The organism is Arthrobacter sp. CMU6 (assembly GCF_059090205.1).
This window is the reverse complement of the sequence record NZ_JBNHFL010000002.1, coordinates 114308-171423: the sequence shown is the minus strand read 5'-3', so window position 1 is coordinate 171423 and position 57116 is coordinate 114308. Positions and strand designations below refer to the sequence as shown.

Sequence of the window (57116 nt, the reverse complement as noted above, 5' to 3'; positions counted from 1 at the left end):
GCCTGAGCGGTGATGCGTGCAGACTCTGCCGCAGCCTTCTCCTTCAGTTCCGCAAGGATCTGGGCGCCTTCGGCACGCGCTTCCTCACGGATACGGTTGGCCTCGGCACGGGCATCAGTGAGCTGCTGCTTGTACTCTTCGAGTGCGGCAGAAGCCTCAGCCTGAGCTTTCTCAGCCTTGGCGATGCCGCCCTCGATGGCCTCGGCACGCTCTGCAAACGTCTTCTCGAACATCGGGACAACGAACTTGACCACGATGAAAAAGAGGACAGCAAAGCCGGCGAGGACGACGCCCATTTCCCACACATTGGGAACGAGCGGGTTAGCCGCCGCTGCGCCTTCGGTGGCGGCTGAGATGATCAGCTGATTCATATTTCACCCGTCCTTATCTACTCGGTTCTGAATGTTCGCTAGTTCTGCTGGACTAGCTAAGAACGAATGCGAAGACCAGACCCAGGATGGCGAGGGCTTCAGTCAGCGCAAGGCCGAGGAATGCGATCGGCTGAAGGACGCGCTGGGCTTCCGGCTGACGTGCCACACCGTTGATGTAAGCGGCGAACACGAGACCCACACCGATACCACCGCCGATGGCCGAGAGGCCGTAGCCGATGAGGTTGAGGGAGCCGTTGATGGAGCCTTCCATTTTTCTTCCTTTCAAGATGCCAACTCTGTGGCAGGTTGTTTGGGTTGCTTCATCCCCGCGAGGGGGAAGTTTAAGGGGTGCCTAGTGGCTGTCGGCGTGAATAGCGCCTTCGATGTAAATCGCAGTCAGCAGGGTGAAGACGTAGGCCTGCAGTGCCATGATCAGCGCTTCGAGCATGTACATGGCGATCGCGCCGGCCAGGACCAAAACAGAGGTCCCCTTCAAAAGAACGTTCTCCTGCATGACGAGGAATTCAATTCCCGAGCCGGCGATCATGACGATCAGGTGGCCTGCCAGCATGGTGGCGAACAGACGGAGGCTGTGCGTGACAGGGCGGACCAGGAAGTTGGAGATGATCTCGATCGGGATGACGATCGGCAGGATGTAGACCGGAACTCCGGAGGGTACCGTGGCGAGCTTGAAGTAGCGCAGGCCGTTCTTCTTGACGCCGATGGCGATCCAGGTGATGTAGACGATGGCCGCCAGGACGTAGGCGCCGCCCACGTGGGAGAAGCTCGGCAGCTGGATCAGCGGGATCGCGCCGTAGATGTTGTTCACCAGGATGAAGAAGAACAGGCTGAACAGCAGCGGGACATACTTCATGAAGTCCCTGCCGCCGATGATGTCCTTGGCGATGCTGTTGCGGACGAAGCCGTAGGCCATCTCGCCGGCGAACTGCAGCTTGCCAGGAACCAACTGCTGCTTCCGCGCAGCTAGCATAAAGAATGTAGCGATAATGACGACGGACAGGATTACCAGCAGCATCTGCTTGGAGAATCCGTCATGCGCACCCCACGGCAGGATCGCCGGCAGGTGCATTTCTTCAATTCCGGGAGGCGTGAAGACTCCTGAATTTTGGGCCGGGAGCGCAAGCGCGATCAACGCGTTTCCTCTCTGCAGTGTCCATCGTTGGGCGTTGGTCGGGTTCCGGCGTGACTCATGCTCGCCCTCCCCCTCGTAAAGTTATTTGGCATTACTGGTCCCGTCCTCGGACGGGCCGCTGGCTGCACCATTCCCGCCAGTCGGTTTTCTCGAACTGGTGAGGCCGTGCATATGGGATAGATAGAATCCTCCCGCAGCTCCAAGCAGAGCGCCTGCGAGCACAATCCAGCGGGTTCCCCACAGATAATCCAGTCCCCACCCTATCAAACTCCAGACCATGATTCCGCCAATAATGTAGCTGAATACGGCGATTCCAGCGTTGTAACCGCCATCACCATTCTCAGCTGACTCGCCTTGGGTGCGGGCCTGTTTACGGGCGTCGTCGGCAGGGTTGTTTTCGGGGTGGTGCCGCTTAGACATCGGTGGTTCCCCTCTCCGACTGTGCGTTTGGTTGGGGGTCGTTGAAGATCTGCAGCCGGGCTTTGCTGAAGCCATAGATTTCGGCAGCCTGCCAGAACACCACAGAGACGACTGCCCCAATCAGGAACCAGCGTTCGTGCAGCCATTCCGGCGCGCCGAGAACGAACAGCACAACCGCAAAGCCAATGACCTTTACGAAGTACGTCGCTACGAACAGGCCAACGGCACCAGACGGATTGTTTTTGCCGACAAAGTGGCCGATCAGGAGGCTGATGGCAAAAAATGCCATCACCAGCAGGCCGCCGAACGTACTCGAGAGCAGTCCGACCCAGGCGTTAAGAATCAAGGCAACGATGCCCGTGAGCAGCAGCGCTCCGCCGGCCGCTGCAGAGCTGATGCCCAGCAGACCGAGCCACAGCGACTGCTTGGGGCCGGATGCGCCAACGGATCCCTTGCCGGATGCAGGTCCGGGTTCGGCGTTGGAGGTCATGCGAAACCCAATCTTCGGGGCAGGGTGGAGTGGTGCAGGAAAGACCTGCACCTGAATTCTACACGAGATAGAAATTTTCCGAAAAGCGCCTGTTACTCTGGAGCCTGTCGCGCTCCGGCGTTCTCGCCGCGGCGGCTCAGGTACGGCCAGGCTGTGACCAAGCCCATGATCAGCGTGGCGACGACCATGGCTGCCAGCACGACCTGCCAGGGGTAGACAGCGAAGGCCAGGCCGCCGAAGGACAGGACGGCCGCCCACAAATACAGCAGCATCACCGCAGTGCGGTGGGAATAACCGATGTCCATGAGTTTGTGGTGCAGATGCCCGCGGTCGGCGGACCATGGTGAGCGGCCGACGGCGGTGCGCCGCACCACCGCGAGGCACAGGTCCAGGAGCGGCAGGAACAGCACGGCAAACGGCAGCAGGATGGGGATGATCGTGGGGATACCGTTGACACGGTCATAAAGCCCGGAGGTGATCTGACCGGTCGAGACCACACCGGCTGACGCCATCAGCAGGCCGATCAGCATCGCGCCGGAATCGCCCATGAAGATCTTCGAAGGAAACCAGTTGTGCGGCAGGAAGCCCAGGCAACTGCCAACTAGGACGGCCGTCAGCAGCGTGGCGAGGTCCGAACGGTCCAGGATCGGCGCGTTCCGGTGGACCCAGTAGGCGGTGAGGAAGAAGGCGGACCCCCCGATGATGGCTACCCCGGCCGCCAGTCCGTCCAGCCCGTCGATGAAGTTGAACGCGTTCATCGTGACCACGATGAGGCCTGTGGTCAGGACGATGTTGACCGGGTCCGAGTCGAAGCGGATCGGTTCCGGTATGAACGGGATGATGGTCATGCGCACACCCCAGAGGGCCACGACGAGCGCGGCCAGAGCCTGCCCAATCAGCTTGACCCACCAGCGGAGGTCCAGAAGGTCGTCCGCCACTCCCACCAGCACGATCACGGCCGCACCCGCCAGCACACCCCAGGGAGCACCGTTATTCCGGAAGATGTCCTTGACGAAGAAGGACTGGCTTGCCACGGCCAGCGCCACCAGCACGCCGGCGAAAATTCCGAGGCCGCCGAGGCGCGAGACCGGGCTGGAATGCATGTCCCGGCTGCGGATCGGCGCGAACAGCTCAAGCCGGTTGCCGATCAGCCGTGCACCCCACGTTGCCGCGTAGGAGACGATCGCCGCCGTCAGCATCATGGACAGGTACATGATCATGGCGCGGCCACCGTTCGCGTGGCAGTGAGGTTGCTACACGGATGCGGATGTGGATTCGGGGTCAGGCCGGGCGGACCATGCGGGCTCGTTAGGTGTGGATCTGACGTGCAATAAATGAAACTTCTCCGTCGCCATGCGCACAGACAGGCAGTGCATAGTGCCTGACGGGGCTGTATTACAGTGGACTCTAGTCAAGATACTAACGCCAACGGGTACATCGCTTCGCGTCACACGGCCTTACGCCGGCGGGAAACTTGCCGACGGCTGTGCTGAAAGGATCCCCGCAATGCCAGTGTCGGTCGCAGTTGCCGCCGTGACGTTTGACCGTCCCCATGAGCTCGCGGTCCTGCTGAAAGCCATCAATGGGCAGACGGCCCCCGTATCCACCATCTGCCTCGTTGACAGCGGCACGGTGCCGGCAAAGGACGTCGCCGCGCAGCACGCAAATGTGGACTACATCCGTTCGGAAGCCAACCTCGGCGGCGCCGGCGGTTTCTCCCTCGCGGCGCTCAAGGCCGTGGCCAGCGGCGCGGACTGGGTCTGGATGATGGACGACGACGCCGAGCCGGCGGATGCCGAGTGCCTGGCCACGCTGATCCGGGAAGCCGAAGCAAGGGACCTGGAGGCTGTTGTGCCCCTGGTGGTGGCTCCGGGCCATCCCGACCAGCTTTCCTTCTTCTTCCGGCTGGACGGCAAGGTCTCGCATGACCGGGCCGCGCTGGAGAAAGTGGGGTTCCTGCCGAACGACGGCCACTTCTTCAACGGCGCGCTCATCCGCTCCGATGTCTTTTTCAAGGTGGGTTTGCCGGACATGCGGCTCTTCATCCGCGGCGACGAGGTGGACTTCACCATCCGGCTGCGCAAGGCAGGCATCCGCTTCGGCACCGTCACCACGGCTGCGATCATGCATCCGCACGCGTTTTCCGAAACCAAGCACGTGTTTGGAGCCCGCTGGCACGTCATCGTCCCGGAGGGCGCCTTCAAGCGCTACTACTACTACCGCAACCGCGGCTACCTGATCCGCCGCCATTTCCGCGTGAAGTCCCTGGTGGCCGATGTGGGCGGCTACCTCGGTTACTTCCTCCGCCGGGGCGATCTCCGCGGGCTCGCCGACTGGTTCCGGGCGTTCTCGACGGGGCTCCGCGGCAAGGGATTTGGCCCGCTGAAGGACCAGAAGTTCTAGCGTAGGCGGCCGCGCAGCCTGGATCGCCGGCCTGTCAGCCCTGCCCGCGCAGCCAGCGCCGCAGCAGCAGCCCCAGCAGGACCCACGGCTCGCCAAACACCCGGTACGCCACGCGGCGCGGATGCAGCAGCAGCCGCCAGGCCCATTCCAGGCCCAGCCGGCCAAGCCAGCGGGGCGCCAGCTTCTGGATGCCGGCGATCTGTTCGATGGCGCCCCCGACGGCGCAATAGACGGCGGGCGGCAGCGACGGCAGGCGGCGCCACAGCACCTCTTCCTGCAACGGCATGCCAAGGCCGATCAGCACCAGCTGGGGCTGGACTTCGGCCAGCCACGCGGCGGCCTTTTCTTCCAAATCCGGATCCCAGCCCTCCCCCGGCATTCCGGAGACAGTGGCCCCCGGCACGATGCCCTGCAGCTTCGCCACGGCCTTGGCGTTGGCGGCCGCGCCAGCACCGAGGACAGCGATGCGATGGAGCCCGTCCAGCCGGCCCAGCGCGGGAATCCAGTCCGTTGAACCAAGCCGGTAGTCCATGACGGGCCGTGTGTCCCGGCCGGTCTTTTCCCGGTTCCTCCCCCACAGCCAAAGAACGGGCGCGCCGTCGAGAAGAACGACGTCACTGTTCTCGTAAAACTTCCTGAACTCGGGTTCGGAGTGGAAAAGCGTCACGCTATGGAGGTTGTGTCCGACGACGGTTCTGGTTGTGCCGTCAGCGATGAATCCGTTGAGGACTGCGGTGAGTCCGTCAACGTCCAAGGGCGTGGCGTCCACTCCCAGGACCGGGATCGGTTGCCTCTGCAGCGTCATTCGGCGCTTGCGGGCTTTTCGCCTGCGTCGGCCTGCTCAGGAGCCTTCGAAGCAGCCTCGGGCGCGGCGTCATCCGGCCCGTTGCCGTTGATGTCGAGGACTCCGGGAACCACCTCACGCAGCCGCTCGATGCTGATGGCCCCCTCACGGACCACGCGCAGCGGCAACGACGTGGCATCCACGATGGTGGACGGCCGGGCGTCGGTTCCCTCGACCGGCCGGAAGCCGCCCTCCAGGTAGACCTCCACGGACTCCGCGAGCTGTGACCGTGCTTCAAAGGCGGTCTGTGCCGGAGCCTGGCCGGTCCGGTTTGCCGAGGACACGGCCAGGGGTCCGGTAACCGTCAGCAAGTCGATCGCCACCTCATCGTCCGGGATGCGAAGGGCGACGGTGCCCTTGGTCTCGCCCAGGTCCCAGTCGAGGGACGGCTGCGCGTGGAAGATCAGGGTCAGCCCGCCGGGCCAGAAGGCCTCGGCCAGGTCCCGGGCATCCGGGTACACATCGGTAGCCAGCCCGTCGAGCGCATTCAGGCGCGGAATCAGGACGGGCGGCGGCATGTTCCGGCCGCGGCCCTTGGAGACCAGCAGCATGGTGACTGCCTGCGGGGAAAAGGCATCGGCAGCGATTCCATAGACGGTGTCCGTGGGAAGGACAACGCACTTCTTTTCAAGGATCGCCCGCCGTGCGTGGGCGATTCCAGCGGTCCGCTCGTCGTCGGCCGTGCAGTTGTACGTAGTGGTCACTGCCTCATTCTTTCATTACTCCGCAGGCGGGAAAGCAAGGACGGCGCTGGTGGCCCGTTCCTTGCCGTTAAGGTCAAAATGCGTGGTGACGTCGGTCCAGAGCCCCGTCCGCTTCAGCATCGTCGATATCCAGCCGGCCTGGACTTCGGCGTGTTCCATCACGAAGTAGCCGCCGGGAACCAGGAGCCGTGCCGCCGAGGCGGCGGCCGCCGTCGGCAGTTCCATGCCGTCCGCTCCGCCGCCGTAGAGCGCTTCCGGAGGGTCGTGGAGCGCCACTTCCGGCTCGTTGGGGATGGCTTCGGCGGGGATGTACGGCGGGTTGGACACCACGACGTCGAACGTTCCGTTCTGTTCCTGCATCGCGTTCCGCAGGTCCCCCAGCAGCAGGGTGACCCCCAGCGGCCGGAGGTTCTTCGCCGCCCAGGCGTGCGCGAATTCGCTGAACTCCACAGCGAACACCTCGGCCTCGGGCACCTCGTGCGCAATTGATCCGGCAATGGCGCCGGAGCCGGTGCCAAGGTCCACCACTTTGGGGCGGGCCACGCCGGCACGTTCCAGTACGTGGAGCCGGTCAATGACCAACTGCACCACGGACTCGGTTTCCGGGCGGGGAATGAAGACGCCCGGCCCGACCGCAAGCTGGAGGTAGCGGAAGTGCGCTACTCCCGTGATGTGCTGGAGCGGAACCCGGCTGGCGCGCTCGGAAACGAGTTCGGCGTAGCCTGCCGGGGCCGGCGCATCACCGAGCAGCATGGCCCGGAGCCGGCCCAGGCCTACGCCCAGTAAATGGTCGGCCAGCAGCTCGGCGTCCACCCGCGGGCTGGGCACGCCAGCCTCGGTCAGGCGTTCCGTCGCCTCGCGGACCGCGGCAGCCAGGGACTGGGCAGGTGGACTGTGCTCTGGCGCCGCCGGGGTTTGCTCGGACGTCATGTGATCCCGGGGCTTCTAGTCGCCGATGGCGTCCAGCCGCGCCTGCTCGTCCATCTCGATGGCGGACTGGATGACCGGCTCGAGGTCCCCGTTCATGACCTGGTCAAGGTTGTACGCCTTGTAGCCCGTGCGGTGGTCGGCGATCCGGTTTTCCGGGTAGTTGTACGTGCGGATCCGCTCGGACCGGTCCATGGTGCGGATCTGGGACTTCCGCTGAGCCGAGTTCTCGGCGTCGATCTGCTCCTGCTGGTGCGCCAGGATGCGGGCACGGAGGACGCGCATGCCGGCTTCACGGTTCTGCAGCTGGGACTTCTCGTTCTGCATGGCCACGACGATTCCGGTGGGAAGGTGGGTGATGCGGACGGCGGAGTCGGTGGTGTTGACGGACTGGCCGCCGGGACCCGAGGACCGGTACACGTCGATTTTGAGGTCGTTCTGGTTGATCTCGAGCTCTTCAGGCTCATCCACCTCGGGCAGGACAAGAACGCCCGCGGCCGACGTGTGGATGCGGCCCTGCGATTCGGTCACCGGCACGCGCTGGACACGGTGCACGCCGCCCTCGAACTTGAGCCGGGCGTAGACGCCTTCGGCGGGATCGTTGGAGCTTCCCTTGACGGCCACCTGGACGTCCTTGTAGCCGCCGAGGTCGGATTCCGTGGCGGAGATGATCTCGGTCTTCCAGCCCCGTGACTCGGCGTAACGGGTGTACATGCGCAGCAGGTCGCCTGCGAACAGGGCAGCCTCGTCGCCGCCTTCGCCGCCTTTGACCTCAAGGATCACGTTGCGGGCATCGTCCGGGTCCCGCGGAATGAGCAGCCGGCGAAGCTTCGCGGCAGTGGCCTCGAGGGCAGCCTCGAGTTCGGGCACCTCAGCAGCGAACTCGGGGTCCTCGGCGGCCATTTCCTTGGCGGCAGCAAGGTCATCCTGGATTCCGTGCCACTTGTGGTAGGCCTCAACGATGCCGTTGAGCTGCGCCGACCGCCGCCCCAGCTTGCGCGCCAGCTTCTGGTCGGCATAGACAGCCGGATCCCCAAGCTGGGCCTGGATAGCATCATGCTCATCAAGCAGGCCCTGTACGGACTCAAACATTTTCAAAACCTCTTTCGACTCTTACAAGTCTAGTTTCACGGGACTTAACGACGAACCGCCCAAAATATGCCGGCCACCAGGCCGGCATATTTTGAGCGGTGAGCGCAGCTACTTGTCGTTATCCGACTTCGCACCAAGCGTCGTCTTCTGGACCTGCATGAGGAACTCGACGTTGCTCTGGGTTTCGCGGATCTTGTTGGTCAGGAGTTCCAGGCTCTGCTGGGTCTCCAGGCCGGAGAGGACGCGGCGCAGCTTCCACATGATCTTGACCTCTTCGGCCGAGAGCAGGTTTTCTTCGCGGCGCGTGCCGGAGGCGTTGACGTCCACGGCGGGGAAGATACGCTTGTCAGCCAGCTGGCGGGACAGGCGGAGCTCCATGTTGCCGGTGCCCTTGAACTCTTCGAAAATGACCTCGTCCATCTTGGAACCGGTCTCCACGAGGGCCGTTGCCAGGATGGTCAGCGAGCCGCCGTTTTCGATGTTGCGGGCAGCACCGAAGAACCGCTTGGGCGGGTACAGCGCAGCGGAGTCCACGCCACCTGACAGGATGCGGCCGGAGGCCGGCGCTGCCAGGTTGTAGGCACGGCCCAGACGGGTCATGGAGTCCAAAAGCACCACGACGTCCATGCCCATTTCCACGAGGCGCTTGGCGCGTTCGATGGAGAGTTCGGCCACGGTGGTGTGGTCGTCGGCGGGACGGTCGAAGGTGGAGGCAATGACCTCGCCCTTGACGGTGCGCTGCATGTCCGTGACTTCTTCGGGACGTTCGTCAACCAGCACCATCATGAGGTGGACCTCAGGGTTGTTGGTGGTGATCGCGTTGGCGATGGACTGCAGGATGAGCGTCTTGCCGGCCTTCGGCGGGGAGACGATCAGGCCACGCTGGCCCTTGCCGATCGGGGCGACCAGGTCGATGACGCGGGGGCCGATCTTCTTGGGATCGGTCTCGAGGCGCAGGCGCTCGGACGGGTACAGCGGAACGAGCTTGGCGAATTCCACCCGGTCCTTGAGGTCCTCTGCGGTCTTTCCGTTCACCGAGGTGACGCGGACCAGCGCATTGAACTTCTGGCGGACGGACTGCTGGCCGCGGTCTTCGCCGTCGCGCGGAGCGCGGATGGCACCGACAACGGCGTCGCCCTTGCGCAGGTTGTACTTCTTGACCTGGGCCAGGGAGACATACACATCGTTCGGGCCCGGGAGGTAACCGGACGTACGGATGAACGCGTAGTTTTCGAGGACATCCAGGATGCCGGCCACCGGCAGCAGAACGTCGTCGTCGGTAACCTCGACGTCGTCGACGTCGGGGCCTTGGCTGCGTCCCCGGCGGCGGTCGTTGCGGTCGCGGAACCGTTCGTTGCGGCTGCCGTCGCGGCTGTCCGAACGCTCGTTGCGGTCGTTCCGGTCGCGGCGGTTCCGCCGGTTCCGGCGGCTGCCGCCGTCGTCGTCGGCGTCGCGGTTGTCGTCACGGCGGTTGTCGTCGCGGCGGTTCTCGCGGCCGCCAGCTTCGCCGGCATCACGGCCACCGCGGCCACGGGCATCCCGGCGTTCACGCTGTCCGGCTTCGCCTTCGGGTGCCTGCTCGCGGGCCTCAGCACCGCGTGCTTCGGTGCCACGGGTTTCAGTGCCACGGGTTTCGGTGGAGCGTGCCTCAGCACCGCGCGTTTCAACGCCGCGGTCCTCGGGCGCAGCTTCGGCGGGAGCAGCGGCTGCCTCGGCGGGAGCCCCTGCGGCTGCTTCACCGCGGCGGCGGTTGCGGGTGCGCGGCTGGCGGCGCTCTGCGCCTTCTGCCTCGGCGGAAGCTGCGGCCTCGCCGGCCGGTGCGGCGGCAGGTGCCTCTGCACCGGCCGGTGCTTCAGCGGCCGGTGCTTGAGCTGCCGGTGCCTCGGCGGCGGTTTCCGCTGCGGCTGCTGCAACAATGCCGTCGCTCACTGCCCGGCGGCTGCGGCCGCGGCCACGTGCACGGGTTTCCTGCGCCGGAGCCTCGGCGGCCTCTGCGGCCGGGGCTGCTGCGGGGGTTTCGGCTGCCGGGGCTGCAGGGCTGGTTTCAACAGCCTTGGCGGCGCTCCGTGCCGGTGCCTTGGTGGCGGTGGCGGACGTGCCTGCACGGTGGGCGGAAATGGCCGTCACCAGGTCGCCCTTACGCATGCGGGATCCGCCGGAGATACCGAGCTGGCTGGCGAGAGCCTGCAGCTGGGCGAGCTTCAGGCCGGCAAGGCCGCTGCTCTTGGCGGGAGCTTCCGTCAACGATCCGGAAGCAGAAGATGGTGTGTCCACAGCTGGCGACAGCTCAGTGGTTTCGGTCACGAAGGATCCTTCCCCCTCGACGGCGTCCAGACTGTGAGCTGGACGCGATGATTGAATCTGGGCTGCAGTTCAGATCTACAGCCGGGATGTCGGCCTTGCCGGTTGGAGTTCGGCCAGCAGGGCCGGATACTGAACACCTTCAACGCTCCGCATAGCTGGCGGGGCGGCGGACTGGAGGTTCAGGGAACAGAAACACTTCTGTAGGTTCCTGGCCAGGCCAAGCAGGTGGCACCGGAAAATATTGCGCAACAAGAGATCGAAGCAGCAGCAGCAGATCGAAGCAGATTCTGACCCGATGACCGGTTAAGGCCATTCTCGGAGTCGTTGACTGCACGGTCTCTTGGCTGCAGGGCCCTCTCGACTGCAGAGTCGCCGTCGGGCTGCATCAATGAATGATGTGCTGATTCAGTGAATGCGGTGGTGACTGCGGAGACTGCATGCGGTGTTACCGCCGGTGCACTCCCACTTTAGCACCTTCGACGTCGACTGCCAGCTTCATCACACGCCAGTTGATGTCCGGCGTGTTTGCCTCCGCAAACGCGGCAATGAATTCCAGAACGGCATCGGCCTCTGTCTCGCCGTTGGCCAGGACCAGAACCGTGGGTCCTGCGCCGGAGACAACGGCAGCGTGGCCGGCTCCGCGCAGGGCCTTGATCAGCCCGGCGCTGGGCCGCATGGCCTCCGCACGGTAGCTCTGGTGCAGGAAGTCCTCGGTGCCGGCGAGCAGGAATTCAGGCTTCTGCGTCAGCGCGTGGATCAGAAGTGCTGCCCGGCCGGAGTTCATCGCAGCCGCGTGGTGGCCGATGGAGGCAGGCAGCAGGGCGCGCGCGGCCTCGGTGGAGAGTTCGTAGTCCGGGACTGCCACGATTGGGATGACGTTCGCGTCTACCGTGGCGCACGTGCTGCTGTACTGGTCACTGTCCTGCCACGACAGCGCCAGTCCGCCATAGATTGCGGGAGCGACGTTGTCCGGGTGGCCTTCCATCTCGCTGGTCAGCTGCAGGATCCAGTTCCGGTCCTGCTGCTTCCCCGCCGGCAGCAGCGCGTTGGCAGCCGTCACGGCCGCCACGACCGCGGACGCCGACGAACCCAGGCCACGGCCGTGCGGAGCGACATTTTCTGCCGTGATCTTCAGCCCGGTATGGCGGTAACCCAGCCGTCCGAAGGCGGCATTCATCGCACGGACCACCAGGTGGCTGGCGTCCCGCGGCAGGGAATCCGCACCCTCGCCGCTGAGCTCGAAGACCAGCTCGTCGCTGTCCAGGCTCTCTACAGTCAGTGTGTCGTGCAGCGTGAGTGCCAGCCCGAGGCTGTCATAGCCGGGACCAAGGTTGGCGCTGGTGGCCGGAACCCGGACCGTCACCTGCTGCCCGGCCTGGATGGCGGGCAGCTGGGCGGTCTGCGGCAGCATGGTTTCCACTGTTATTTGTCTTCCAGTCCCAGTTCTGCGGCGACGGTCACGACGTCGTTCGGCACCTTGACGGGCTGCACATCGCTGCCGTCGTCGGTCCTGAGGGCCCACTGCGGGTCCTTGAGGCCGTGGCCGGTGACGGTGATGGCGATGGTCTTGCCGGACGGCACCTCGCCGGCGGCGTGCTTCTTGAGCAGGCCTGCCACGCCGGCGGCGGAGCCGGGCTCCACGAAGACGCCTTCGCGGGAGGACAGCCAGCGGTGGGCGGCCAGGATTTCCTCGTCAGTAACGGAATCGATGAATCCGCCGGACTCGTCACGGGCGGCGATGGCACCGTCCCAGGAAGCGGGGTTGCCGATCCGGATGGCGGTGGCGATGGTGTCGGGTTCCGTGATGGGGTGCCCTGCCACGAACGGAGCGGCCCCGGCAGCCTGGAAGCCCCACATGGCGGGGGTCTTGGTGGCGACGGGCGCAAGCGTTCCGGCCGTTTCGGACTCGTACGGAGCGGAGTACTCCTGGTAGCCCTTCCAGTAGGCCGTGATGTTTCCGGCGTTGCCAACCGGGAGCACGTGGATGTCCGGGGCATCGCCCAGGGCGTCAACGATCTCGAAGGCGCCGGTCTTCTGGCCCTGGATGCGGGCCGGGTTCACGGAGTTGACCAGGAAGACCGGGTAGGACTCGCCCAGCTTGCGGGCGATGTCCAGACAGTTGTCGAAGTTGCCGTCCACCTGCAGGAGCGTGGCGCCGTGGGCGATTGCCTGGCTCAGCTTGCCCATGGAGATCTTGCCTTCAGGCACCAGCACGGCACACGTCAGGCCGGCGGCGGTGGCGTACGCGGCAGCGGAGGCCGACGTGTTACCGGTAGAGGCGCACACAACGGCCTTGGCTCCGGCCTCCACGGCCGCGGTCATGGCCATGGTCATGCCGCGGTCCTTGAAGGAGCCGGTCGGGTTCATGCCCTCGACCTTGAGGTAGACGTCCGAACCCGTCAGCTCGGACAGCTTCTGGGCGTGGACCAGGGGCGTACCGCCCTCGCCAAGGGTGATGACCCTGGTGGCCGCCGTTACGGGCAGACGGTCAGCGTATTCGCGGATGACACCGCGCCATTGGTGAGCCACTTAAGCTCCTTCTACCCGCAGAACGGATGTAACGGAATTGATCACGTCAAGGCCCTTCACGGCTTCGACGGTCGCTGCCAGTGCAGCTTCGCTTGCGCGGTGGGTGACGATCCGCAGCTCGGCCGATTCCACCTTGGAGTCGGCATCGCGGTGGATGGTCTGGCGCATGATTTCGATGGAGACGCCATGCTCCGCGAAGAGCTGGGCAATCTTGGCCAGCACGCCGGGCTGGTCCGCAACGTCCAGGCCGATGTAGTAACTGGTGGTCGCGGCGTCGATGGGCAGCGCCGGGACGTGGCCGGTGGTGGATTCGATGCGTCCGGGACCGCCCAGGACAATGCGGCGGGCGGCCGAGACGAGGTCGCCCAGCACGGCAGACGCCGTCGGGGTTCCGCCGGCGCCCTGGCCGTAGAACATCAGCTCACCGGCGTTCTCCGCCTCGACGAAGACAGCGTTGAACGCACCGCGGACGGCGGCCAGCGGGTGTTCGCGCGGCAGGAGCGTCGGGTGGACACGCACGGAAACTCCCTCGCTCCCGTCTGTTTCCGTGCCGGTGGCGGTGATCTTCTCGGCGATGGCCAGCAGCTTGATGACAAAGCCCGCTTCCTTCGCGGCGGCGATGTCGGCGGCGCTGACGCGGGTGATTCCCTCGCAGTAGACGTTCTCCAGGTCGAAGCGCGTGTGGAAGGACAGGGACGCCAGGATCGCGGCTTTGGCGGCGGCGTCGTGGCCCTCGACGTCGGCCGTCGGGTCAGCTTCGGCGTAGCCGAGCCGCTGGGCCTCGGCAAGTGCGTCCGCGAACTGCGCGCCGGTGGAGTCCATCTGGTCCAGGATGAAGTTGGTGGTGCCGTTGACGATGCCCAGCACACGGGTGATGCGGTCACCGGAGAGGCTGTCGCGGATTGGACGCAGGATGGGGATGGCGCCGGCCACGGCGGCTTCGTAGGACAGCTCGACGCCGGCCTTGTCCGCCTCTTCGTAGAGCGCCGGACCGTCGGCGGCAAGCAGGGCCTTGTTGCCCGTGACCACGCTGGCCCCGTTCTGGATCGCGGACAGGATCAGCGAACGGGCGGGCTCGATGCCGCCCATCAGCTCGATCACGAGGTCGGCGTCCTTGACCAGCGTTTCACCGTCGGTGGTGAACAGCTCGCGCGGCAGGCCCACTTCGCGCTCGGCGTCGAGGTTCCGCACGGCGATGCCGGCCAGTTCCAGGTGGGCGCCGGTGCGCGGCGCCAGGGTGTCGGCGTCGTTGATCAGAATCCGCGCCACCTGGGCCCCGACGTTGCCACAGCCCAACAGGGCCACTTTCAGGGTTCGCAATTCGGTCATTCAGGCTCCCATGTCGCGGTTCAGCAGATCTTCTTCGGTTTCCCCGCGGACAATGAGCCGGGGAGATCCGTCGCGCACAGCGACAACGCCCGGCCGGGCCAGATAGTTGTAGTTGCTTGACAGGGCCCAGCAGTAGGCGCCGGTTCCCGGTACAGCGAGCAGATCACCGGCTGCCACGTCCTCGGGCAGATATACATCTCTAACAACTATGTCGCCGCTCTCGCAATGTTTGCCCACTACGCGGGACAGTTGCGGGGCCGCTGCGGAGGCCCGCGACGCGAGAATGGCCGAATAATCCGCGTCGTACAGCACCGGACGGGCGTTGTCGCTCATGCCGCCGTCCACTGACACATAGCGGCGCGGGTGCGTAACGTTTTTGTCGGCGGATTCGCCGGAGCCGGCGGCCGGTGCGTCCACCCGGACGGTTTTCAGGGTGCCCACCTCGTACAGCGTGAAGGTGCTGCTGCCCACGATGGCACGGCCGGGTTCGATGGAAATCCGGGGTGCGGTAATGCCCAGTTCAGTGCACTTGGAACGCACGACGGCGGCCATCGCCTGTGCGATGTCAGCTGCCGGGCGGGGCGTATCCACCGGCGTGTAGGCGATGCCGTAGCCGCCGCCGAGGTCAAGCTCGGGCAGCGTGATGGAGTACTTGGCCTGCACCGCGGCCAGGAACGTCAGGAGCTTTTCGGCGGCCAGCGCAAAACCGTCCGGCTCAAAGATCTGCGAACCAATGTGGCAGTGCAGGCCCAGCAGCTCCACGCTTCCGTAGGACGTTGCCGCGGCCACAGCTTCCTCGGCAGCGGACAGGCCCGCCTCATCAGTGGAATCCTCCGCCATGGAGAGGCCGAATTTCTGGTCCTCGTGGGCGGTGGCGATGAACTCGTGCGTGTGGGCGTGCACGCCAGGAGTCAGCCGCAGCATGACCTTGGCGGTCTCCCCGCGGCCGGAGGCGATCTTGGCCACGCGCTCCAGCTCGTCCAGGCTGTCGACCACGATGCGTCCGAGGTTCATGTCCAGCGCCCGGTTGATCTCGGCGTCGGACTTGTTGTTGCCGTGCAAGGACAGGTTGGCACCGTCGATGCCGGCGCGGGCGGCGACGGCAAGTTCACCGCCGGAGCACGTGTCCAGCCGCAGCCCCTCTTCGGCGACCCAGGTCGCGACGGCAGTGCACAGGAAGGACTTGCCGGCGTAGTAGACGTCCACTCCCCCGCAGATGTCGGCGAAGGCGTCGTCGAACGCAACCTTGAAGGCACGGGCGCGGGCGCGGAAGTCCGATTCGCTCATGACGAAAAGGGGCGTGCCGAACTGCTCCTTGAGGACGCTGACCGGGATGCCGTCAACGGCAAGCTCACCGCCGGCGTCCCGCTCCACGCCGGCTGCCCATGCCGGGGTGTGCAGGGCGTTGAGGTCCGCGGGGACGGCAAGCCACTCCGGAGCCAGCGGGGAGGCCGAGCTGTTGTTCATGGTGTGCGGCAACCTCATCACATCCGTTCCGGCGCCGAAACGCCCAGCAATTCGAGTCCATTGGCGAGCACCTGGCTGGTGGCGTCATTGAGCCACAGCCTGGTGCGGTTGGTGTCCGTGACGGCTTCGTCGCCCATGGGCGCAATGCGGCAGGCGTCGTACCAGCGGTGGTAGGCGCCGGCAATGAGTTCCAGGTGCCGGGCCACGCGGTGCGGCTCCCGGAGTTCGGCCGCCTTGGCCACGATGGAAGGGTAGCTGCCCAGGTAGGACAGCAGTTCGTTTTCCGTGGCGTGATCCAGAAGGGAGGCCTCGAAGGCGCTCCGGTCCACACCTGCTGCCACTGCGTTCCGCGCAGCGCCCCGGGACCGGGCGTGGGCGTACTGCACATAGAACACGGGGTTCTCGTTGGAGTGCTTCTTGAGCAGCTCGGGATCCAGCGTGAGCGGCGAGTCGGCCGGGAAGCGTGCCAGCGAGTAGCGCACCGCGTCCGTGCCCAGCCAGGAGATCAGGTCCTTGAGCTCGATGATGTTGCCGGCACGCTTGGAGAGCTTGGCGCCGTTAACGGAGACCAGCTGGCCGATCAGGACCTCGATGTTGACCTCGGGATCGTCCCCGGCTGCGGCGGCGATGGCCTTGAGCCGGTTGATGTAGCCGTGGTGGTCCGCGCCGAGGAGGTAGATCTTTTCGGTGTAGCCGCGGTCCTTCTTGGACAGGTAGTACGCGGCGTCGGCGGCGAAGTAGGTCGGCTCGCCGTTCGCACGGATCATTACGCGGTCCTTGTCATCACCGAAATCGGTGGTGCGCAGCCAGACGGCACCGCCGTCGTCGAAAACGTGGCCCTGCTCGCGAAGGCGGGCAACGGCACTTTCGATCGCACCGGCGTCGTGAAGTTCCTGCTCGGAGAAGAACACGTCGAAGGAGACCCCAAAGTCCGCCAGTGTATCCTTGATGTCCTGGAGCTGGGCCTCGTAGGCGGCGGCCCGGATCACGGGCAGCGCCGCGGCATCCGTCAGTTCGCGGATGTCCGGGTGGCGGGTCAGGACCTCATGGCCGAGATCGCGGATGTACTCGCCCGGGTAGCCGCCCTCAGGCACGTCACGGCCGTGCAGGCGCGACAGCACCGAGTTGGCAAACACGTTCATCTGGGAGCCGGCGTCGTTGATGTAGTACTCGGCGGTGACGTCGGCACCCGAGGCGCGGAGTACCCTGGCGATCGAGTCCCCCAGGGCTGCCCAGCGCGTGTGGCCAATGTGCAGCGGTCCGGTGGGGTTGGCGGACACAAACTCCATGTTCACGGTGTGGCCGGCGAGCGCGGTGTTCGTGCCGTACTCCCGGCCTGCTTCGACGATGGCCTTGGCCAGGGCACCGGCGGCCGCAGCGTCAACCGTGATGTTCAGGAAGCCGGGACCGGCGATTTCCACGCCGTCCACACCGTTGATGTCCTTGAGCCGGGCGCTGAGCTGCGTGGCGAATTCTCGCGGGTTGGTCCCGGCTTTCTTGGCCAGCTGCAAGGCGATATTGGTCGCCCAGTCGCCGTGCTCCCGGTTCTTCGGACGCTCCACCAGGACGGAGTCCGGTATAGCCGCCTCGGCAAGGGCAATGTCGCCGGCGGCAACGGCGTCTTTCAGGCAGGCGGATATTGCGAGGGAGAGTTCTTCGGGAGTCACACTCCTAGCCTACCGGGGAGCCCGTCGCCGCGCGGAATCCGGGGGCTTGGCGCACTCCCTCGACGTCACAGCAAATAGTAGGGAAATTCACAGGAAATGCCCTTAGCCTTTACTCAGCTACACAATTGTTGAAACATCAACACTGAACAAATGCTGTCCCTGGCGTGCCCGCACCACGAAAAGAGACCCCGTGAAGCCTTCAATCCGTAAAACTGTTATTGCCGGAATGGCCGGCCTGTCCCTCGCCGGAACGGTGGCAGGCTGCGCGCCTTCCGCCCAGCAGCCTGCCGCGCAGGAGACCGAGCCCGCGGCGGCGGCATCGCCATCGGCATCGGCTGCCGCGACGGGTTCCGCAGCCGGCTACAAGGACGGGACCTACAGCGCGGACGGCAACTACAAGTCCCCCAACGGCACCGAGACCGTGGGCGTCCAGCTGACACTGGCCAACGGCACGGTGTCCGCGGTGGAGATCACCGAGCACCCGTCCAACCCGAACACCCGCAAGTTCCAGGGCCAGTTCGCCGGCGGCATTGCCGAGCAGGTGGTGGGCAAGAGCCTGGATGAGATCAACGTCTCCAAAGTGGCGGGTTCCTCCCTGACCAGCGGCGGCTTCAACCAGGCCGTCGAAGCGATCAAGGCGCAGGCCCTGTAGGCCGCTGCCATGCCGCACACGGGTTGGCAGGAGTTCCGGTTTGACGGCATCGGGACCAGCTGGGAAGTCTCCACCCCTGCCCCGCTGCCCCCGGGGCTCCGCAGCTCCGTGCTGGCCGAAGTGGAGCGCTATGACTCCACGTGGTCCAGGTTCCGCGCTGACTCCCTGGTGACCCGGATGTCCGTGGCGCCCGGGCAGTACCAACTGCCGCCCGAAGCCGCCGGCCTGGGCGCACTGTACCGGCAGCTCTACACGCTCAGCGGCGGAGCCGTGACTCCCCTCATCGGTGAAAGCCTTGAGCGGCTCGGCTACGACGCGCACTATTCACTGCAGCCCCGCGGCGAGGCGGCACCGCCCCCGGCCTGGGACGCCGTCCTGGAATGGCACGGAACGTCACTGCGCACCGCTGCCCCGGTGATGCTGGACATCGGCGCGGCCGGCAAAGGCCAGCTCGTGGACCTTTTGGCCCAACAGCTAAGGAGCCACGGGGTGGCGGACTTCTTCATCGACGCCAGCGGGGACCTCCTGAACGGCGGCCAGGCGCCGGTCCAGGTGGCGCTGGAACATCCGTATGATCCCAGCAAGGCGATAGGAACGGTGCCGCTGGGATCCGGCGCTCTCTGCGCTTCGGCGTCAAACCGGCGGGCATGGGGAGACGGGCTTCATCATGTCCTGGACGGCACCACCGGGGCGCCGGTCAGGACGGTCGTGGCCACGTGGGCCCGGGCGGACACCGCCATGGAGGCGGACGCCCTCGCCACCGCCCTGTTCCTGGTTCCCGCCGAGGAGCTCGAACGGCACTTCCGTTTTTCCTGGCTCAAGGTATTTTCCAACGGCAGCGCGGAGTACTCCGCGGAATTCGAAGGAGTGCTGTTCACATGAGTTCAACCACGTCCCGGCAGCAGGCTTCACCGGGCACCGCACTGGATGCGTACCTGGGCCGGTTCACGATGTACAGGCTGGTGCTGTTGGTGCTGGCCGTGCTGGCCGCTTACAGCCTCCTCCTGGACGCCCTCGGCTGGCTGACGTTCGGTATTCCAAACATGCTCGCCCACCTGGCCCTCTGCCTTGGGCTGACGTACGTTTCCAACCGTGGGCTGGCCGCGCTGTTCCGCGTACAGCCGCACGCGGAATCCTCGCTAATTACGGGGCTGCTCCTGTATTTCCTGTTCTGGCCTACCCAGCTCCGTCCAGAGTTTGCACCGATGGATTTGGCCGGGGTGTCCCTGGCCTGTGTCCTGGCGTCAGCGTCCAAATACGCCCTGGCGTGGCGCGGACGCCACGTGTTCAACCCCGCGGCGGCGGGGGCCTTCATCACCGGGCTGACAGGCCTCAACATCGCCACGTGGTGGGCGGGCACGCCTGCCATGCTGTGGCTCCTGGTCCCGGGCGTGCTGCTGGTCCTCTACCGCACCCGGAAAACCCTCATGGCAGCCGTCTTCATCCTGGTGGCCACCGCGGTTGTGGCCGCGGTGCAAATGCCCTCGGGGGTCGACCTCGGAAGCGCTGTGTGGCAAACCCTGGCCCAGGGACCCGTGCTGTTTTTTGCCGGTTTCATGCTCACCGAGCCGCTCACCCTGCCGCCGAGGCGCTGGCAGCAGCTGGCGATGGCCGCCGTCGTCGGAATCCTCCTGGCCACGCCCTACAACTTCGGCTTCGTGGCGAACTCCCCCGAGCTGGCACTGCTGGCGGGCAACCTGCTGGCGTTCGTGGCAGGCCAGCGCGGAAGCGTCCGGCTGCTGTTTAGCCACTCCCGCAGCCTTACGCCGACGACGACCGAATTCGTCTTCCGCCCGCGGCGCCCGCTCCGCCACACGCCCGGCCAGTACCTGGAACTGGATCTTCCGCACGCCAAGCCGGACGGACGGGGCAGGCGCCGCGTCTTCAGCCTGACCAGCCCGCCCGACGCCAAGCATGTGAAAATCGGCGTCGGTACCGCAGACCCCGTCTCTGCCGCCAAGCGCAAGCTGCTGTCCCTCAAGCCGGGTGAAGAGCTGACGGCCACGACGGTGGCGGGCGATTTCGTCCTGCCGAAAGGTTCGGATCCTGTGCTGCTCATTGCCGCCGGCATTGGCATTACGCCGTATTTGGCGCAGCTGTCCGGTGGTGTGGCCCGCGAGCGCGACACTGTGCTGCTCTACCTCGCCCGGAATGCATCGGAGCTCGCCTATGCGGCGGAACTGCAGGATTCCGGTGCCCGCATTGTCGCCCGGCTCGCCGACGCCTCGGCGCCGCCGGACTTCATCGAGGACGCCGGCGGGCTGCTTGCCCCCGGGGCTCGGCTCGACGGCCACGCGCTGAAACGGCTGGTGCCGGATATCGGCCAGCGCAGGGTTTTCATCTCGGGTTCGCCGGCCAGCGTCGGGTCATTGCGGCGCGCCGCCCGGCATGCGGGTGCACGCCGTATCCACGTGGATTCGTTCGCGGGATACTGAAGTAGAGCAGGAAAGCGGGTTTCGTTTTCCGTTCAGGCCCACCTTCCTGCTAAGCTCTAGGACGTCCGGCCGGGAACGGCGGGATCCCTGGATGCCCTCGTAGCTCAGGGGATAGAGCGTCTGCCTCCGGAGCAGAAGGCCGTAGGTTCGAATCCTATCGAGGGCACAGAAGCAACCCCCGTCCGCTTACCCAAGCGGACGGGGGTTTCCTGCATCTCCAATGCGCCTGACACGGAATGTCAGAGGCCGTTCGTAGGGTGAGTTGCATGTTCTGTTCAATCGTTCCGCCGTACATTCTCCGCCGCCTGGCCGCCCAGGGATCACCCCGGTTCTCGGCAGTTGCCCGTGCCGCCAAGGAAGCCCTGCTCCACGTTGGCGCCGTGCACGCCGCACGGACGTCGGCGCCGTCGGCTCCTGCCGGCGTCAGGCAACTGCAGCCCTCTCCGGTCAACAGGTCCGTCTTCGACGCGCAGTTCGGAGAGTCGCTGCCCGGGCAGGTTGTCCGGAAAGAGGGAGACGCGGCCACCGGCGATCCCGCCGTCGATGAGGCGTATGACGGGCTGGGCCACACGCACAGCCTTTACGCGGACGCCTTCGGGCGGAACTCGGTTGACGGGCTGGGAATGCCGCTGAAGGCCACCGTCCACTTCGGCAGGATGTATGACAACGCGTTTTGGGACGGCCAGCAGATGGTGTTTGGCGACGGCGACGGCGAGGTCTTCGAGCGGTTCACAAAGTCACTTAGCGTGATCGGCCACGAGCTGGCCCACGGCGTGACGCAGTTTTCGGCCGGACTCGCCTACCGCAACCAGGCAGGGGCCATCAACGAGTCCGTCTCCGACGTGTTTGGCGCCCTAGTGGAGCAGTACCACCGGAAGCAGACCACCGCCGAAGCCTCCTGGCTGATCGGCGAGGGCCTGTTCACGCCTCAGGTGGAAGGCTCCGCCCTGCGCTCCATGAAGGCACCGGGAACGGCTTACGACGACGACGTCCTGGGCAAGGACCCGCAGCCGGACTCCATGGATTCCTATGTCCGCACCCGGTCGGACAACGGCGGAGTCCATATCAACTCCGGCATTCCGAACCGGGCGTTCTGCCTCGTCGCCCAGACTCTGGGCGGCAACGCCTGGGAGGCTCCGGGCCAGATCTGGTACGAGACCCTGACGGGTGGCTCGCTGAGCCCGACCGCCACCTTCACAGCCTTCGCCAAAGCCACTGCGGCAACGGCGAAGGAACTGTTCGGTGAGGAGTCCGCAGAGCATGACGCCGTGCGCGGGGCATGGGAGACTGTGAAGGTAAAGCTCTAACCGACGCCGGGACTGTGGCATTTCGCTTCCCGGCAGCCGCGGAAACCCGGGAAACTCGCCATGAAAATCACAGTCGAGCGCAGCGGCGGGATAGCCGCACTGACCCGCGTCTGGACGGTGCTGGCCGTCACGAGCAGCGACAAGAGCCGCTGGCAGCCCCTCGTCGAAGCGTGCCCATGGGACGCCGTCGACGACCCCCGGCAGGCGCCGGACGGGCAGCCGGACCGTTTCATGTACTCCATCCGCGCCGGCCAGCACCGCGCCACGCTGCCGGAAACGGCAGTCACCGGTCCCTGGCGTGTACTTGTGGAGTCGACCCGTGCCGCCGCTGAAGAATCGCGCTCCGGCCGCGGCGGGTCCGGCTTCCGGCGCTAGCTAGCCTGCCGGGGCCATCTGGCCGCGGAAGGCCCGGCGGTAGGACTGCGGGCTCGTGTCCAGCACCTTGGCGAAGTGATGCCGGAGTAACACGGGATGGCCGAACCCCGACTGCCGCGCCACCTCGTCGATATTCAGCTCCGTGGACTCCAGAAGCTCCTGGGCGCGCAGGACGCGCTGGGAATTGAGCCAGGCAGCCGGGGTGGCTCCTGTTTCAGCACGGAACCGACGGGCAAAGGTGCGCGGTGACATGTGCACGCGGGCGGCGAGCTCCTGCACCGGATGTTCCTCATCCAGGTTCTCCACCATCCACCGGAGGAGTTCCTCCATGGGCTGGGACCCGCACTCGGGCATGGGCCGGTCGATGAACTGGGCCTGGCCGCCGTCGCGGTGCGGCGGGACCACCATGTCCCTGGCGATGGCGGCCGCCACGGCAGCCCCGAATTCGACCCTCACCAGGTGCAGGCAGGCGTCAATGCCCGCGGCCGTTCCGGCGCTGGTGATGATCCTGCTGTCCTCGACATAAAGGACGTTTTCATCCACCAGAACCTTGGGGTACTGGGCGGCCAGCTCTCCCGAGTAGTGCCAGTGCGTGGTGCACCGGCGTCCATCCAGGAGCCCGGCCCGCGCCAGCGCAAACGCGCCGGAGCAGATCGACATCACCCAGGCGCCGCGGTTGTGCGCCGCCCGGAGGGCATCGAGGACGGATTCCGGAACATCCTCATCCCGGCCGTAGGGCGCCATGATCACCAGGTCGGCATCGGCGGCGGCCTCCAGGCCGAGGCCGACGTTCATGGTGAGACCGGACTTCAGCGGAACCACGCCAGGCACCGGCGCGCACACGCGAAAGTCGAACTGCGGCACGCCTGTTCCCCGGTCCGAACGGTCGATGCCAAACACCTCAAATGCGGTACCGAACTCAAAGATCGAGAAGTCGGGAACCACGATGACTGCCACTGTTTTGAGCATGTATCCAGTATGGCAGAAATTTGTACTTTTTAGGCATTTCTGCCACTTCTTTCTGAAGCGCCGCGGGAGAACCATGGAGACATGGAAATCTTCGGAATCGCCTTCCTTGTTCTGGTCCTCGTTGCAGCTGCCGCCACGGTCAGCGCCATTCTCCGGGATGGCCGCGGCCACACCCCTCCCGAGCACTCGGCCCGGGACTGGTCCGCACTGGACCTGCCCAGCAGCAACTACACCATGCGCATCTTCTAGCGGCGCATGGCCCCGGCAACCCGCCCGCCCACACGAACCGTCCACCAACCCAAACCGTCCACCCCACCAACCATCCAGCACACACACCAAGGACCCGGCGAACGCCGGGTCCTTTTACGCCGCAGTAGACTTGTGGGAGCCATGACTTTTCACATCTCCTACCCCGCCGAGCTGCCGGTCTCCGAGCGCCGCGAGGACCTGATGGCCGCGATTGCCGCCAACCAGGTGACCATCATTGCCGGCGAGACCGGTTCCGGAAAGACCACCCAGATTCCGAAGATGTGCCTGGAACTTGGCCTGGGGGAGAACGGACTCATCGGCCACACCCAGCCGCGGCGCCTCGCGGCCCGGACGGTGGCCGAGCGGATCGCCTCCGAGCTCGGCGTCGACATCGGGCAGGAAGTGGGTTTCCAGGTCCGTTTCACCGGCGAGGTGAGCAAGTCCACCAAGGTCAAGCTGATGACCGACGGCATCCTGCTGGCCGAAATCCAGCGCGACAAGCTGCTTCGCAAATACAACGCGATCATCATCGATGAGGCCCACGAACGCAGCCTGAACATCGACTTCATCCTCGGCTACCTCAAGCGGATCCTGCCGCAGCGCCCGGACCTGAAGGTGATCATCACGTCCGCCACCATCGACCCCGAACGCTTTGCGAAGCACTTCGGCTCGGACGAGGAACCGGCACCCATTGTTGAGGTGTCCGGACGGACCTTCCCGGTGGAGATCCGGTACCGGCCCCTCTCCCAGCCGGCCGGCGGCCCGTCCACTGGCGATGACGAGGACAACTCCTCCGACGATGAACTCGAGGAAGACCGCGACCCTCTTGACGCGGTGTGCGACGCCGTCGACGAACTCGCCCTGGAGGCGCCGGGCGACATCCTCATATTCTTCTCCGGCGAGCGGGAAATCCGCGACGCCGCGGACGCCCTCCAGGCCAGGATCCAGTCCAACCGGCGGCTGGCCGGCACAGAGGTCCTGCCATTGTTCGCGCGGCTGAGCCTGCAGGAACAGCACCGGGTGTTCAATCCGGGCGGCAAGCGGCGGATCGTGCTGGCCACCAACGTGGCCGAGACCTCCCTCACCGTGCCGGGCATCAAGTACGTCATCGACACCGGCACCGCCCGCATCTCGCGCTATTCTCACCGCACCAAGGTGCAGCGGCTGCCCATCGAGCGGGTGTCCCAGGCCTCTGCCAACCAGCGTTCCGGCCGCTGTGGCCGCGTGTCGGACGGCATCGCCATCCGGCTGTATTCGGAGGACGACTTCGAGTCCCGGCCGCTCTACACCGATCCGGAAATCCTGCGCACCAACCTGGCCGCGGTCATCCTTCAGATGACCGCCATGGGGGTCGCCCGGGGGCCCAAGGACATCGAAAACTTCCCGTTCGTGGAGCCGCCGGACTCGCGGGCCATTAACGACGGCGTGACCCTCCTTCGGGAGCTCGGCGCCCTGAGTGCGCCGCAGGCAGCCACTGGCTCTCCTCAGGCGTTCACCGCTGAAGGCGGCCGAAATGCCGGCCGCAACGGCGGCGGCGGCCTGACCGCCGTCGGGCAGAAACTTGCCCAGCTTCCCGTGGACCCGCGGCTCGGCCGCATGATTGTGGAGGCCGGCAAGCGCGGCTGTGTCCGCGAAGTCATGATCCTTGCGGCGGCCCTCACCATCCAGGACCCCCGCGAGCGTCCGACAGACAAACAACAGCTGGCGGCTGAGAAGCACGCCCGCTTCCGCGACGAGAATTCCGACTTCACCGGCTACCTGAACCTTTGGAACTACATCCACGAGAAACAGCAGGAGCTGTCCTCCACCCAGTTCCGCCGGCTGTGCCGCAACGAGTTCATCAATTACCTGCGCGTCCGCGAGTGGCAGGACCTGTTTACACAGCTGCGCCAGCTGGCCCGGCCGCTGGGCATCAGCCTGGACAACAAGCGCCAGGCCGACGCCGTGGGCAACCATGAAGGCATCCACATCAGCCTCCTCTCCGGCCTCCTGAGCCACATCGGCATCCTCGACGAACGCAAACGGGAATATGCGGGCGCCAGGGGAACACGATTTGCCATCTTCCCCGGCTCGGCGCTGTTCAAAAAGTCGCCCACGTTTGTCATGGCAGCGGAACTCGTGGAGACCAGCCGGCTGTGGGCGCGGGTCGCCTCCAAGTTCGAGCCGTCGTGGGCCGAACAGGTGGCGCCGCACCTGATCAAGCGCAGCTACAGCGAACCCCACTGGTCCACCAAGATGGGCGCCGTGATGGCCTATGAAAAGGTCACCCTCTACGGCGTTCCCATCATCGCCCAGCGCCGGATCAACTTCGGCAAGGTGGATCCCGTCCTGGCGCGCGAGCTGTTCATCAGGCATGCGCTGGTCCAGGGCGAATGGAAGACGCACCACAAGTTCTTCCACCGCAACCGGGCCCTGTTGCAGGAAGTGGAAGAACTCGAGGCGCGGATGCGCCGTCGGGACCTGCTGGTGGACGACGAGACGCTCTTCGAGTTCTACGACGCACGCGTCGGCAAGGACGTCGTCTCGGAACGGCACTTCGACAAGTGGTGGAAGGACGCCCGGCAGCAGGATCCGGCGCTTCTGGACTTTGATGAGGCCCTGCTCCTGAGCGAGGATGCCGACGCGCTGGACGAGTCCGCCTACCCGAAGACGTGGCTGCATAAGGGCTTCGAACTGCCACTGAGCTATGAATTCCATCCCGTGGCACCTGGTTCGACGCCCAACCCGTCCGACGGTGTCACGGCCGAGGTCCCGGTCCTCTTCCTGAACCAGCTCGAAGACGCACCCTTCCGCTGGCTAATCCCCGGCCAGCGCGTGGAACTCGTCACCGCGCTGATCAAGTCGCTGCCGAAGCAGGTCCGCAAGAGCTTCGTTCCGGCGCCGGACGTCGCCCGGCAGGCCGTGGCTGCGCTGGAAGCGGATTTCGAACCGGCCGAGGACGAGCTGGAGAGCTCGCTGGAGCTTGTTCTGCGCCGGCTGAAGGGCCAGATCATCCCGCCCGGGTCCTGGAACTGGGAAGCAGTTCCGCCGCACCTGCGGGTGAGCTTCAAGGTGGTGGACAGCCGGGGCAAGGTCCTGGACGAAGGCAAAGACCTGGAAGCCCTGCAGGAGCGGCTCGCGCCGGCCACCCGGCGGGCCATCGCGGAATCGCTGGGCGCCACCCCCGCCACCGCCGGCCCGCGGTCTCCGAAGAAGAGCCAGCAGCAGGCCGCCCCTCAGGACGGCCGACCGCAGGCACAGGCCGGGTTCACCGAACAGTCCGGCCTGACCGAGTGGCGGTTCGGCACCCTTCAGCGCCAAGCCAGCGTCACCGTCAAGGGCCACACCGTCACCGGTTATCCCGCTCTGGTGGATGAAGGAAAATCCGTCGGCCTGCGGGTCTTCCAAACAGCATCGGAGCAGCAGGAGGCCATGCGGGGCGGCGTCATCCGGCTCCTCGCACTGCGCGTGCCCGCGCCGGACCGCTATGTCCTCGAACACCTGAACAACACGGAGAAGCTGACGTTCAGCCAGAACCCGCACGGGTCCGTCTCGGCCCTGATCGCCGACTGCGTCCTCGCGGCGGTGGACAAGCTGACGCCAGCCGAGCTTCCGTGGGACCAGGCCGCGTTCGATGCCCTGTACGAGGATGTCCGGGCGGAGCTGATCGACACCGTCTTCAGTGTGACGGCCGTCGTGGAGCGGATCCTCGCCAGCACCCGCCGGATCGAGAAGCAGCTCAGGGGCACCACGAGCCTGGCGCTCATCACCGCACTCAACGATGTCCGCAGCCAGCTTGAACAGCTGGTTTTCCCCGGCTTTGTGGCCCGGACGGGCTACGCCCAGCTGAGCCAGCTCCCCCGGTACCTCGCCGCCATCGAAAAACGCCTGGAGAAGCTCCCCGGCAACGTGCAGCGCGATGCGCTCAACATGGCGGCGGTCCAGCGGCTGGAAGATGATTACGACGACGCCGTGTCGGCTTTGCTGCCCGGCCGCCGGGCAGGTGCCGAGCTGACGCAGGTGCGCTGGATGATCGAGGAACTGAGGGTGAGCCTCTTCGCCGTCGAACTCGGAACGGCCTATTCGGTGTCCGAGAAACGGATCCGGACGGCATTGAACAAGGTGCTCGCGGCGTAGGCTCTCTTCCGTGCCAAACGACGGCCACCTCCTGCGGGAAGTGGCCGTCGTCGTCGTTTGTCCGCTGCGGCCGGTTTCAGGACGGGGCCGGATCAGAAAAGTGGCTGGGTCAGCGGGTGCCAGCGCCCACAGTGTCGGTTGGATCCAAAAAAACTTCTTGGATTACGCCGCATCTGGTGCCGGATCGGCCCTTTATTGTCAGTCCCCCTTGGCAGACTGTGTGCATGGAAGGCATGGGGAATGCAGCACTGACAGCAGGAGCGCCGCATGGCGGCGTTCTGCTGGCTGCCGCAGTTCCTGACGCCCTTCTTCCAACCGCCGTTGTTACAGACGCAGTCTTTCCTGTTGACGCGATTCCCGAGGATGAGTTCCCGGGCGGCGGGTTCCCGTTGTTCGCCAACGGCGGGCTGCCGGATGACGCGGACGATGACCCGAACTTCGTGTACCCGGACGATGTTTTCCCCGAGGACCCTTTCCCCGGGGGACAGTTTGCCGACGGCGTTTTCCCCGAGGACCCCTTCCCCGAGCTTCTCTTTAGGGACGTCCAGTTTGCAGATGTCCCGTCCGCCGGCGGCGCCGCCACCGGCACTGCCGGGGGCGGGCCCGAAACGTCGCGGGGGGATCTGGCAGACCGGGTCGCGGCGGCAACAGCTCTTCTGCCGTCGGACCTCACCGCCGACAGTGCCGCCCTGATCGACCAGACCAAGGCGCTGGAGAAACTCAAGAGCTGGGCCGCCGGGCAACAGGCCCGGCTCGCCGTCGCCTTCGAACTCCGCCACCGCCGGGAAAACGCCAACGGCGAATCACAGGCGGACAACGCCGGGCAGACCAGGGGCAGCACTCTGGCGGCCGGGGATTTGGGCAAGAAACGGCCCCAGGAACACAGCATGGGAGCGGCCGAGCAGATCGCCCTGGCCCGGGGCGAGTCCCCGCACCGCGGCGGCCGGCTCCTCGGCATGGGCAAGGCACTGGTCACCGAGATGCCACACACCCTGGCCGCCCTGGACACCGGCCAGCTCAACGAAGAACGCACCATCCACGTGGTGAAAGAAACAGCCTGCCTGAGCGTGGAAGACCGGGCAGCGGTCGATGAGGAACTGGCCGCGGATACAGGGACCTTCACCGGCGCCGGGACCCGGGCCGTCATCGCCGCCGTGAAGGCCGCCGCTATCCGGCGGGACCCACGCTCCGTCACCCAGCGTGCCAGCCACGCCGCGTCGGAGCGGTCCGTCAGCCTGCGCCCCGCCCCCCCGACTGCATGACCTATTTGACGGCCCTGCTGCCCGCCCACGAGGGAGTCGCGGTCTACGCCGCCCTGACCCGGCACGCCGCCACCCTCAAATCTGCCGGTGACCCGCGCTCCCGCAACCAGGCCATGGCCGACACCCTCGTCGAACGGACCACCGGCACCCCCGGCGGCATCACCGGCATCGACATCAGCCTCGTCATGACCGACCGCACCCTCCTCCAAGCCGACACCGAACCCGCCCGCCTCACCGGCTACGGCACCGTCCCCGCCGCCTGGGCACGGGAGCTGATAACGCAGGAAAAGAGTGACGGACGTGAGGAGCTCAAAACCTGGCTCCGCCGCCTCTACACCGCCCCAGGGACCGGCGACCTCGTCGCCATGGACTCACGACGGCGGCTGTTCCCGGCACCGCTGCGGCGCTTCATCCAGATCCGCGACAACACCTGCCGCACCCCCTACTGCGACGCACCCATCCGCCACCACGACCACATCATCCCCTGGCACGAAAACGGCCCAACCAGCCTGGCCAACGGCGCCGGACTCGGCGAAGCCTGCAACCACACCAAAGAACTCCCCGGCTGGAAAACCCAACCCAGACCAGGACCCCGGCACACCATCGAAATCACCACACCCACCGGACACACCTACCACTCAACCGCGCCACCACTGCCCGGAACCGGGTAGGGTGAGCCGATAGTCGCGGAACCACTCAGTGCGGAACCGGCGCGAATAACCGAGCTGGATTCCGCCTAAGCCTCCGGCACGAACTCCCCGTAGCCGGCGTCGCGCAGGCCGGCCCGCAGCTTTTCGGCGTTGGCATCCAGCCGCGCCGGATCCGGGTTGTGCTCGGCGGTGGCGAAGTTGAATTCCGCCATGCTGTTCGAAGGCCACACGTGCACGTGCATGTGGTTGATCTCGTAACCAGCCACGATGAGTCCTGCCCGGGCTGCCCCGAACGTTTCCACCTGCACCGCGCCGATGCGCCGCGCCACTTCCATGACCCTGGCCAGGGTTTCGGGCGAGGCGTCCGTCCAGCGGTCCACTTCCTCGGTCGGAACCACCAGCGTGTGCCCGTCAGCAAGCGGCCCCATGGTCAGGAACGCCGAGACGTCCGGCTCACGCCAGACAAACCTGCCAGGGATCTCCCCGTTGAGAATCTTGGTGAACAGCGTGCTCATGCGTCAGCCCTTTCCGACGGTTCCTGCAGTGTGGATGTATCCAGGACAAAACGGTACTTCACTTCCCCTGCGACCATCCGGTCATAGGCGTCGTTAAGTTGCTCGGCACCAACCAGTTCAATGTCCGAGACGACCCCGTGCTCGGCGCAGAAGTCGAGCATCTCCTGCGTCTCGGCGATGCCTCCGATCAGGGAGCCCGCGTAGGAAATCCGCCTCCTGATCAGTGCTCCGGGATTGATCGGCGGCATAGCTTCGGAGGGCAGCCCCAGCTGGAACAGGGCCCCGTCACGGCGCAGGGTCCGGAAAAACGGGTTGAGGTCGTGCGGTGCTGCCACCGTATCGATAATGACGTCGATGCTCCGGTTCTCAGCGGCCATGGCTTCCTCGTCCCGGGAAAGTACAACTTCGTCAGCGCCGAGTTCCAGCGCCGCCGATACCTTGGACTCCGAAGTAGTGAAGACCTTGACCTCGGCGCCCATCGCCTTCGCCAATTTGACGGCCATGTGGCCCAGGCCGCCCAGGCCCACGACGCCGACCACGTGGCCTTCCCGGACGCCGAAGTGACGCAGCGGAGAGAAGGTGGTGATGCCCGCGCAGAGCAGCGGGGCAGCCGCCGCGGGGTCCAGGTTTTCCGGCACCCGCAGGACGTACCGCCGGTCCACAACCACGGATGATGCGTAACCGCCCTGGGTGACGGCATCCCCGTTCCGGGCATCCTTGGCACCGTACGTCCCGGTCAGGCCGCGTTCACAGTACTGCTCCAGCCCTTCGAGGCAGCTCTCGCATTCGCGGCAGGAGTCCACCATGCAGCCCACGCCCACGCGGTCACCCGGCTGAAAGTCCTTCACGTCAGAGCCGACGCGGCTGACCCTGCCCACAATCTCGTGGCCCGGTACGAGAGGGTAGTTCTGGGTGCCCCACTCCCCCCGGGTGGCGTGAACGTCCGAGTGACAGAGACCGCAGAACTCGATCGCAATTTCGACGTCGTCGGGTTTGGGTGCCCGGCGGGCAACGGTCAGCCCAACCAGGCCGCTCGTGGCGGATGACGCGCCGCGGGCGGCGGCGAGGCGTCCTTCGAGGGGTCCGACGACGGTCTCATCCAGCGGGATGTGCAGGTTCAGCGGTGGGGGTACGGGGCGTCCAGGAGTCATATGGCGACGCTACCGCGGCTCGCCGATGACTACCAATTGCCGGTGGCGCTCCACGGGCCAGCGGGCCGCGCCTCCGGGGATCACTTTCCGGGTTGGTCACCCGTGGCCACCGGGCGGGAGGCGTCGTTGGACCATTCGGAGAAGGAGCCGGGGAACAGGACGGCGCTGAAGCCGGCGATTTCCAGAGCCGCTATCTCGTGGGAGGCTGTCACGCCGCTGCCGCAGTACACGGCGGTGGGCGCCGCTGCGTCGATCCCAAGGCTGGCGAAGCGCTGGCGCAACTTCTCCGCGGTCAGGAAGCGGCCGTCGTCGTCAAGGTTCCCGGTGGTGGGGGCGCTCACGGCGCCGGGAATGTGGCCGGCCCGGGGGTCCACCGGTTCGATCTCCCCGCGGTACCGTTCTGCGGCGCGTGCATCAAGCAGCACGCCTCGGGCGGACCAGTCTGCGGCACCGTCGGCGTCCGTTACGGGCATGCCGCCGCCCGTAAGTGTCACGTCTCCGGCGTCCGGCTGCACTTCGCCGCCCTCCACGGGAAGCCCTGCCCTGCGCCAGGCGGCCAGGCCGCCGTCGAGCAGGTAAACGGTCCGCACGCCGGCGTTCCGGAGCATCCACCACAACCGGGCGGCAGAGGTGTTGCCGGCATCGTCATAAGCGACCACGACGTCGCCGTCGCAAATCCCCCAGGACCGTGCCGCTTCCTGGAAGCGGGCCGCCGAAGGCAGCGGGTGGCGCCCGCGGCCCGGATCTGCGGGGTCCGCCAGCTGGGTGGGCAGGTCGACGTACACTGCACCCGGTATGTGCTCTTTCAGGTAGTGGCTATGGCCAGCCGGATCGCCAAGCACCCACCGGACATCCAGCACCACAGTCCGCTCACCGGCCGCCATCCGGGCGTCCAGGGCGGCCACGTCAATAAGAGTGTTGATCACGCATCCCACTCTAGCGGCGGCCCGCTGCCCGCGCCGGTAGGCTGATTCAGTGAGCAGGCGATTCAGTGGGCAGGCAGATTAAGTGAAGAGGGCGGGGACCCGGGACCGGGCATGGGCGGATGAGGCAGTCCGCAAGATCAACGCGGAAAACAACCGCTCGGCAGACACCCATCTGTATTCGGTGCCGCTGCCCGAACACTGGGGCGTCCAGCTGTACCTCAAGGACGAGTCCACGCACCGATCGGGAAGCCTCAAGCACCGGCTGGCCCGATCCTTGTTCCTGTTCGGGCTGGTGAACGGATGGATCCGCGAGGGCACCACCATCGTGGAGGCCTCCAGCGGCAGCACCGCGGTTTCCGAGGCCTACTTCGCACAACTTCTGGGCCTGCCGTTCATCGCCGTGATGACCCGAACCACCAGCCCGGAAAAGATCGCCCTGATCGAACAGTTCGGAGGCGCGTGCCTCCTGGTGGACCATGCCTCCGAGGTCTATGCGGCGGCCGCCGAGGTTGCCGCCACGAGCGGCGGCCACTACATGGACCAGTTCACCTACGCCGAGCGCGCCACGGACTGGCGGGGCAACAACAACATTGCCGAGTCCATCTTTGAGCAGCTGGCGCTCGAGGAGCATCCGGTCCCCCGCTGGATTGTGGTGGGGGCCGGCACGGGCGGAACCAGCGCCACGATCGGCCGCTACCTCCGCTACCACCGCCACGCCACCTCCCTGGCGGTGGTCGATCCGGAGAACTCCGCTTTCTATCCGGGGTGGCAAAGCGGCGCCGCGGACTACAGCACGGGAATGCCGTCCCGGATCGAAGGGATCGGCCGGCCCCGCATGGAGCCAAGCTTCGTCCCCTCGGTCATCGACCACATGATCCAGGTCCCGGACGCCGCCTCGGTCGCAGCCATGCGGCACCTGCACGCGCTGGCGGGCCTGCATGCCGGGCCGTCCACGGGCACCAACCTCTGGGGTGTCTGGCAGCTCGTGGCACAGATGGTGGCGGACGGGGAACGCGGCAGCGTGGTGTCCCTGATGTGCGACGGCGGTGAGCGGTACGCCGGCAGCCACTACAGTCCGGCGTGGCTGGCGGCCCAGGGACTGGATCCGCAGCCACATGAGGACACGCTGAAGGCGTTCTTCGACACGGGTGTCTGGCGGCCCTAAAGTTCCACGGATTCGCGGCTGGAGAGGTGGGTGTATTCGGTGCCGTACTTGGCCCCGATCCGCTTGACATGGCCCTCCACCAGGCCGAGGCCGCTGTCGTTCAGGAGCCCGTCGTGGATGGCGAATGCCCGCTCCGCGCGGACGCCGATCACAAAGTCCACTACCTCGCTGACCTTGTTCCACGGGGCATGGACCGGGACCAGGAGCGTGCGCACGCTGATGCCATCCGGGATGATGAACGAGTCACCCGGGTGGTACACGTTCTCGTCCACGAGGTAGCCGATGTTGGCGACCACCGGAATCTGGGGGTGAATCAGTGCGTGCTGACCGCCGAAGCTGCGGACAGCGAAGCCTGCGGCGTCAAAGGCCGTCCCCGGCTCCACGGCATGCACGCGGTCAGCGGCGTCCGGCGCTTCCTTGCGCACGTTCTGCGCCACGCCCTCCGGCGCGAAGAGCTCCAGCCCTCCGTTGTCCGCAAGGGCTGCCGCCACGGCCGGGACATCTATATGGTCGGCGTGCTCATGCGTGATGAGGACGGCGTGTGCGCCGGCCAGCGCCTCGGCGGTTTCGGAGAAGTTCCCCGGATCCAGGACCAGCACCCGGCCGTCCTTTTCGAGCCGGACACAGGCGTGCGTGTATTTTGTCAGCTTCATGAAGCCAGCCTAGGGACGGGCCGGATCAGTGTCCACGCGGCTCCGGCTGGTAACGTTAATGCTTGCCATTACCCGAAAGAAAAGCGAGTCCATCCATGCCACAACGCGCCAGCGCTGACGGCAGACCACAGGCACCTTCGACGGCGGCCGGCGGGAAAGAGCAGCGCGTCACCAAGCAGCGGATCGCTGTCAGCGCCGCCCTGGATGAGCTCAATGACTTCGTGAGCACCCAGGAGCTCTACCGGATCCTCCAAAATAAGGGTGTTTCTGTCTCCCTGGCCACCGCCTACCGGATCCTGCAGTCGCTGGCTGATGAGGAACTCGTGGATGTGCTTCGTAACGGCGACGGCGAAGCCGTCTACCGCCGCTGCACCGTGACCGTCCACCACCACCACCTCCTGTGCCGCAACTGCGGCAAGGCCGTGGAAGTGGAGGCCCCCGCCGTCGAGACCTGGGCGGCGCGGACCGCGCAGGAGCACGGCTTCACGGAAGTGGCCCACACGGTGGAGATCTATGGCCTCTGCCCCGACTGCTCCGCACGCAAGGCTGCCGCGCAGTAGGAACCCACTGCACCAGGCGCCATACCCGGCCTGCTTAGGCGGTCCGCATGACCCGGCCGTTGAGGCCGCGCTTGGCTCGGATGCGGCCGATGACCCTGCACACCACGTAGATGAGGAACGACAGCGTGGTGACGTAGGGGCTGATGGGGATACGGCCGCCAAGGGCGAGAAGTATTCCTCCCACCGTCGCAGACACAGCGAACACCACGCTCAGCAGCACCACGAGGCGCGGCGAGGACGTCACCCGCAGCGCCGCAGCGGCGGGCGTGATGAGCAGGGCTAGAACCAGCAGCGCGCCCACGATCTGGATGGACAGCGCAACGCTGACGCCGAGGAGCACCATGAAAACCAGGGCAAGCGACCGCACGGGAACACCGCGGGCCTCGGCCAGCTCCGGGTCGACGCTGGCGAAGCTCAGCGGGCGCCAGATGGCGCACAGTGCTGCCATGACCGCCACCGCCGTCCCCGCAAGAACCTGAAGCTGGACGGTGTCCACCGAGACAATTTGCCCGGTGAGGAGGCCGAACTTATTGGCGGCCCTGCCCTCGTAAAGCGACAGAAAGAGAATTCCGAGGCCGAGGCCAAAAGGCATGATCACGCCGATGATGGAGTTCTTGTCCCGCGCCCGGACACCCATGAGCCCGAGCAGCAGCGCAGCCGCCACGGACCCCACCAGGGAGCCGAACACCACGTCCGTGCCGATTAATAGCGCGAAGGCGGCGCCGGCGAACGACAGCTCGGATATTCCGTGGACGGCAAACGCCAGGTCGCGCTTCATCACGAAGGTCCCCACGAGGCCGCCGAGGAGTCCCAGCACCGCGCCGGCCCACAGCGAGTTCTGCACCAGCACCAGCAGTTCGCCATAATTCTCAAAGTTGAACACCGATTGCAGGATCGATTCCAGGTCCATCAGGAACCCTCCCCCGCAGCGGCATGCGCGTCGTCATGGTGGTGGGTGGTGGCGTCGGGAAGGCCGACGACGACGATCCGCCCGTTGGCATGGATCACTTCCACGTGGCTGTCGTAAAGATCGGAGAGAACCTCGGTGGTCATGACCTCGTGCGGCGTTCCCACGCTGAACCTGCCGCCGGCGAGATAGAGGATCCGGTCCACATAGTCGATGATCGGATTGATTTCGTGGGTGACGAACACCACGGCGCTCTTCCGGTCATGGCACTGCTTATTGATGAGTGCGCTGACGGCCTGCTGGTGGTGGAGGTCCAGGGACAGGAGCGGCTCGTCGCACAGCAGCACCTTCGGGTCGGTGGCCAGTGCCTGCGCCACGCGCAGGCGCTGCTGCTCACCGCCGGACAACTGCCCGACGGGAACCTTGGCGTAATCGCTTGCCCCGACGAGCTCCAGCAGTTCGTCTATCCTGCGGTTGGCCTTGGCGGTGCCGAGCCGTATTCCCCAGCGGTGCCCGTCGACGCCCAGGCCCACCAGGTCGCGGGCGCGCATGGGGGTGTCCGGCAGGAAGGGCTTCTGCTGCGGGATGTAGCCGATCATGTGGCTACCCCGCTCCACGGGGTGCCCGCCGAGGTCAGCCTTGCCGGAGTGAAGTTCCTGCAGCCCGAGGAGGACTTTGAGGAAGCTGGTCTTGCCGCTGCCGTTGGGTCCCAGCACCGCGAAGAACTCCCCCGGGCTGATGTCCAGGTTCAGGTCCTCCCAGAGCGTGCGCCGGCCAAACTTCAGCGACGCCTGCTTCAGGCTGATGACTGGGTTCAACGGTGGCTCTTCAGCGCGTTGCCGATGTTTTCCACGTTGTCCGCCATCCATTCCAGGTAGGTCTTGCCGTCCGGAAGCGTTTCGGTGAAGTTCACCACCGGTGTACCCGCGGCATTGGCCGCGTTCTTGACGGCCTGGGTCTGCGGGCCTTCCGTCTGCTCGTTGTAGGCGAGGAAACTCGTGTCCTTTGCGGCGGCCGTCGAGGTGGCTGCCTTCAGGACTGCGGGCGGAACATCAGCGCCTTCCTCCACTGCGGCCGTGTACTCGACAGGGGTGCGGTTCTCCAGGCCTGCCGCTTCCAACAGGTAGAGGGGCACCGGTTCCGTCACGGCGACGCCGGCACCGCCGTGCGAGGTCTTCATTGCGGAAATCTTACTCTCCAGCTTCACGAGACCGGCCTTGAACTCGGCAGCGTTGGCGGTGAACTGGGAGGCCGAGGCGGCGTCGAGCGCACCGAGGCGGGCCGCCACAGCATCGGCAAGATGCGTCATGGCGTCAAAGCTGTACCAGACGTGTTCATTGAAGTCGCCGTGGTCATGGGAATGCCCGTCCCCGGCGTGGGCGGATGCGGTGCCCGCCGGCTCCGGCGCCAGTCCAGACACCTCCACGGCACTGACGATGTTCTCGTGCGGCACCTTGCTGTCGTCCGCCAGGGTGTGGATGAAGTCGTCGTAGCCGCCGCCGTTTTCCACCACCAGCTTAGCCTTGGACACCGCAAGCCGGTCCTGGGCGTTGGCCTCGTACGAGTGCGGATCCTGGCTGGAACGGGAGATGATGGCCGCGACGCTGACTTTGTCCCCGCCGATCGCCTCAACAATTTCGCCGTATACGTTCGTGGACGTGACGACGGCGATGCGGCCGTTGGCCTCTGCGCCTGCTGTCCCAGCTGCCGGCGAACCACAGCCGGTGAGGAGCAGGCCGACGCCGGCCACGGCAGCGGTCAGGAAAGTTCGGACGTTGCTGGCCACGGGAATACCTCGGTTCTGGAAATGACAGGTTGCGGGGAGGGGCAACCCGTACTCGAGTGTATCGCTAAATGGGAATGATTCCTATTTAGAAGTCGCGACGGCGGCGGACCGGGGCGCCCGGGCGGCTATCCGCCGTCGGGCCTGCCCAGCCGACGGATGCCCTTGGCCTGGGTAGCATCCCGGATCTCCCCCACGAGCTGCTCGATCACATCCTCCAGGAACAGCACGCCCTCGGTACGCCCTCCCGGCCCGATGACGCGCGCCAGATGCGAGCCCGAGCGCTGCATCACGGACATTGCCTTTTCGATCTCGTCATCACGCGAAAGGTTGGCCAGTGACCGGATGCGGCTCTCCGCGATGGGCTGTTCATAACCGGATTCCGGGATGGCAAGCACGTCCTTGATGTGGAGGTACCCGGCGAGCAGGCCGTCGTCGTCCAGCATTGGGAAGCGGGAGAAGCCGGTGCGGCTGACGGCCTTTTCAAACTCCAGCGGGGACGTCGAAGACCTCAGCATGACCAGCCGGTCCAGCGGGACCATGACACTGGCGGCGGTGTGTTCGGAAAATTCCAGGGCACCGGTGATCAGGCCGGCGTCGTCATCCACCAGGCCATGCCGCGTGGACTCCTGCACGATGGATTGCACTTCCTCCAGCGTGAACGTGGAATTGACCTCGTCCTTGGGCTCGATGCGCATCAGCCTCAGGACGTGGTTCGCGGACCAGTTCAGTGCGGTGATGACCGGGTTCACAATCCTTGCAACGAACATCAGCGGCGGAGCCAGGAGCAGCGCTGCCTTGTCGGCAACGGACACGGAAATGTTCTTGGGCACCATCTCGCCGAACGTCACGTGCAGGAACGTCACCAGCATGAGGGCCACAGCGAACGCCGAGACGTCCGCAATTTCCGTCGGCACACCCAACCCGGCCAGGGGCACCGCCAGCAAGTGGTGAATGGCCGGCTCCGCAACCAGCAGGATCAGCAGCGAACACACCGTGATTCCCAGTTGCGCGCATGCCAGCATCAGCGAGACATTCTCCATGGCCCGAAGGGTGGTCTGCGCGCGCAGTACGCCATCGTCCGCCAGCGGCTCGATCTGGCTTCGGCGTGCGGACATGACGGCGAACTCCGCGGCCACGAAAAACGCGTTGCCCAGGAGCAGCAGCACCAGCCAGAGCAGTCCCGCCCAGTCGCTCATGGCTGGCCGCCGTTTCCAAACATGCCGTTCGCTGACATGCCGTTCCCTGGCCTGCCGTGGCTAGCCGGGCCGCGCTTGGACGGCCCGCGCCCCGACGGGCTTTTCCTGGCTGCTCCGTTGCCGGCGCTGCCGCTTTTGGCGCTGCCGTTTTTGGCGGCGCCGTTTTTGGCGGCGCCGTTGACAGCCGCACGTCCGGACTGCTGGTCCGCGGCGGGACCATCGTCCGGTTCACGGTGGGGCCTGAAGCAGATTCGGTCGATGCGCCGGCCGTCCATCCTGGTGACGCTGAGCGTTCCGCCGCCCGCTTCCACCGTGTCTCCAACCTCGGGTATCCGTCCAAGCTCGCTCATGACATAGCCGCCGACCGTCTCGTACGCGGCCTCGTCGGGAACGGTCAGGCCCGGAATCTGTTCCGAGAGCTCATCGGGCCGCATCAGGCCCGGAAAGTACCAGTCACCGGAAGCGCTTTGCAGCAGCCCCGGCCGGACCTTGTCGTGCTCGTCGGCCACTTCGCCCACGATTTCCTCGACCAGGTCCTCCAGCGTGGCGATCCCGGCAGTCCCGCCGTACTCGTCCAGCACCACGGCAAGCTGCAGGTTGCCCTCCCGCAGCTCAGCCAGCAGGGCGTCGAGGTGGATGGTTTCCGGCACCCTGAGGACGTCCGTCATGATGGCGCCCGCCTCAAGCTTTCGCCGCCGGCCCGGAGGGACGGCAATCGCTTTCTTCACGTGCACCAGACCGCGGATGTCGTCCGCCGACTCACCGATGACGGGGAAGCGCGAATATCCGCTGCGGCGGGCGGCGTCGATGATGTCCGATACCGGTTGTTCGGCGTCGATGGTTTCGACGCGGATGCGCGGAGTCATCACGTCTGCCGCGGTGCGGCCGGAGAAGTTCAGCGTTCGGGCAATGAAGTTCGCGGTCCCCGGATCCAGCGTGCCCATGGCCGCCGACCGGCGCACCAGGGAGGCGAGCTCCGCCGGCGTGCGGGCCCCGGAAATCTCCTCCTTGGCCTCCAGCCCGAAGACGTTCAGGACCTTGTTGGAGAAGCCGTTCAGGACCACGATGGCAGGCTTGAATATCGCGGTGAAGATCAGCTGCGGCCGTGCCAGGGCACGGCCCATGCGGAACGCGAGGGCAATGGCCATGTTTTTGGGAACGAGCTCACCCAGGAGCATGGACAGGCCGGTCGCGATCACCATCGCGACCACCAGGGAGACCGAATGGGCAACCGGCCCAGGGACACCGACGGCCGCAAGCGGCACCTCGAGCAGCGCCCCCACGGACGGTTCCATGACGTACCCCGTCAACAGCGTTGTCATGGTGATGCCGAGCTGGCAGCTGGACAACTGCGTGGACAGGGATTTCAGGCACTTGAGCAGCGGCACTGCCGCGGTGTCGCCGTCGTCAACGGCACGCTGCACTGTGGGCTGATCCAGCGCAATAAGGGAAAATTCAACGGCGACGAAGAAGCCGGTTCCGAGGATGAGCAGCAGGCCGGCGGCGACAAGGAGCCACTCCATCACGGGCCAGCCGGGAGTCGTCGGCAGCTGGCCGGGCCAGTGGGTTTGCCGGCGCCGCGGTGGGGCCCTGCGGCGCAGGCCGCGCCCCGCTCCAAGCCCACAGGCCGGCACCTGGATTTACCGTCCATGGCACCTATATTTACTGTCCATAAGGATTGCAGTCTACAGGAGCAGGGTGCCGCCACAGAGGACGGAAGCTGCCCACCCCGCCCGCCCGAAATCAATGCCCGCGCATGATGGAACGGACACTGTTCTGGCTCGTTTGGACGGCTATTTCGCCACAAATCGGACGGTACATGATTTGGGTCACCCTTATTGGCAGTTAAGCCGGAACGGTCACTAGACTGGCAAGAGTCTGGGTTCATAGGACACAGAAACTGGTTCAATTGTTGTGCCGTGGCACCTTAGGCGACCAGAGGGAAATCAAACTCATGGAAGAGGCGTATTTCAAGTGCCAGAGCAGCCTAGCCACCGTCTGCCAGAGGAATTTGGTGGAAACGAGTGGCTCGTTGACGAACTGTACGAGCGTTACCAGCAGGACAAGAATACGGTCGATGCCAAATGGTGGCCTCTGTTCGAATCATTCGACAGCGGCAACGGTCCATCTTCCAACGGCGTACCGGCGGTGACCGCCCCGGCGGCCAATCCGGCTACCCGCGAACTGCCTGTTGTCACTCCTCCGGCGCCCGCGAAGGCACCGGCATCCGCTCCTCCCGCAGCCCAGGCGCCTGCAGCTCCGGCACCGGCGCCGGCAGCAGCCCCCGCCCAGCCCGCACCTGCCAAGAAGGCTCCGGCAACGGTAGCCCGTGACGGCTCCAAGAAGACCGAGGCGGGCACTGGCGCCCAGCCCATCCCGGCCCAGCTTCCGAAGAACGTCAAGGCTCCCACCGCCCCTGAGGAGGACGTCGTTTCCGTTCTCCGCGGACCGGCCAAGGCCATTGCGTCGAACATGGTCACCAGCCTTGAGGTGCCCACCGCCACCAGCGTCAGGGCAGTTCCGGCCAAGCTCCTGATCGACAACCGGGTTGTCATCAACTCCAACCTTGCCCGCGCACGCGGCGGCAAGGTCTCCTTCACGCACCTCATCGGCTACGCCGTTGTCAAGGCGCTGTCCCAGTTCCCCTCCATGAACGTGTACTACGACGAGGTCGACGGCAAGCCTGTGGCGGTCCAGCCGGCACACGTCAACTTCGGCATCGCCATTGACATGCCCAAGCCCGACGGCACCCGCCTTCTGATGGTTCCCAACATCAAGAAGGCCGAAACCATGAACTTTGCGGAGTTCTGGCACACCTATGAAGACCTCATCAAGCGTGCCCGCAACGGCAAGCTGACCGCGGACGACCACGCAGGCACCACCGTGTCGCTGACCAACCCGGGCGGCATCGGCACCGTGCACTCCGTGCCCCGCCTGTCGAAGGGCCAGGCAGCCATCATCGGCGTCGGCGCCCTCGACTACCCGGCCGAATGGCAGGGCGCGAGCGAGAAGATCATCGCCCAGAACGCCATCAGCAAGATCCTCACCCTGACCTCCACCTACGACCACCGCGTCATTCAGGGTGCAGGCAGCGGCGAATTCCTCAAGCTCGTCCACTCCCTGCTCCTCGGCGCGCAGGACTTCTACGACGAGATCTTCGAAGCCCTGCGCATTCCGTACGAGCCTGTGCGCTGGAGCCCGGACCTGCAGGTGGACCCGTCCGACCAGATCAACAAGGTCGCCCGGATCCAGCAGCTGATCCACTCCTACCGCGTTCGCGGCCACCTTATGGCGGACACCGATCCCCTCGAGTACGTCCAGCGCAAGCACCCCGACCTCGATGTCCTCACCTACGGCCTAACCCTGTGGGACCTCGACCGCGAGTGGCCCACGGGCGGCTTCGGCGGCAAGCCGATGCTCAAGTTCCGCGACATCCTCGGCGTGCTCCGAGACGCCTACTGCCGCACCACGGGCATCGAATACATGCACATCCAGGACCCGGCCGAGCGCAAGTGGTTCCAGGACCAGCTGGAGCACCCGTACTCCAAGCCGAGCCGCGACGAGCAGCTGCGCATCGTCTCCAAGCTCAACGCCGCAGAGGCCTTCGAGACCTTCCTGCAGACCAAGTTCGTGGGCCAGAAGAGGTTCTCGCTCGAAGGCGGCGAATCGCTGATTCCGCTGCTGGACGCCATCATCTCCGACGCAGCCGACGACGCCCTGGACGAGGTTGCCATCGGCATGGCCCACCGCGGCCGCCTGAACGTGCTGACCAACATCGCCGGCAAGACCTACGCCCAGGTGTTCCGCGAGTTCGAAGGCACCCAGGACCCGCGCTCCGTACAGGGTTCCGGCGACGTCAAGTACCACCTCGGCACCGAGGGCACGTTCACTTCGGACAACGGCAAGGAGACCAAGGTCTACCTCGCCGCCAACCCCTCCCACCTCGAGGCCGTTGACTCGGTCCTGGAGGGCATCGTCCGCGCCAAGCAGGACCGCCTGGACCAGGGGCAGTCCTTCCCCGTGCTGCCCATCATGGTCCACGGCGACGCTGCCTTCGCCGGCCAGGGTGTTGTGGCGGAAACGCTCAACCTGTCCCAGCTGCGCGGCTACCGCACGGGCGGAACCATCCACATCGTGGTCAACAACCAGGTGGGCTTCACCACTGCACCGTCCTCCTCGCGTTCGTCCACGTACTCCACGGACGTCGCCAAGATGATCCAGGCTCCGGTCTTCCACGTGAACGGCGACGACCCCGAGGCAGTTGTCCGCATCGGCCAGCTCGCCTACGAGTTCCGCCAGCGGTTCCACAAGGACGTTGTCATCGACATGGTCTGCTACCGCCGCCGCGGCCACAACGAGGGCGACGACCCCTCGATGACGCAGCCGCTGATGTACAACCTCATCGAAGCCAAGCGGTCCGTGCGCAAGCTCTACACCGAGTCGCTGATCGGCCGCGGTGACATCACCGAGGAAGAAGCCGAGCAGCTGCTCCGTGACTACCAGGAACGCCTCGAGCGTGTCTTTGCCGAAACCCACGCGGCCCAGACCTCGCCCATTCCGATCATCACCGCCGACTCGGCAGCGGTATCGGACATCGAGCGTCCCCAGGCACAGCAGTCGGACATCGGAACGAACGCCCCGGCGTCGACCGCGATCTCGGCTGACACCCTGGCCCGCATCGGCAAGGCGCACGTGGAGATCCCCGAAGGCTTCACCGTCCACGCCAAGCTCAAGCAGCTGCTGGAGAAGCGTGAACAGATGTCCCGTGAAGGCGGCATCGACTGGGGCTTCGGCGAAATCGCAGCCTTCGGCTCCCTGATCATGGAGGGCGTACCCGTACGCCTTGCCGGCCAGGATTCCCGCCGCGGTACGTTCGTCCAGCGCCACGCTGTGTTCCACGACCGCGCCAACGGCAACGAATGGCTGCCGCTCGGCAACCTGTCGGACAACCAGGCCAAGCTCTGGATCTACGACTCCCTGCTGTCCGAATACGCCGCCATGGGCTTCGAATACGGCTACTCTGTAGAGCGCCCCGACGCCCTGGTCCTCTGGGAGGCGCAGTTCGGCGACTTCGTCAACGGCGCGCAGACCATCATCGATGAGTTCATCTCGTCCGCCGAGCAGAAGTGGGGCCAGCGCTCGTCGCTCGTGCTGATGCTTCCGCACGGCTACGAGGGACAGGGACCGGACCACTCCTCGGCCCGCATCGAACGCTTCCTGCAGCTGTGTGCCGAGGAAAACATGATCGTCGCCAACCCGACGACGGCGGCCTCGCACTTCCACCTGCTGCGCCGCCAGGCCTACAGCCGGCCCCGCAAGCCGCTCATCATCTTCACGCCGAAGCAGCTGCTGCGCCTCAAGGCCGCTGCCTCGTCCGTGGAGGACTTCACCACCGGCGGTTTCCGCCCGGTTATCGGTGAGCACGAGCAGCTGCAGCCGGACGCCGTCGACCGCGTACTTTTGGTCTCCGGACGCCTGTACTACGACCTGCTGTCCACGCGGCAGAAGACGGGCGACAAGTCCACGGCGATCATCCGCGTCGAGCAGCTGTACCCGCTGCCGCAGGCGGAGATCGAAGCCGAACTGGCCAAGTACCCGAACGCCGAAGTTGTGTGGGCGCAGGACGAGCCCGCCAACCAGGGTCCGTGGCCGTTCATGGGCCTGCACCTGCCGACCGCCCTGGACCGGAAGGTGCGCCTGGTTTCACGCCCGGCCTCAGCCTCCACCGCGGCCGGCTCCATGAAGCGCCACGCTGCGGAGCAGGATGCGCTCCTGAAGCAGGCTTTCGCCCGCAAGTAGCAGAACAGCTGCCCGGCCGGACGGTGACATACCGTTCCAGCCGGGCAGTTCTGTTTAATCGGCGTGAGTTAATGGACCTTGAGTGTTGGCATGCAAACGGTCCGTATCCGGGACACGCCCTCCCAACAAGTGAAGAGGTAGTAGTGGAAGACAGGAAGCTGCGGATTGCAGCTGTTGGAGATGAACTGCTCGCCGGGCTCGGTGATCCCCGGGCGCTCGGGTGGCTGGGCCGGGTGCTCGCCCGCACTCCGCAGGACGGCATGACGGTGGAGAGCTTTTCCCTTCCGTGCCCGCAGGAAGGCACCGAGGGACTGTCGGCGCGCTGGCTCGAGGAGGCCGGCCGCAGGTTCAGCGATTCCCATGAGAACCGCCTGGTCATCGGGCTCTCCGGCCGGGACATTGAGTTCGGTCTGTCCACCGCCCGGAGCCGGCTCAATCTCGCCAACATCCTGGATTCGGCCACCCAGAAACGCCTGGAAGTCTTCGTCGTGGGACCGCCGCCCACACTCGATCCGGCACAGAACCACCGCCTCGCCGAGCTGAACACAGCCTTCGCCGACGTGACCACGCGGCGCAAGCACCTGTACGTCGACACGTTTTCACCGCTGCTGAACCATGAGCAGTGGCGCCAGGACCTCGCAGCCAACGGCGGTTCGCCCGGGCAGGCGGGGTACGGGCTGATGGCATGGCTGGTGCTGCACCGCGGCTGGTTCCAGTGGCTCGGAATGGACACGCCGGACTAGGAAAACCCACTCGCGATATATCTTGATCTTCCGGTGCCGGAGTACTAGCGTGGCTTCCACGGACACGATATATCGCAAGTGGAGGGAATCATGGAAGAGAATGCCTGGACCGTCACCGGCCCGCAGACCATGGACATCGACGGCGTCTCGCACCTCAAGGTGGGCATTGTCCGCGGCAGGCTGGACATCGTCACCCACGACGAGGCCGTTGTCCGCATCGAGGTGTCGGAGGTACTCGGCGATCCGCTGGCGATCTCGGTGGCCGGCGGCCGCCTGGAAATCCGCCACCAGCTGCACGGACCGCAGGGCTGGTTCAAGAACCTCATGAATTCGGTCAACAACAGCAGCAACAACTCTGTTGTCATCAGCATCGCCGTCCCTGCCGGCGTTGAGGTTGAGGCCGGCACCGTCAGCGGGGACGGACTGGTCTCCGGTGTCCACGGACGGACCCGGCTGAGCACCGTGACCGGCTCCCTGCTGGCCGACGGGACCTCCGGCGATTTGCACGTCAACACCGTCAGCGGCGAAGTGATCGCCCGCAACCACAGTGGCGTCCTGACGGCGAAGAGCGTCTCGGGCGAGGTGACGGCGTCCGGCCAGTTCACCAACATCCGGGCCAACACTGTCAGCGGTGACATGAGTTTTGACCTGCACGGCTTCACCCACGACTTCGGCGCGAACTCGGCGTCCGGGGACCTGACCGTCCGCGTGCCGCACGACGTCGGCGTGGACATTGTGGCCCAGTCCGCCAGCGGCCCGGTGGTCATCGACGACCGTAAATACGGGCACCCCGGCGGTAAGGTGCAGACCATCTCCGGTCCGGATGCCAAACTCATGCTGGTCCGGACCAACTCGGTGTCCGGGAAAACGTCCATCTTCCACGGCCAGGCCCCGGCCACCGCGGAACTGGGGCTCTAATGCCTCCCGTCTTTGCCCACGGCGCCCTCCGGCTCTATCTGCTGGCGCTCCTCGAGGCGGGCCCCAAGCACGGGTATGAACTCATCAAGGCTCTCAGCGAGCGGTTCGGCGGCACCTACTCCCCCAGCGCGGGCACCATCTACCCTCGCCTGGGCAAGCTGGAGGAGGAAGGTCTGGTGGCCACGGAATCCCAGGGGCGCCGCACCAATTACCGCATCACCCCAGCGGGCCTGGCTGAGCTGGACAGCAGGCGCGATGAGCTGGAGACCGTGGAGAACGACATTGCAGCGTCCGTCCGCCGGCTGGCTGATGACCTCCGTGCCGACATCCGCAGCAACATGCGCGGGCTGCGCGCGGATCTGGCGGCCACAGCGGAAGCGGCACGCACCGCTGCCAGGTCTGAGGACGTGGCCGGCCAGGGCAGGTACACCGCCGAGGGGCAGCGCATGCTCAGAGAGGCGGAGATGCTGCTGCAGGCCTTCCGCGACGACATCCGTGCCGAGCTTCGCCTGCAGACCAGCGAGCGGCCCATGACGCCCGTGGCCCTGGAAACGGTGCGGACTGTCCTGGACCAGGCCCGGGTCTCGATCCGCAACTCACTGTAGGCGCTACCGGGCACAGCGTCAGCCCTGGCGTCTCCCTGCACCCGAACGCGGCCCCGGTTCGCGGCCTGTCCCCTGATATGGGAGACTGGAGGGCAACTCTTTTGGGTAACGAAATTAAGGAGGCCAGCTATGAGCAAGCGTGCACGTAAGCGTCGTGACCGTAAGCGTGGCGGCGCGAACCACGGGAAGCGCCCCAACACCTAAGCCACGGCTTGAACCGAAGCTTAAACGCGATGCCCCCGCTACCGGCAAGGTAGCGGGGGCATCACGTTTAGGTCAGGAATCCCGTCAGGCGTCCACCGGCCGGATGGTGTGGATCCGTTCCAGAATCGCGTTCTTAAGGTTTTCCGGCGCCGCCTCGGTACAGGAGCGCTTCACCACTTTCCGGATGACGCACTCAAGATCGTACTGCTGGGCGCATTCCGGACACTCATCGAGATGGTGCTTGATCTCCGCAAGGTCGCTGCGGGTCAAAGCTCCGTCAAGGTACTCGTAGATGCGCTGCATCCTTGTGTCATCGCAATCGCCCAATCCCTGGCAGTCGCTCATTTCCCGTTCTCCTGTTTGTTGCTTTCCGTTACCGCCGTGGCGTCACCAGCAGCCTTGAATCCCCGGTCGGCGGCGTAGTCCGCCAGCATGTCCCGCAGCATCTTCCGGCCCCGGTGGAGCCGGGACATCACAGTGCCGATGGGGGTGTTCATGATGTCCGAAATTTCCTTGTACGCGAAGCCCTCGACGTCGGCGAAGTACACGGCCAACCGGAACTCCTCGGGGATGGCCTGCAGGGCCCGCTTCACGTCGGAATCCGGCAGGTGGTCCAAAGCCTCGGCCTCCGCCGAGCGCAGACCGCTGGACGTGTGGGACTCGGCGCGGGCAAGCTGCCAGTCCTCGATGGTGTCCGAATTGGACTGCAGGGGTTCCCGCTGCCGCTTCCGGTACAGGTTGATGTAGGTGTTCGTCAGGATCCGGTACAGCCAGGCCTTGAGGTTGGTGCCCGGCTTGTACTGATGGAACGCCGAGAACGCCTTGGTATACGCCTCCTGCACGAGGTCCTCGGCATCGGCCGGGTTCCGCGCCATGCGCATGGCCGCCGAATACAGCTGGTCCACGTATTGCATGGCGTCGCGCTCAAACCGGGCCCGGCGCGCTTCGGCGCTCTCCGAACCGACGTCAATATCCACTACCGCTTCAGCGGCGGTTGACGTGCCATTCTCCGGGATGCCGTTGGCGGCGTCCTCCTGTGTGGCCTGTACGGCCGGATCCACGGTGCTCATTGCCTTCAAGTCTACTTTGATCGGCGCCGGCCGCCCCCGACGGCGTGCCGTACCGTAGTCCGGGCCGGGGAACCCCTCCTGGCCCGGGAAGACACTGCCTGCCTCAAGCGCGTCGGCTTCAGGCACCACAAACGGCCGCATCCTGGCGGGACTTCGCACCCCCACAGCTTCCTTCACCAAAGTCAACGCTCCATCTCCACTCCGCCGGTTAAGACCCACCTGACAAGGACACGTTCATGCTGCTGTCCGCGCTCTTGCCGGCTCCGGCCATCCCCAGCCGCCGCTGAACACCGGAAACCGCACAGGTCGCCGCCTGCATACCGCTTCCGGTCTGAACTGCACAACGACGCGCGGTGGGCAAATATTCCGCAAAAGTGCAAGACTAGAACCGACTCCGCCGCGGCCACCGCGGCTCGGCCATCCAGGAGGAAATTCATGTCCGTTGTCCGCTTTTTTGCCCGGCCGATGCTGGCCTCAAGTTTCATCCTCGCCGGAACGGACAAGCTCAGGAATGCGGACGACACCGCGCAGCAACTGTCGCCCCTCCTGCGCCGCGCCTCTGAGGCCCTGCCGTTCCAGACGGACGAAAAGGTCCTGGCACGGATCATCGGCGGAACGCAGGTGGGTGCCGGCGTCCTCTTCGCGCTTGGCAAATCTGCGCGCCTGGCGGCCTCGGTGCTGGCCGTCATCTCGGCACTGAACGCCTTCGTTGAATGGCGCAGCGCCGACATCAGCACCAAGGAGGGCCGGGAAGCCCGCCGCAACCAGCTGCTCAAGAACATCACCCTCACCGGCGGTGTACTGCTCGCCGCGGTGGACACCGCCGGCAAGCCCGGCCTGGCCTGGCGTGCCGAGCACCTCGCTGCCGACGCGCGGAAGACCGCGAGCCACCTCGCCGCCGACGCACGCAAGACCACCGGCAAGAAACTGCACAGGGCCGACAAAGCAGTCCGCAAGGCTGTTGACCACGCGGTAGGGGTATAAGCAGGAATGACAGCATCACCCATGGGCGCGTCCGCTGAAAACCCCGGCGCGGCTCCGCACTGGCCTGCGCCGTTTGCGGAGCATCCGGTTGACGCCACGGTCCGCGTGCCGGGCTCAAAATCGCTGACCAACAGGTACCTGGTGCTCGCTGCCCTGGCCAGCGGGCCGTCCCGGCTCCGGGCACCGCTGCATTCCCGCGACTCGGCGCTGATGATCGCGGCCCTGCGCCAGCTGGGTGCGGACATCCGGGAGGTGCCGGGCGACGGCGCCTTCGGCCCGGACCTTGAGGTGACGCCAATTCCGGCCAACTCCGGCGGTGACGACGTCGCCGTCGACTGCGGCCTTGCGGGAACGGTCATGAGGTTTGTTCCGCCGCTGGCGGCCCTGCGCACCGGAGCCACCGTTTTCGACGGCGATCCGCACGCCAGGGAGCGTCCGATGGGGACCATCATCGAGGCGCTTGCGGGCCTCGGCGTAACCGTCGGCGGAGAGGACGGCGGAACGCCCGCTTCGCTGCCCTTCCGCGTTGAAGGAACGGGGCAGGTCCGCGGCGGGCACCTCGTCATTGACGCCAGCGCGTCCTCGCAGTTCGTCTCCGCCCTGCTCCTGGTGGGGGCGCGGTTCTCGGACGGCCTGCATCTGGAACATTCCGGCAGCACGGTGCCAAGCCTGGACCATATCAATATGACCGTCGCCGTGCTGCGCGGGGTGGGCGTGGTGGTGGATGACTCCACACCCAAGCACTGGATTGTCAGCCCCGGCCCAATCCGTGCGTTCGACCAGCGCATCGAACAGGACCTGTCCAACGCCGGCCCGTTCCTGGCCGCTGCCCTGGCCACAGGCGGTACGGTGCGGATTCCGGACTGGCCCGAACACACCACGCAGGTGGGCGACATGTGGCGTAGCATCCTCAGCGACATGGGGGCAGAAGTCACCCTGCAGGACGGCACCCTGACGGTAACCGGCGGCAGTGAAATCAAAGGCGCCGACTTCGCCGAAACCAGCGAACTGGCACCCACCGTAGCCGCACTGTGCGCACTGGCCTCCGGCCCTTCACGGCTGAGCGGCATTGCGCACCTCCGGGGACACGAGACGGACCGGCTCGCCGCTCTGGTCACGGAGATCAACCGTCTCGGCGGCGATGCCGAGGAAACCGTCGACGGCCTCATCATCCGGCCCGCGGAACTGCACGCGGGCGTCGTGCACAGCTATGCTGACCACCGGATGGCCACGGCCGGAGCGATCCTCGGCCTGGCGGTCAGGGGCGTGGAAGTGCAGGACATCGCCACGACGTCCAAGACCATGCCGGACTTCCCCAAGCTGTGGGCGGACATGCTCGGCCAGCGGATCGGCGCCGTTACAAACACGGCAGTGACCAACACTGCAGGGACCGCCGGTGGCACGCAGCACTGATTCCTGGGACGAATCCGACGTCCGGATCCGCCCGAACAAGAAGGGTTCCCGGCCCCGGACGAAGGACCGCCCCAGCCACGAGGACGCCGTCACCGGACGGATCATCACCGTTGACCGGGGACGTTACACAGCAGTCGTGGGCGAGGACTCCGGCCACGAGCGGACGGTCATCGCCGCCCGGGCCCGGGAACTCCGCCGCTCCCCCGTGGTGGCGGGCGACTTCGTGTCCCTCGTGGGCGACGTCTCCGGCGCGCCGGACACTCTCGCCCGGCTCGTGAAAATCCAGGACCGCAAGACCCTGCTGCGCCGCAGCGCCGACGACACCGATCCGGTGGAGCGCGCTGTTGTTGCCAACGCGGACCAGTTGGTGGTGGTGGTCGCCGCCGCCAACCCGGAACCCCGTACCGGCTTCATCGACCGGGCACTGGTGGCAGCCTACGACGCCGGGATCGAACCGCTGCTGCTGGTCACCAAGGCGGACGTCAAAGATCCCACCGAACTGCTGGACAACTACCGCCACCTGGACTTTCCGGTCATCATCAGCCGCACTGCCGACTCGGAAGCATCGGGCATCGACGCACGGTCAGACGACGGCCTCTCCGCCCGGCTCGACGTTGCCGCCGTGTCCGAACTGCGCGCGCACCTGGACGGCAAGGTGACCGTGATGCTGGGCCATTCCGGCGTCGGAAAGTCCACCATGGTCAACGCGCTGACCGGGGCCGAACGCGCCACCGGCGGTGTCAATGCCGTCACGGGCCGGGGACGGCACACGTCGTCGTCGGCCCTTGCCCTCAAGCTCGCTGACGCCCCGGCCGGGAGCTGGATCATCGACACGCCTGGCATCCGTTCGTTCGGACTTGCCCACGTCGACCCGGACCGCATCCTGCGCTCCTTCCCCGACCTTGAGCCGGGCACCGAGGCCTGCGAACGCGGCTGCAAGCACGACGCCACCTCCGTCAACTGCGGCGTTGATGCATGGGTCGCGGCCGGTCACGCCGGCCCCACGGGAGCAGCCAGGCTCGCGTCCCTGCGCCGCCTGCTGGGCACCGACCCGCGCATGGAGGCCCAGGAAACCAAGGAGCTCGGCAGCGTCGGCTAGCCTTTCCCGGCGCAGCCCGGCAGCTGCCTCCCCGCCCGGCGGGGCCTTTGAGGGTAGTTTGGAACCATGACCCAACCCGCTTCAACGTACAACGATGACCTGCGTCTGGCCCATGTGCTGGCCGATTCCGTGGACGACCAGACCATGAGCCGGTTCAAGGCGCTGGACCTCCAGATCGAGACGAAGCCTGATCTGACGCCGGTCACCGATGCGGACAAGGCCGCCGAGGAGTCCATCCGCGGCCAGCTGTCCCGCTCCCGTCCCCGCGACGCCGTGCTCGGTGAGGAGTTCGGAAGTTCCGGCCACGGTTCCCGCCGCTGGATCATCGACCCCATCGACGGCACCAAGAACTTTGTCCGCGGGGTGCCGGTCTGGGCCACGCTGATCGCCCTCGTCGACGAGGGCGAACCCGTCGTGGGCGTGGTCAGCGCCCCTGCGCTCGGCAAGCGCTGGTGGGCCGCCAAGGGCGCCGGCGCCTACTCGGGCCGTTCCCTGGCCGCCGCCACGAGGCTCAAGGTGTCCAACGTGTCCAGCCTCGCCGACGCCTCGCTGTCCTACTCCAGCCTCGGCGGCTGGAAGGACCGCGGAAACCTCGATGAGTTCCTCCAGCTCACCGAGGAGGTGTGGCGCACCCGCGCGTTCGGCGATTTCTGGTCGTACTGCATGGTGGCCGAAGGCGCGGTGGACATCGCCTGCGAACCGGAACTGAACCTGTACGACATGGCGGCACTGGTGCCGATCGTGACGGAAGCGGGCGGCCGTTTCACCTCCCTCGAAGGCACTGACGGCCCGTTCGGCGGCAACGCGCTGGCCACCAACTCGATCCTGCACTCGGAAGTCCTGAAGCGCCTGAACCCGCAACTGGACGATTTACTCTAGTTTCCCCACCCCTGCCCCGGCGCCTTAGCGCTGAACATTACGACGGCGGACGACCACTTTTGGTGGCGTCCGCCGTCGTTTATTCGGCCGAACGCCGGATATCCGGGCTGCGTAATATTTCGCTTAACATTCCTGATCGGCTTTTTCATCGCCGGTCCGGATGTCCTAGTCTCGTAACAGGTCACGAGTGCCAGCGCTAAACCCCGGTTAGCTGGCCGGCAACCCTCCATTCGCGGTGGGGTGCCCCGGGTGACGACCAGGCCGATCCGGAACGGACCCGGCAAGCGCGGATCCCTGTCACGCGGGGTCCTTTCTCAGTGAGGTCCCATGACAGCTGCAATCCTTTCTTCCACCACCGACGCCGGCGTGCTGGACGGCCGGTTCGCCGCCGCCGGCCGCCCCCTGGCCGCCGTCACCGGCGCGGAAATCCAGGCTCCGCTGATCCAGGGCGGCCACGTCCGCTACGCCAACCTCGATTACGGCGCCTCCGCGCCTGCTCTGTCAGTGGTTTCTGCGTACCTCAACGAGATCCTGCCGTACTACGCAAGCGTGCACCGCGGCGCCGGCTACGCCTCACAGATCAGCACCTCCGTGTACGAGAACTCGCGGAGCATCGTGCGGGAGTTCGTGGGCGGCCGCGCCGATGACGCCGTCATCTTCACCCGGAACACCACCGACTCCCTCAACCTCCTGGCCGGCTGCCTGCCCGTGGAGAACCACCACCACACCGGCGAAGTCCTGTACCTGGACATCGAGCACCACGCCAACCTGCTGCCGTGGCAGGGCGTGCCGCACCGCAGCGTGGTGGCCTCGGAAACCCTGGAAGCAACCATCAGCAGCCTGCGCGCCGAACTCGAGCACGGCGATGTCAGCCTCCTTGCGGTGACCGGCGCCTCCAACGTCACCGGCGAAATCCTTCCCATCCGCCGACTCGCCGCGCTGGCCCATGAATACGGCGCCCGAATCGTGGTGGACGCCGCGCAGCTCGCGCCGCACCGCCGCATCGACATCGCCGCGGACGACGTCGACTATCTCGCCTTCTCCGGCCACAAGCTCTACGCCCCCTTCGGGGCCGGCGTCCTGATCGGCCGCCCCGACTGGCTCGATGCCGGCACGCCCCACCTCGCCGGCGGCGGCGCGGTGAGCGAGGCCAGGCTCGACGGCGTCAGCTGGGCCACCGGCCCCGCCCGCCACGAGGGCGGCTCACCCAACGTGCTCGGCGCTGCCACCCTGGCCCGGGCAACCCAGGTCATCGCTGCCCTTGATCCGCAGCACTGGCACGCCCACGAAGCCGCCATCCGGTCCTTCCTCGTCGAGGGGCTGCGCAGGATCGACGGCGTCACCGTCCACCAGATCTTCGCCGACAGCGACCCGGACGACGCCATTGGCGTGGTCAACTTCTCCGTGGAGGGGTACGACGCCGGCCTGGTGGCCGCCTACCTGTCGGCCGAACACGGCGTGGGCCTGCGCGACGGCCGCTTCTGCGCGCACCCGCTGCTGAAGCGCCTCGGCCTCCCGTCGGGTTCGCTGCGCGCCAGCTTTGGCGTGGGATCCCGGCTCGAGGACGCCCAGCGGCTGCTCGCCGGCATTGAGGAGCTCCGCCGCTCCGGGCTCGGTTGGGACTACGTGGTGGACGCCGGGCGCTGGGTTCCGGCGAACGACACACGCACGTACCCCGAGTGGGCACCCAACACCCCCGGCACCGCCGGCGCCGCACCCTGCACGCAGGACTAATCGCCACCCCGGCCCCGGACGCCAACCCGAACTAGGACGCCACCCCGGCCTGCTACGGCAGCGGTCTCCGTACGGTAAATTCGAAAGGTAATTTTCGACGTCGGGCTAAGGAGACTGTGCGTGGCACGGGGCGGTCCCAAACTTCATCACGGGCGGCGGCAGGAGCTTGGGCAGAGCTTTCAGGACGGCGGCGAGCACTACCACCGCGTCCGTCCCGGGTACCCTGGCGATTCCGCTGACTGGCTCATTCCACCCGAGGCCCACACCGCTGCCGACCTCGGCGCAGGAACCGGTAAGTTCACGGCATTGCTGGTGGAACGCGGCCTGAGCGTCAGCGCGGTGGACCCTTCCGTGGACATGCTGGAACAGCTCAGCGGCTCCTACCCCGGGGTTCAAGCCCTGGAAGGGACCGCGGAGGAGACCGGGCTGCCCGGCGCGTCGTTCGATGTGGTCACCGTTGCGCAGGCGTGGCACTGGTGCGACCCCCTGCGGGCCAGCACGGAAATCTCCCGGATCCTCAGGCCCCACGGTGTGCTGGGCCTGATCTGGAACCAGCTGGACACATCAGTGCCGTGGGTCCACCGGCTGTCACGCATCATGCACGCCGGGGACGTGCACAAGCCGGATTTCCGCCCCAAAATCGGTCCGGAATTCACCTCCCTGGAAAGCCACCTGACCCGGTGGGAGGATCCTGTCACCCCGGACGACATCCTGGAACTGGCCAAGTCCCGCAGCTACTACCTCGCAGCCAATGACGCCACCCGAGCCAAGGTGACCGGAAACCTGACCTGGTACCTGCATGAACATCTGGGGCATGCCGAGGGCGAACTGCTGCAGCTCCCCTACCTCACCCAGACCTGGCGGGCTGTCCGGGCGGAACGCCCTAGTGGCAGCAGGTAGGCTTGAACCTGTGAAGACCAGTACGCCCTCCTCCTCGATCGAGGACTACGTTAAGGTCATCTATTCCTTCACGGAATGGCAGGACAAGCCCATCACGTCCACGCAGCTTGCACAGCGCCTCGGCGTGGCCAATTCCTCAGTCTCCGAAATGGTGCGCAAGCTCAAGGACCAGGGCCTGGTCCTCCACAAGCCGTACAGCGCCATCACCCTCACACCCCAGGGCGTCCGGCTTGCGCTCTCCATGGTCCGGCGGCACCGGCTCATTGAGACCTACCTGGTCAAGGACCTGGGATACAGCTGGGACGAAGTCCACGACGAGGCCGAACAGCTGGAACACGCGGTCTCGGACACGTTCATTGAGAGGCTGGCAGCCCGGCTGGGCAACCCGTCACGGGACCCGCACGGCGATCCCATCCCCACGGCTGACGGAACCGTCCGAATGCCGTCGGCCCACCGGATGATCGAACTCGACGACGGCCACACCGGCAGGATCACCCGGATCAGCGACGAGAACCCGGAACTGCTGCGCTACCTGGCCGCGGAAAGGATCAGCCTCGACGCCGACGTCGAGGTACGCGGCCGCAAGCCCTTCGGCGGTGCGCTCGTGGTCCGCATCGGTTCCCCCGGAACCAGCCGCGACGTTGACCTCGCCGACGAAGTGGCATCAGCGCTGTGGATCCAAAGCGACTCCGCGCATCCCGGCTGCCGCATGGCGGGCCTGTAGGCACAGGTGCGGGTTCCCGTGGCCGGCCGCACCGGCGCTGCTTCCAGGACGGGCTCCGGCTACGGGTGGCGCGTCTGGACTGCCGTGGCCACCGGCGGGCTGCTGGGCACGGAGCTCCGGTACGTGCTGGGTCTGCTGTTCCCGGACCAGCCGGGAGGCCTGCCGTGGGCTACGCTGGGCATCAACATCGTTGGCAGCTTTGTGCTGGCGGCCCTCACCACCATCTGGATCGCGCGGCCGCAGACCGCGTTCTGGCTCCGTGCGGCCATCGGGCCGGGCCTGCTGGGCTCTTTCACCACCTTTTCCGCCGTCGTGTTTTCCACCGACCGGCTGACCCGATCCGGGTTCCCCGGCTTGGCACTCCTCTACGTAGGACTCTCTGTCTTTTTGGGGCTGGCGGCAGCAGCAGCCGGCTGGCGGACCGGCAGGATGCTGAGCGCCGGGCGTGGGGTGCGTCCGTGACGGCGCTCCTCGTGGGCCTCTTCGGCATCGCCGGCGCCCTCCTTAGGTTCGCCGTGGACGGCTGGCTGGCCGGGTTCCCGTCGCCGCGGCGGCACTGGCCCTGGGCTACCCTGCTGGTCAACGTGGCCGGCTCGTTCGTGATCGGGCTGTCCGCGGGCCTCACCTCGGTGTTCGGCCCCGAATGGCACGCTGCCCTGGCCACCGGGTTCGCCGGCGGGCTGACCACCTTCAGTTCCTGGACCACTGCCACAGTGCGGTTGGCCAGTGAACGGCGCTACCTCGCCGCCGCCGCCAACATCCTCGCCAACCTGCTGCTGGGGCTGGCTGCGGCCGCGGCGGGAATCGCCGTCAGCGGCGGCTAGCTTTTTCGGGGTTGCGGATTCCGATGGCGGAGGACGCCGCCCCCAGTAACAGCAGCACGGCCGTGGCCAGCAGCGCGCGGTGCAGGCCCGGCGTCGACAGTTCGGGACCGACGATGAAGCCCGCAAACGCGATGCAGACCAGGCCGGCAATCCTCGAAACCGCATTGTTCACTGCGGAGCCCACGCCGGCCTGCTTCTCAGGCACGGATCCCAGGATGGCTGCCGTCAGGGGTGCCACCGTCATGGAGAGTCCGAGGCCGAAGACCAGCTGCCCGGGCAGGATCTGGGTCCAGTAGTTCAGTGTGCCGCCAACGGACAGCGTGAGCAGGAATCCGGCCGCGCACAGCACCGGCCCGGCGGTCATGAACCACCGCGGCCCGTACTTGCCGGCGAGGCCCCCGAAGAACGACGCCAACAGCATCAGGATCACCGTGGAGGGCAGCAGGGCCAGGCCGGCGGTGGTCGCCTTCATGCCGCCAATCTGCTGGATGTAGATGCCCAGTACAAAGAATCCCAGGGAAAAGCCGCCGTAGATCGCGGCGGTGGCGATGTTGCCCCAGCCAAAATTGCGCACCGTGAAAATGCTCAGGGGCAGGATCGGCGCGGCTGTCCGCGATTCATGGATGAGGAAAAGCACTGTGGCCAC

General features: G+C 66.2%; 53 protein-coding genes, 1 tRNA gene, 1 pseudogene and 1 riboswitch (2 of these 56 running past the window's edge). Of the genes and pseudogenes, 26 read left to right on the top strand and 29 right to left on the bottom strand.

Annotated elements, in window-relative coordinates:
• From AC5RWD_RS02170 to AC5RWD_RS02145, 6 genes are all read right to left on the bottom strand, one after another.
• Nucleotides 1–371, bottom strand: partial view of a F0F1 ATP synthase subunit B gene (locus tag AC5RWD_RS02170; RefSeq protein ID WP_494018475.1) — the 5' portion only. 187 nt of this gene lie to the left of the window's left edge; only the first 371 of its 558 coding nucleotides appear in the window; the start codon lies at nt 369–371; the stop codon falls past the left edge of the window.
• A 52-nt stretch (nt 372–423) separates the two neighbouring features.
• Complete coding sequence (gene atpE / locus AC5RWD_RS02165) at nt 424–642, bottom strand: ATP synthase F0 subunit C (protein WP_011692451.1); 219 nt, start codon at nt 640–642, stop codon at nt 424–426.
• A gap of 81 nt (nt 643–723) precedes the next feature.
• On the bottom strand, nt 724–1524 hold the full coding sequence (gene atpB, locus AC5RWD_RS02160; RefSeq protein WP_494018474.1) for a F0F1 ATP synthase subunit A: 801 nt from the start codon (nt 1522–1524) through the stop codon (nt 724–726).
• Nucleotides 1525–1605: 81 nt separating this feature from the next.
• A complete protein-coding gene (locus AC5RWD_RS02155; RefSeq protein ID WP_494018473.1) occupies nt 1606–1944 on the bottom strand; it encodes a hypothetical protein in 339 nt (112 codons plus the stop codon).
• Complete coding sequence (locus AC5RWD_RS02150; RefSeq protein WP_494018472.1) at nt 1937–2434, bottom strand: hypothetical protein; 498 nt, start codon at nt 2432–2434, stop codon at nt 1937–1939. The genes AC5RWD_RS02155 and AC5RWD_RS02150 overlap by 8 nt, the downstream gene beginning before the upstream one ends.
• Nucleotides 2435–2526: 92 nt before the next feature.
• Nucleotides 2527–3654, bottom strand: a complete 1128-nt coding sequence (locus AC5RWD_RS02145; protein ID WP_494018471.1) for an MraY family glycosyltransferase — start codon at nt 3652–3654, stop codon at nt 2527–2529.
• A gap of 286 nt (nt 3655–3940) precedes the next feature.
• Here AC5RWD_RS02145 and AC5RWD_RS02140 point away from each other — a divergent pair, with 286 nt between their 5' ends.
• A complete protein-coding gene (locus AC5RWD_RS02140; protein ID WP_494018470.1) occupies nt 3941–4837 on the top strand; it encodes a glycosyltransferase in 897 nt (298 codons plus the stop codon).
• Nucleotides 4838–4871: 34 nt separating this feature from the next.
• Here AC5RWD_RS02140 and AC5RWD_RS02135 read toward each other — a convergent pair whose 3' ends face one another.
• From AC5RWD_RS02135 to argS, 10 genes are all read right to left on the bottom strand, one after another.
• Nucleotides 4872–5642, bottom strand: coding sequence for a WecB/TagA/CpsF family glycosyltransferase (locus tag AC5RWD_RS02135; RefSeq protein ID WP_494018469.1), 771 nt, complete (start codon nt 5640–5642; stop codon nt 4872–4874).
• Nucleotides 5639–6385, bottom strand: coding sequence for an L-threonylcarbamoyladenylate synthase (locus AC5RWD_RS02130; protein WP_494018468.1), 747 nt, complete (start codon nt 6383–6385; stop codon nt 5639–5641). Before AC5RWD_RS02130 ends, AC5RWD_RS02135 begins: the two co-directional genes overlap by 4 nt.
• A gap of 15 nt (nt 6386–6400) precedes the next feature.
• Complete coding sequence (prmC, locus tag AC5RWD_RS02125; protein WP_494018467.1) at nt 6401–7315, bottom strand: peptide chain release factor N(5)-glutamine methyltransferase; 915 nt, start codon at nt 7313–7315, stop codon at nt 6401–6403.
• Between the two features lie 15 nt (nt 7316–7330).
• Entirely contained in the window at nt 7331–8404 is a 1074-nt protein-coding gene (gene prfA, locus AC5RWD_RS02120; RefSeq protein ID WP_494018466.1) for a peptide chain release factor 1, read from the bottom strand.
• Nucleotides 8405–8512: 108 nt separating this feature from the next.
• Nucleotides 8513–10708, bottom strand: coding sequence for a transcription termination factor Rho (gene rho, locus AC5RWD_RS02115; RefSeq protein WP_494018465.1), 2196 nt, complete (start codon nt 10706–10708; stop codon nt 8513–8515).
• A 445-nt stretch (nt 10709–11153) separates the two neighbouring features.
• Nucleotides 11154–12119 carry a homoserine kinase gene (gene thrB / locus AC5RWD_RS02110; RefSeq protein WP_494018464.1) on the bottom strand — a complete coding sequence of 322 codons (966 nt, stop codon included), beginning with the start codon at nt 12117–12119 and terminating at the stop codon, nt 11154–11156.
• Between the two features lie 11 nt (nt 12120–12130).
• The gene (gene thrC / locus AC5RWD_RS02105; RefSeq protein ID WP_494018463.1) at nt 12131–13237 is read right to left on the bottom strand and encodes a threonine synthase; all 1107 of its coding nucleotides are present in this window, start codon (nt 13235–13237) and stop codon (nt 12131–12133) included.
• Nucleotides 13238–14566 (bottom strand): homoserine dehydrogenase, encoded by a 1329-nt coding sequence (locus tag AC5RWD_RS02100; RefSeq protein ID WP_494018462.1) that lies wholly within the window; start codon nt 14564–14566, stop codon nt 13238–13240. It abuts the gene before it with no gap.
• Nucleotides 14567–16033 carry a diaminopimelate decarboxylase gene (gene lysA / locus AC5RWD_RS02095; RefSeq protein ID WP_494018461.1) on the bottom strand — a complete coding sequence of 489 codons (1467 nt, stop codon included), beginning with the start codon at nt 16031–16033 and terminating at the stop codon, nt 14567–14569. It abuts the gene before it with no gap.
• A gap of 17 nt (nt 16034–16050) precedes the next feature.
• A complete protein-coding gene (gene argS / locus AC5RWD_RS02090; RefSeq protein WP_494018460.1) occupies nt 16051–17700 on the bottom strand; it encodes an arginine--tRNA ligase in 1650 nt (549 codons plus the stop codon).
• 190 nt (nt 17701–17890) lie between these two features.
• On the opposite strand from argS, the gene AC5RWD_RS02085 reads away from it, so the two are divergent.
• From AC5RWD_RS02085 to AC5RWD_RS02060, 6 genes are all read left to right on the top strand, one after another.
• Entirely contained in the window at nt 17891–18352 is a 462-nt protein-coding gene (locus AC5RWD_RS02085) for an FMN-binding protein (RefSeq protein WP_494018459.1), read from the top strand.
• A 9-nt stretch (nt 18353–18361) separates the two neighbouring features.
• On the top strand, nt 18362–19234 hold the full coding sequence (locus tag AC5RWD_RS02080) for an FAD:protein FMN transferase (protein ID WP_494018458.1): 873 nt from the start codon (nt 18362–18364) through the stop codon (nt 19232–19234).
• Nucleotides 19231–20787 carry a ferredoxin--NADP reductase gene (locus AC5RWD_RS02075; protein WP_494018457.1) on the top strand — a complete coding sequence of 519 codons (1557 nt, stop codon included), beginning with the start codon at nt 19231–19233 and terminating at the stop codon, nt 20785–20787. The genes AC5RWD_RS02080 and AC5RWD_RS02075 overlap by 4 nt, the downstream gene beginning before the upstream one ends.
• 93 nt (nt 20788–20880) lie before the next feature.
• Nucleotides 20881–20953 (top strand) — tRNA-Arg (locus AC5RWD_RS02070).
• Between the two features lie 100 nt (nt 20954–21053).
• A complete protein-coding gene (locus AC5RWD_RS02065; protein WP_494018456.1) occupies nt 21054–22094 on the top strand; it encodes a M4 family metallopeptidase in 1041 nt (346 codons plus the stop codon).
• A gap of 60 nt (nt 22095–22154) precedes the next feature.
• Nucleotides 22155–22469, top strand: coding sequence for a protealysin inhibitor emfourin (locus AC5RWD_RS02060; RefSeq protein WP_494018455.1), 315 nt, complete (start codon nt 22155–22157; stop codon nt 22467–22469).
• Here AC5RWD_RS02060 and AC5RWD_RS02055 read toward each other — a convergent pair whose 3' ends face one another.
• Nucleotides 22470–23438: a GlxA family transcriptional regulator gene (locus tag AC5RWD_RS02055; RefSeq protein ID WP_494018454.1), complete on the bottom strand. Its 969-nt coding sequence runs from the start codon at nt 23436–23438 to the stop codon at nt 22470–22472.
• An 81-nt stretch (nt 23439–23519) separates the two neighbouring features.
• Between AC5RWD_RS02055 and AC5RWD_RS02050 the strand changes: the two genes are divergently transcribed.
• From AC5RWD_RS02050 to AC5RWD_RS02040, 3 genes and pseudogenes are all read left to right on the top strand, one after another.
• Nucleotides 23520–23687, top strand: a complete 168-nt coding sequence (locus tag AC5RWD_RS02050; RefSeq protein WP_494018453.1) for a hypothetical protein — start codon at nt 23520–23522, stop codon at nt 23685–23687.
• Between the two features lie 141 nt (nt 23688–23828).
• Entirely contained in the window at nt 23829–27803 is a 3975-nt protein-coding gene (hrpA, locus tag AC5RWD_RS02045) for an ATP-dependent RNA helicase HrpA (RefSeq protein WP_494018452.1), read from the top strand.
• 623 nt (nt 27804–28426) lie between these two features.
• Nucleotides 28427–29736, top strand: a pseudogene (locus AC5RWD_RS02040) (HNH endonuclease).
• 65 nt (nt 29737–29801) lie between these two features.
• On the opposite strand, the gene AC5RWD_RS02035 reads toward AC5RWD_RS02040, so the two are convergent.
• From AC5RWD_RS02035 to AC5RWD_RS02025, 3 genes are all read right to left on the bottom strand, one after another.
• Nucleotides 29802–30230: an HIT family protein gene (locus AC5RWD_RS02035; protein WP_494018451.1), complete on the bottom strand. Its 429-nt coding sequence runs from the start codon at nt 30228–30230 to the stop codon at nt 29802–29804.
• Nucleotides 30227–31381, bottom strand: a complete 1155-nt coding sequence (locus AC5RWD_RS02030; protein ID WP_494018450.1) for an NAD(P)-dependent alcohol dehydrogenase — start codon at nt 31379–31381, stop codon at nt 30227–30229. Before AC5RWD_RS02030 ends, AC5RWD_RS02035 begins: the two co-directional genes overlap by 4 nt.
• A gap of 80 nt (nt 31382–31461) precedes the next feature.
• The gene (locus AC5RWD_RS02025; RefSeq protein ID WP_494018539.1) at nt 31462–32304 is read right to left on the bottom strand and encodes a sulfurtransferase; all 843 of its coding nucleotides are present in this window, start codon (nt 32302–32304) and stop codon (nt 31462–31464) included.
• An 85-nt stretch (nt 32305–32389) separates the two neighbouring features.
• Here AC5RWD_RS02025 and AC5RWD_RS02020 point away from each other — a divergent pair, with 85 nt between their 5' ends.
• Nucleotides 32390–33472, top strand: a complete 1083-nt coding sequence (locus AC5RWD_RS02020; protein WP_494018449.1) for a PLP-dependent cysteine synthase family protein — start codon at nt 32390–32392, stop codon at nt 33470–33472.
• Here AC5RWD_RS02020 and AC5RWD_RS02015 read toward each other — a convergent pair.
• A complete protein-coding gene (locus AC5RWD_RS02015; RefSeq protein ID WP_494018448.1) occupies nt 33469–34125 on the bottom strand; it encodes an MBL fold metallo-hydrolase in 657 nt (218 codons plus the stop codon). The genes AC5RWD_RS02020 and AC5RWD_RS02015 overlap by 4 nt on opposite strands.
• 95 nt (nt 34126–34220) lie before the next feature.
• Here AC5RWD_RS02015 and AC5RWD_RS02010 point away from each other — a divergent pair, with 95 nt between their 5' ends.
• The gene (locus AC5RWD_RS02010; protein ID WP_494018447.1) at nt 34221–34685 is read left to right on the top strand and encodes a Fur family transcriptional regulator; all 465 of its coding nucleotides are present in this window, start codon (nt 34221–34223) and stop codon (nt 34683–34685) included.
• Between the two features lie 34 nt (nt 34686–34719).
• On the opposite strand, the gene AC5RWD_RS02005 is transcribed toward AC5RWD_RS02010, so the two are convergent.
• From AC5RWD_RS02005 to AC5RWD_RS01985, 5 genes are all read right to left on the bottom strand, one after another.
• A complete protein-coding gene (locus AC5RWD_RS02005; protein WP_494018446.1) occupies nt 34720–35595 on the bottom strand; it encodes a metal ABC transporter permease in 876 nt (291 codons plus the stop codon).
• Nucleotides 35595–36410 (bottom strand): metal ABC transporter ATP-binding protein, encoded by an 816-nt coding sequence (locus tag AC5RWD_RS02000; RefSeq protein ID WP_494018445.1) that lies wholly within the window; start codon nt 36408–36410, stop codon nt 35595–35597. The genes AC5RWD_RS02005 and AC5RWD_RS02000 overlap by 1 nt, the downstream gene beginning before the upstream one ends.
• The gene (locus AC5RWD_RS01995) at nt 36407–37378 is read right to left on the bottom strand and encodes a metal ABC transporter solute-binding protein, Zn/Mn family (RefSeq protein WP_494018444.1); all 972 of its coding nucleotides are present in this window, start codon (nt 37376–37378) and stop codon (nt 36407–36409) included. The genes AC5RWD_RS02000 and AC5RWD_RS01995 overlap by 4 nt, the downstream gene beginning before the upstream one ends.
• 125 nt (nt 37379–37503) lie before the next feature.
• Complete coding sequence (locus AC5RWD_RS01990; protein ID WP_494018443.1) at nt 37504–38574, bottom strand: hemolysin family protein; 1071 nt, start codon at nt 38572–38574, stop codon at nt 37504–37506.
• Nucleotides 38571–40097: a hemolysin family protein gene (locus tag AC5RWD_RS01985; protein WP_494018442.1), complete on the bottom strand. Its 1527-nt coding sequence runs from the start codon at nt 40095–40097 to the stop codon at nt 38571–38573. Before AC5RWD_RS01985 ends, AC5RWD_RS01990 begins: the two co-directional genes overlap by 4 nt.
• A gap of 451 nt (nt 40098–40548) precedes the next feature.
• Between AC5RWD_RS01985 and AC5RWD_RS01980 the strand changes: the two genes are divergently transcribed.
• The 5 genes from AC5RWD_RS01980 to AC5RWD_RS01960 all read left to right on the top strand — a co-directional run bounded on the left by AC5RWD_RS01980 (nt 40549) and on the right by AC5RWD_RS01960 (nt 46843).
• A complete protein-coding gene (locus tag AC5RWD_RS01980; protein WP_494018441.1) occupies nt 40549–44373 on the top strand; it encodes a multifunctional oxoglutarate decarboxylase/oxoglutarate dehydrogenase thiamine pyrophosphate-binding subunit/dihydrolipoyllysine-residue succinyltransferase subunit in 3825 nt (1274 codons plus the stop codon).
• 143 nt (nt 44374–44516) lie between these two features.
• The gene (locus AC5RWD_RS01975) at nt 44517–45116 is read left to right on the top strand and encodes a GDSL-type esterase/lipase family protein (protein WP_494018440.1); all 600 of its coding nucleotides are present in this window, start codon (nt 44517–44519) and stop codon (nt 45114–45116) included.
• A gap of 90 nt (nt 45117–45206) precedes the next feature.
• Entirely contained in the window at nt 45207–46034 is an 828-nt protein-coding gene (locus tag AC5RWD_RS01970; protein WP_494018439.1) for a DUF4097 family beta strand repeat-containing protein, read from the top strand.
• Nucleotides 46034–46639, top strand: coding sequence for a PadR family transcriptional regulator (locus AC5RWD_RS01965; protein ID WP_494018438.1), 606 nt, complete (start codon nt 46034–46036; stop codon nt 46637–46639). The genes AC5RWD_RS01970 and AC5RWD_RS01965 overlap by 1 nt, the downstream gene beginning before the upstream one ends.
• A gap of 129 nt (nt 46640–46768) precedes the next feature.
• A complete protein-coding gene (locus tag AC5RWD_RS01960; protein WP_369299106.1) occupies nt 46769–46843 on the top strand; it encodes a 50S ribosomal protein bL37 in 75 nt (24 codons plus the stop codon).
• A gap of 84 nt (nt 46844–46927) precedes the next feature.
• Here the strand turns inward: AC5RWD_RS01960 and rsrA are convergent, their stop codons facing one another.
• Complete coding sequence (gene rsrA / locus AC5RWD_RS01955; RefSeq protein WP_306924421.1) at nt 46928–47188, bottom strand: mycothiol system anti-sigma-R factor; 261 nt, start codon at nt 47186–47188, stop codon at nt 46928–46930.
• Nucleotides 47185–47913, bottom strand: coding sequence for a sigma-70 family RNA polymerase sigma factor (locus AC5RWD_RS01950; protein ID WP_494018437.1), 729 nt, complete (start codon nt 47911–47913; stop codon nt 47185–47187). Before AC5RWD_RS01950 ends, rsrA begins: the two co-directional genes overlap by 4 nt.
• A gap of 435 nt (nt 47914–48348) precedes the next feature.
• Here AC5RWD_RS01950 and AC5RWD_RS01945 point away from each other — a divergent pair, with 435 nt between their 5' ends.
• The 9 genes from AC5RWD_RS01945 to AC5RWD_RS01905 all read left to right on the top strand — a co-directional run bounded on the left by AC5RWD_RS01945 (nt 48349) and on the right by AC5RWD_RS01905 (nt 56470).
• Complete coding sequence (locus tag AC5RWD_RS01945; protein ID WP_494018436.1) at nt 48349–48897, top strand: DoxX family protein; 549 nt, start codon at nt 48349–48351, stop codon at nt 48895–48897.
• A gap of 21 nt (nt 48898–48918) precedes the next feature.
• Nucleotides 48919–50310, top strand: coding sequence for a 3-phosphoshikimate 1-carboxyvinyltransferase (gene aroA / locus AC5RWD_RS01940; protein WP_494018538.1), 1392 nt, complete (start codon nt 48919–48921; stop codon nt 50308–50310).
• A complete protein-coding gene (gene rsgA / locus AC5RWD_RS01935; protein WP_494018435.1) occupies nt 50294–51409 on the top strand; it encodes a ribosome small subunit-dependent GTPase A in 1116 nt (371 codons plus the stop codon). Before aroA ends, rsgA begins: the two co-directional genes overlap by 17 nt.
• Before the next feature lie 66 nt (nt 51410–51475).
• Nucleotides 51476–52288, top strand: a complete 813-nt coding sequence (gene hisN / locus AC5RWD_RS01930; RefSeq protein WP_494018434.1) for a histidinol-phosphatase — start codon at nt 51476–51478, stop codon at nt 52286–52288.
• 179 nt (nt 52289–52467) lie between these two features.
• Nucleotides 52468–52581: riboswitch (SAM riboswitch) on the top strand.
• Between the two features lie 34 nt (nt 52582–52615).
• Nucleotides 52616–54022 carry an aminotransferase class V-fold PLP-dependent enzyme gene (locus AC5RWD_RS01925; RefSeq protein WP_494018433.1) on the top strand — a complete coding sequence of 469 codons (1407 nt, stop codon included), beginning with the start codon at nt 52616–52618 and terminating at the stop codon, nt 54020–54022.
• A 120-nt stretch (nt 54023–54142) separates the two neighbouring features.
• A complete protein-coding gene (locus tag AC5RWD_RS01920; RefSeq protein WP_494018432.1) occupies nt 54143–54922 on the top strand; it encodes a class I SAM-dependent methyltransferase in 780 nt (259 codons plus the stop codon).
• Nucleotides 54923–54932: 10 nt separating this feature from the next.
• Nucleotides 54933–55646, top strand: a complete 714-nt coding sequence (locus AC5RWD_RS01915; RefSeq protein ID WP_494018431.1) for a metal-dependent transcriptional regulator — start codon at nt 54933–54935, stop codon at nt 55644–55646.
• An 18-nt stretch (nt 55647–55664) separates the two neighbouring features.
• Nucleotides 55665–56108, top strand: a complete 444-nt coding sequence (locus AC5RWD_RS01910; protein WP_494018430.1) for a fluoride efflux transporter FluC — start codon at nt 55665–55667, stop codon at nt 56106–56108.
• Entirely contained in the window at nt 56105–56470 is a 366-nt protein-coding gene (locus tag AC5RWD_RS01905) for a fluoride efflux transporter FluC (protein WP_494018429.1), read from the top strand. Before AC5RWD_RS01910 ends, AC5RWD_RS01905 begins: the two co-directional genes overlap by 4 nt.
• Here the strand turns inward: AC5RWD_RS01905 and AC5RWD_RS01900 are convergent.
• Nucleotides 56457–57116, bottom strand: partial view of an MFS transporter gene (locus AC5RWD_RS01900; RefSeq protein ID WP_494018428.1) — the 3' end only. Its footprint extends 729 nt past the window's final position; only the last 660 of its 1389 coding nucleotides appear in the window; its start codon lies off the right edge, out of view — the gene reads right to left on this strand; it ends in the stop codon at nt 56457–56459. The two genes, AC5RWD_RS01905 and AC5RWD_RS01900, sit on opposite strands and share 14 nt — an antisense overlap.

Bases quoted from the DNA above. Each gene is read 5' to 3' on its own strand.
- atpE (WP_011692451.1), bottom strand. From the start codon at position 642: ATGGAAGGCTCCATCAACGGCTCCCTCAACCTCATCGGCTACGGCCTC.
- AC5RWD_RS02155 (WP_494018473.1), bottom strand. From the start codon at position 1,944: ATGTCTAAGCGGCACCACCCCGAAAACAACCCTGCCGACGACGCCCGT.
- AC5RWD_RS02150 (WP_494018472.1), bottom strand. From the start codon at position 2,434: ATGACCTCCAACGCCGAACCCGGACCTGCATCCGGCAAGGGATCCGTT.
- AC5RWD_RS02145 (WP_494018471.1), bottom strand. From the start codon at position 3,654: ATGATCATGTACCTGTCCATGATGCTGACGGCGGCGATCGTCTCCTAC.
- AC5RWD_RS02140 (WP_494018470.1), top strand. From the start codon at position 3,941: ATGCCAGTGTCGGTCGCAGTTGCCGCCGTGACGTTTGACCGTCCCCAT.
- AC5RWD_RS02135 (WP_494018469.1), bottom strand. From the start codon at position 5,642: ATGACGCTGCAGAGGCAACCGATCCCGGTCCTGGGAGTGGACGCCACG.
- prmC (WP_494018467.1), bottom strand. From the start codon at position 7,315: ATGACGTCCGAGCAAACCCCGGCGGCGCCAGAGCACAGTCCACCTGCC.
- prfA (WP_494018466.1), bottom strand. From the start codon at position 8,404: ATGTTTGAGTCCGTACAGGGCCTGCTTGATGAGCATGATGCTATCCAG.
- thrB (WP_494018464.1), bottom strand. From the start codon at position 12,119: ATGCTGCCGCAGACCGCCCAGCTGCCCGCCATCCAGGCCGGGCAGCAG.
- AC5RWD_RS02100 (WP_494018462.1), bottom strand. From the start codon at position 14,566: ATGACCGAATTGCGAACCCTGAAAGTGGCCCTGTTGGGCTGTGGCAAC.
- lysA (WP_494018461.1), bottom strand. From the start codon at position 16,033: ATGAACAACAGCTCGGCCTCCCCGCTGGCTCCGGAGTGGCTTGCCGTC.
- AC5RWD_RS02080 (WP_494018458.1), top strand. From the start codon at position 18,362: ATGCCGCACACGGGTTGGCAGGAGTTCCGGTTTGACGGCATCGGGACC.
- AC5RWD_RS02075 (WP_494018457.1), top strand. From the start codon at position 19,231: ATGAGTTCAACCACGTCCCGGCAGCAGGCTTCACCGGGCACCGCACTG.
- AC5RWD_RS02065 (WP_494018456.1), top strand. From the start codon at position 21,054: ATGTTCTGTTCAATCGTTCCGCCGTACATTCTCCGCCGCCTGGCCGCC.
- AC5RWD_RS02060 (WP_494018455.1), top strand. From the start codon at position 22,155: ATGAAAATCACAGTCGAGCGCAGCGGCGGGATAGCCGCACTGACCCGC.
- AC5RWD_RS02055 (WP_494018454.1), bottom strand. From the start codon at position 23,438: ATGCTCAAAACAGTGGCAGTCATCGTGGTTCCCGACTTCTCGATCTTT.
- AC5RWD_RS02050 (WP_494018453.1), top strand. From the start codon at position 23,520: ATGGAAATCTTCGGAATCGCCTTCCTTGTTCTGGTCCTCGTTGCAGCT.
- hrpA (WP_494018452.1), top strand. From the start codon at position 23,829: ATGACTTTTCACATCTCCTACCCCGCCGAGCTGCCGGTCTCCGAGCGC.
- AC5RWD_RS02035 (WP_494018451.1), bottom strand. From the start codon at position 30,230: ATGAGCACGCTGTTCACCAAGATTCTCAACGGGGAGATCCCTGGCAGG.
- AC5RWD_RS02030 (WP_494018450.1), bottom strand. From the start codon at position 31,381: ATGACTCCTGGACGCCCCGTACCCCCACCGCTGAACCTGCACATCCCG.
- AC5RWD_RS02015 (WP_494018448.1), bottom strand. From the start codon at position 34,125: ATGAAGCTGACAAAATACACGCACGCCTGTGTCCGGCTCGAAAAGGAC.
- AC5RWD_RS02010 (WP_494018447.1), top strand. From the start codon at position 34,221: ATGCCACAACGCGCCAGCGCTGACGGCAGACCACAGGCACCTTCGACG.
- AC5RWD_RS02005 (WP_494018446.1), bottom strand. From the start codon at position 35,595: ATGGACCTGGAATCGATCCTGCAATCGGTGTTCAACTTTGAGAATTAT.
- AC5RWD_RS01990 (WP_494018443.1), bottom strand. From the start codon at position 38,574: ATGAGCGACTGGGCGGGACTGCTCTGGCTGGTGCTGCTGCTCCTGGGC.
- AC5RWD_RS01985 (WP_494018442.1), bottom strand. From the start codon at position 40,097: ATGGAGTGGCTCCTTGTCGCCGCCGGCCTGCTGCTCATCCTCGGAACC.
- AC5RWD_RS01970 (WP_494018439.1), top strand. From the start codon at position 45,207: ATGGAAGAGAATGCCTGGACCGTCACCGGCCCGCAGACCATGGACATC.
- AC5RWD_RS01965 (WP_494018438.1), top strand. From the start codon at position 46,034: ATGCCTCCCGTCTTTGCCCACGGCGCCCTCCGGCTCTATCTGCTGGCG.
- rsrA (WP_306924421.1), bottom strand. From the start codon at position 47,188: ATGAGCGACTGCCAGGGATTGGGCGATTGCGATGACACAAGGATGCAG.
- AC5RWD_RS01950 (WP_494018437.1), bottom strand. From the start codon at position 47,913: ATGAGCACCGTGGATCCGGCCGTACAGGCCACACAGGAGGACGCCGCC.
- AC5RWD_RS01945 (WP_494018436.1), top strand. From the start codon at position 48,349: ATGTCCGTTGTCCGCTTTTTTGCCCGGCCGATGCTGGCCTCAAGTTTC.
- aroA (WP_494018538.1), top strand. From the start codon at position 48,919: ATGGGCGCGTCCGCTGAAAACCCCGGCGCGGCTCCGCACTGGCCTGCG.
- hisN (WP_494018434.1), top strand. From the start codon at position 51,476: ATGACCCAACCCGCTTCAACGTACAACGATGACCTGCGTCTGGCCCAT.
- AC5RWD_RS01925 (WP_494018433.1), top strand. From the start codon at position 52,616: ATGACAGCTGCAATCCTTTCTTCCACCACCGACGCCGGCGTGCTGGAC.